This is a genomic window from Austwickia chelonae NBRC 105200 (assembly GCF_000298175.1).
In the GTDB taxonomy this organism is placed as follows: domain Bacteria; phylum Actinomycetota; class Actinomycetes; order Actinomycetales; family Dermatophilaceae; genus Austwickia; species Austwickia chelonae.
This window is the reverse complement of record NZ_BAGZ01000003.1, coordinates 114,195-170,740: the sequence shown is the minus strand read 5'-3', so window position 1 is coordinate 170,740 and position 56,546 is coordinate 114,195. Positions and strand designations below refer to the sequence as shown.

Genomic DNA, 56,546 nt, shown 5'->3' with positions numbered 1-56,546 from the left:
CCCGCGAGGACATTCCGTCCGATCCGGAAGGCGGGCTTTCCCGTCGATCCGGCCGGCCGACCGCACCGGACGGTTCGGAAACCGATCTTCCGCCGGACGGCCCCGTCCGAGAATAAGGACGACTCGGACAACTCGATAAGCCCGCCGGACAGGCCGACGGACGATATGAAGGAGTTCCGTGCTTTGAGCACAGGTGACGATAGAACCACCGCTTTCGAGCGGTACCGTTCCGGACGACGTCGTACCGTCCTGTGGCTGGGGCAGCGGCTGCGGATCGCACTGCGGGACTCCCCGGTCACCGTCATGGCGCTGATCTGGTTGTCCTGCGCCACCGTCGCGGCCCATCTGCTCCCGGTGAGTTCCCGCGCCTTCCTCGCGCACACGATCCTCCTGCGGCACGGCGACCTGCTCGTCGAGCCCTGGACCCCTTTGACCTCGTTGCTGCTGCCGTCCAATCCGCTCGACGCCCTGGTGAACCGTGGCCCGGTGGCCACCGCAGTGCTGCTCTTCGTCCTCGGTGTGGCCGTCGAACGGCAGCTCGGCTCACGACGTTTCCTCGCCGCCACGCTGATCGGTAACGTCCTCGCAGCCGTCGGTACCTGGTTCTTCGCCATCCTGGTCCGGCCGGTCTTCCCCGAATGGTCCGAATCGATGATGGGATTCACCTTCGCCGGACCGGCCATCGCCGTCATCGCGTCGACGGCCTGTGCGACGGCGACCCTGACCCACCTGTGGCGGCGACGTATCCGGACCACCGGCATCGCCGTGGTGGTGACGATGGCGCTGTACCACGGCGGGGCTGTCTCGGCAGCCGCAGCATCCGCGGTGATGTGTGGACTGGTCATGGGACGGCTGATGCGTCGCCGCAAGGTGGAGACCCGCCCGCTGGGAACGATCCACGAACAACGCGTCCTGATCTCGCTGATCGTGACGGCCGGCGCCATCGGCCCGTTGATCGGCGCCTGGCTCGGCTTCGCCGACGGACCCCTGTCGATCCTGGGCGGCTCCATTGCACAACCCATCATGGGCAGCGGCGGCGAGTCCGCCGCCCAGATCTGCGCCACGGCAGACATTTCCCGTGAGTGCGCCGAGTACCTGCTGACCACCGACCCCAAACCCGGGGTGTTGCTGCTGACCTGTATCCCGACGGCGATCCTGCTGTTGTGCTCGGTGGGGCTGCGCAGGGGGCGGCGCCTGGCGTGGATGATCGTGGTCGTTCTGGAGCTCGCTCTGGGCGCTTTCTTCCTGAAGACCTTGAACAGTGCGATCGAACTGGAAGAACAACTGGGCGGTCTCGCCGGGACGGAGGGCACCTGGGCCGATCTCGCCGAGGTGTGGATCCCCACCCTGGTCCCGTTGGCGCTGACGCTGTTGTTGGTCGCCAACCGCAGGCTCTTCACGATTCCCGGACCGCCCGGGAGCGTCCGTCGGCTGACGGCCTGGGTGGCGGTCTCGTGTTCGGTGGGACTGGTCGTCTACGTCGTCGGCGGGCTCGCCGTGGCCGACCAGTGGACAGCTCCGGCGACGGCTCTTCAACTGGCCGAGGACGCCCCGCGCAGGTTGGTGCCCTTGGAATACCTGCTGCCGCTGACCGATGCCTTTCCCACCTTGCTGCCCCTGGGGCCGGAAGCGACCTTCCTGTACTCGTGGGTGGGGGTGCTCACCTGGCTGCCGATGGGGGCTGCCCTGCTGCGGGCCATGTCGCATGCTTCGGCAGTGGATGCCGGCGCAGGACATGCCCGTGACCTGCTCATCCGGTACGGCGGTGGCTCGCTGTCGTGGATGGGGCTCTGGGAGGGGAACCGGCACTGGTTCTCCGACGACGGCCAGTCCTATGTGCCTTTCCGGGTGATCGCCGGGGTCGCGGTGACCACGGGGGACCTGGTCGGCCCCGCCGCCACCCAGGACGCAGCATTGGGCGAATTCCTTTCCTACGCCGACGCCCAGGGTTGGACGGTGTGCTTCTACTCGGCGACGGGTGAGCTGCGTGAGCGGACCGCGGCCCGGGGCTGGCAGAGCACCCAGGTCGCTGAAGAAGCAGTGCTTCTGCTCCCGGAGCTGGCGTTCACCGGGAAGAAGTTCCAGGACGTGCGCACGGCGCTCAACCATGTGCGTAAGCAGAATCTCACCACGACCTGGACGACCTGGCGGGAGGCGCCCCTGGAGGTACGGCTGCAGATCAGGGAGATCTCCGAACAATGGGTCGGGGAGCAGGTCCTACCCGAGATGAGTTTCACCCTCGGCGGGCTGGCCGAGATCGCCGACCCGGATGTGCGACTTTTCCTGGTGTCCGACAGCCAAGGGGTGGTGCACGGTTGCGCATCCTGGCTGCCCATCCACCGGGAGGGCCGCCTCGTCGGCTGGACGTTGGACTTCATGCGGCGACGTCCTGACGGCTTCCGTCACACGATGGAAGTGCTGATCGGGCAGGCTGCGCTGGACCTGAAGGCAGAAGGCTATGAGGAGCTGAGCCTCTCCGGAGCACCCCTGGCCAAGGTGGTCTCCTCCGAGGAGAACCCGACTCGCCCGGCCGGTTTCCCTGCTGCCGTCGACGTGGTCCTGGAGAAGGTCGGCAAACAGCTCGAACCGGTGTACGGCTTCCGCTCGTTGTTGCGTTTCAAGGCGAAATTCCAACCGGTCTACCGCCCGCTCTACCTGCTGTATCCCGATCCGGCCGCGCTGCCCGCGATCGGGACCGCTATCGCGCGGGCCTATCTTCCCGACGCCGGTCTGGGTGATCTCTGGCAGGTGAGCAGCCTGATCCGAGGGGCACGGCGTACGCGGGAACGGCACTCCCCGGCGGAGCGGGCCTCCGGAACGGTCGGGTGAACAACCTCCTCCCGGGCGTCCTGCGGCAGCTTCCCTGGGTCTCCGAACTGTCGGCTCTGCCGGTGCTGGGCACCTCGGCGGAGGTGGCCACCTATGCGTCGATGACGCTGTCCGTGGCACTTCTGGTGTGGCATCGGCCTCGGCCGGGTCGCCGGTGGTGGCACGCTGTGGCCTTGGGATGCGGTCTGGGCGGCGCGGTGGGTGCGGCGGCCACCGTAGCGGTCGATCAGGTGTGGTCATGGGTTCCCGGCGGTATCCCGGTCGGCGCACGGGTCTGGCTCATCGCTGCCGGTGCGGTTCTCGGACTGTGCGTGGTCGCCGTGCGGCACGGCCGGTGTCGCCGGCGAGTGATCGCACTCTTCCTGGTGTTGCCGGTCTGTGCGTCGACGGCCGTGGGGGTGAACGCCTCCTACGGTCTACTGGGTGACATCGGAGCGTTGGTGGGGACGAGTTCTGCCCGTCCGGTCGATGTCGCGGACCTGCCGCGGGCGACCGGGCAGCGGACCGATACCCGGTCCTGGATCGCCCAGGGGTGGACGCCGCCGGCGGGGATGCCTCGGGTCGGCCGGCGGGTCGCGGTCGACATTCCCGGGGAGATCTCGGGGTTCCGGGCGAGACCTGCCGGTCTCTATCTCCCGCCGGCCGCCCTGGTTCCGGACGCTCCGGCCCTGCCGGTGGTGGTGATGATGATGGGATCGCCCGGTAGCCCGGATCCGACCCATGTCGCCGACGCCTTGGATCGCGAGGCCGCCCGGCACGGTGGTCTGGCCCCGATCGTGGTGGTCGCCGACCAGTTGGGCACCAGTTACGTGGACACCCTGTGCATGGACACCGGCCGACGAGGTGCGGTGGAGACCTATGTCAACACGGATGTGACGGCCTGGATCGAGAGGAATCTCCATGTCACCCGTCACCGTTCCGGATGGACCGTCGCCGGATATTCAAACGGCGGCCTGTGCGCGGCCCGTTTCGCCACGCGGCATCCTCAACGGTGGGGGAATGCGGTGAGCATCTCCGGTGAGGAATTTCCTGGTTCGGACCGTCCGGAGAAGACCTTGGCGGAGTTCTTCGGCGGCGACCGGTCCGCCTACGAGGCCGCTGCGGTGCCTCGGCTGTTGAGTACGGTCTCCTTGGCGGACACGTGGATGGTGTTCACCATCTGCGCCGATGACGTCCGACATGTGCCGGGGGCGCGCCGCCGGGCCTCGGCGGCGGCGTCGGCGGGCACGCACAGCGTCTACGTGGAGTCGCCGTCGGGCGGACATGTCTTGCCGGCGCTGCTGGCCGGGGTGGAGCGTGGTTTCGCGGCCTTGTATCCGCGGTGGGGCCTGGACCTGCGGTATCCGCCGCAGGAGGCCGACCGGGTGGTCCCTGCGTCTGCGCCTCCGTCGGCGGGGTGACCCGGCGTCGGGTCCCGCGTCCCCTGGCTTTTCACTTTCTTCGGAGACGCCGATCGGGGCTCTCCCGGTGGGGAGAGCCCCGATCGATGCGGGTCGGCCGGGCCGGTCAGGCTTTGGTCTCGGCAGCCGGTTCAGCTGTGGCGGCCTTGGCAGCTGTGGCAGCTGTGGCAGCTTTGGCGGCCTTGGCCTTTTCCTTCTGCTCGGCCAGCCAGGCGGTGCGCTTCGCGGCCGGCTGCCAGCCGGAGTCCACGAAACGTTTCTGCACCCAGATGGCGCCGGCGAGCAGGGCCGCGGACAGGGCTGCCAGCCCGATCAGGCCGCCGACCGGGCCGAGCTTGATGGTGTGACCGATCAGGAACCCGTACCAGCCGAAGTCGGCGTCGCCGAAGGTCGTATTCGCGAAACCGAGGGTGCCGAGGACACCCAGCAGGAAGGCCGGGAGGAAGGAGATCAGCATTCCGTTGACGAATCCGCCGAAGACAGCGCCGCGCCGACCGCCGGTGGCATTCCCGAAGACTCCGGCGGCACCGCCGGTGAAGAAGTGCGGGACCATTCCGGGCAGGATCAACGCCAGGCCCAGCGCCGGACCGAGGAACGAGGCCAGCAGGGCGAAGGAGACGAGTCCACCGGTGAAGGAGGAGACGAAGCCGATCAGGACGGCGTTGGGGGCGAAGGGGTAGACGATCGGGCAGTCCAGGGCGGGGACCGCACCGGGGACGATCTTGCGGGAGATGCCCTCGAACGCCGGGACCAGCTCGGACAGGATGGTGCGCACCCCGTACAGGATGATCGAGACCCCGATGCCGAACTGGAGGCCCTGGGCGACGCCCTTCATGATGAATTCGCCGCCGTCGGCTGCTTTCAGCATCGGGAAGGCGATGTCGCTGCCGAGCTTCGCCCAGGCCCAGCTGCAGAAGACCACGTAGAAGAGGACCATCGACAGGGCGGTGGCCACCATCGAGTCGCGCAGGAAGCGCAATCCCTCGGGGACCTTGATGTCCTCGGTGGACGGCGAGGTCCGTCCGACGGCCTGGCCCACGGCGCCGGCGGCGACATAGCCGAGGGTGCCGAAGTGCCCGATGGCCAGTTTGTCGTTGCCGGTGACCTTCTTGGTGTACGGCTGGGAGATCGCCGGCATGACCGTCATGATCGTGCCGAGCAGGACCGAGGCCACCACGACCTGGAGGACGGGGGATGGCTTGGCCACGGAGAGCACCACGGTCAGCATGGTCGCCATGAAGAACATGTGATGCCCGGTCAGGAAGACATACTTCAGCGGGGTGAACCGGGCGATGACCAGGCTGATCAGGAAGCCGCCGATCATCACCCAGGCGACCTGGGCGCCGAACTGTTCTGCGGCGATGGAGACGATGGCCTCGTTGGTGGGCACGACTCCTTGTGCCCCGGTGGTCTTCAGGATCAGTTCGCCCAGGGGCTTGAGCGAGGCCACGACCACGTTGGCACCGGCTCCGAGGATGAGGAAGCCCAGGGTGGCCTTGAGCGCTCCTCCGATGACCTGTCCGGATTTCTTGCCCATGGCGAGCAGTCCGATGGCCGTGATGATGCCGACCAGGTAGGCCGGCACCGACAGGATCTGGTTGACGATGAAGTTCGCGATCTGCATGACGATGTCTTCCCGACCGTGCTTCGTCGGCTACTCGCCGAGGGACGAGATCTGTTCGGAGATCTCGTCGACGTCCATGAAGTTGGTGACGATCCGCACCGGGGTGCTCAGGTCTTCGAGCTCGCCGGCGAGCTCGGCGCTGGTGAGCACCAGGTCGGCCATCGCCGCGGCGCCCTTGGCGGTGCCGATGTCGGCGGCTTCGACCTCGCCCTCGATGCCGAGGGCCTCGAGAGCTTTCTCGGTGTTCATCTTCAGGAGGATGGAGGTGCCGATTCCCATTCCGCAGACGGCGATGATCTTCATGAGTCCTTCTTTCCCAGGCTGGCGTCGATGGCGTGGAGGAGCTGGTCTGCGTCGTCGGCTGCGGACAGCTCCGCGCGACGGGCTGGATCAGAGACGATCTCGGCGATCTGCCGGAGGGCCTCGAGGTGGGTGTCGTGGTCGGTGCTGGCCAACCCTACGACGAGGTCGACGGGGTCGTTCTGGGGGTGTCCGAAGGACACGGGCTCGTCGAGGGAGAGCCAGGACATGCCCGGTTCGAGGACGGCTTCTGAGGCCTGCGCGTGGGCGAGGGCGAAGCCGGGGGCGATGACGATGTACGGGCCGAACCGGTCGACGGCGGCGATCATCTGTTGGGTGTAGGCGGCGGTGGTACTTCCGCTCTCGTGGAGGAGCCTGCCGGCTTCTTCCACGGCGGCGCGCCAATCCGCTGCGGACGCATGCAGATGGACGGCTTCGGGGGGTAACAGGTCCGTGAGGGACCTGCTTTCAGGCTCCTGTTTCGCGCACACCGCTGTGCCTCCTCATGCGTCACCGGGACCGATCGGCCCCAAGTTTTGGTCACTATAGGTCAAAACCGTCGGTTGTCGCTAGCCTTGGTGATGTCGTTGAGCAACGTCGCGAGGGGAATTCCATGGAGGAGACGGGACGCCCGATGGGGGCGCGGTCCATCCGCAGGGCCGGCGCGATCCGACCCCGCACGGGGCTGCGTTCGGAGGTGGGGCCGGGGGCCCTGCTCGCGGTCATCCGGGAGTCGGGCGGGCTGACCCGCCGCGACCTGATCGACATGACCGGGTTCGCCCGGGCGACCGTCGAATCCCGACTCGATGCCCTGCTGGGATCGGGGCTCATCGTGGAACGGGCCCGCCAGGGCGGCTCCGGTGGGCGTCCCCCGAAGGTCTTCTCGTTCAACGAACAGGCCGGATACCTGCTCAGCGTGGTACTGGGATCCAGCCACACCCGGATCGGGGTCTCCGACCTGGGCTGTCGCACCGTCGCCCTGGAAGACCTGGACGTCGACATGTCTGCCGGTCCCGGTGTGGTGCTCGGTGCGGTGGGGACCCGGTTGCGGCGGATGCTCGAACAGCGGGGGATCGAGCCCAGGACGGTCCTCGGCGTGGGTGTGGGCGTGCCCAGCCCGGTGGAGCTGGGCGGGCGGATGGCCCGTCCTCCGGAGCGCGGCGGGCTGTCCGACCTGGGCGGTCAATGGGCCGATGTGGTCATCGCCCGCGAGATCATGGCCTTCCTGCCCGGCTTGGGGGTGGAGGCGGTCCCGGTGGTCGTGGACAAGGACGCCAACATCATGGCGCTCGGGGAGTGGCGGACCACCTGGCCGGACGTGCGCGATCTCATCGTCTTCAAGGTGGGCATCACCCTGGCCTGCGGGATCGTGGCCAATGCCTGCGTGGTGCGTGGCGTCGGTGGGATCGCCGGCGACCTGGGGCATGTCCCCGACCCGGCCAGCGATGTGCGCTGTCGCTGCGGCCAGTCGGGCTGCGCCGAAGCCGTGGCCAGCGGGGAGGCCATCCGCCGGGCGCTGGGTGAGCGCGGCCGCGGGCTGAAGCGCGGACGGGACATCGTGGAGCTGCTCCACGCCGGTGACCCGGAGGTCGCCGAGCACGTGGTGCGGGCCGGTCGACACATCGGCCGGGTGATCGGGGACGCGATCTCGACCTTGAACCCGGAGTTGGTCGTGGTGGGAGGCACGCTCGCCGAGGACAATCCCCTGTTGATCGACTCGATCCGTTCGGTGGCCGCTTCCCGGGTGCATCCGTTGGCGGCGGCGAGTACCCAGATCGTGGCCTCGACGATCAAGGAGGACACCGGTGTCATCGGGGCGGCACTGTTGGCTCTGGAAGAGGCCCTGGACCCGGTGGTGGTGGACGCGATGGTGGGGGCCGGTCGCTCGGCGGGCTGACCGGCCGGCAGGGGGAGGCGTACCGAGGGGTTCACCTGGGGGCTCGCGCTCTCCGCAGTTTTGTCTTACTCTAGTCATAACTGGATCAAGCCCTGGGGCCTTCGGCAACCACCGCAGCCGACAGGTCCCAGGGCGACCACAGCGAAGGATGACTCAGGGATGATCACCTCGGCCGACGCAGATCTGATCCGATACGCCCGGGTGCTGCCCCTGGACATCGTCCAGGCCAAAGGCAACGGCCACGCCGGTACCGCAGTCGGACTGACCCCTCTGATGACCGTGCTCTACCGGCATCGACTCGCCCACCACCCCCACGACCCCGCCTGGGCCGGACGGGACAGATTCGTCCTCTCCGCAGGACACGCGAGCCTCGCCCTCTACCTGCAACTCTTCCTGACCGGATACGGTCTCGAACTCGAAGACCTCCGCCGCGCACGCACACTCCACGCCCTCACCCCCGGCCACCCCGAACTCGGTGTCACCCCCGGGGTGGAGACCTCCACCGGGCCGCTGGGCCAAGGCCTGGGCAATGCCGTCGGCATGGCCATGGAAGCCCGCCGGATCCGCGCCCTCCTCGACCCGCACAGCCCCGCCGGAGAAAGCCCCTTCGACCACCGCATCTGGTGCCTCGCCTCCGACGGCGACCTGATGGAAGGCCTCTCCCACGAAGCCGCCGCGCTCGCCGGACACCTGCGACTCGGGCGACTGGTCGTCCTCTGGGACGACAACGGCATCAGCATCGAAGGGCCCACCTCGATCACGACCTCCGAGGACGTCCCCGCCCGCTTCGCCGCCTACGGTTTCCGCATCCTCACGCTCGACGACGCCGAGGACCTCGACGCGATCGACCGGATCCTCGCCGAAGCCGCTGAAGCCCACGACGGCGAAGCCCCCACCTTCGTCCGGATCCGCACCCGCATCGGACACCCCATGCCGAACCTCGGCGGCACCGCCGCCGCCCACGCCGGACCGGTCGGCGAAACCGAGATCCGCGCCACCAAGGAAGCCCTCGGACTCGACCCCGACAAACAGCTGTTCCTGCCCGACGAACTGCTCGTCCACTCCAGGAAGTCCGCCGCAGAACGCGGCACCGACCTGCGCGCACAATGGCAGCTCCGCTACGACCGGTGGTACGACCAGGCCACCCCCGAATGCCGCGCCCTCCACCGGCGCCTGCACACCCGGGAACTCCCCGACTGCCTGTGGGACGAGATCACCCGCGACCTCGCAGGACTCACCGGCCCGATCGCCACCCGCACCGTCACCGCGCGGATCCTCGCCGGCCTGGGCACACATCTTCCCGAACTCTGGGGAGGATCCGCCGACCTCGCCGACACCGCCTGCGGCCGCATCAGCGCCCACGACAACGCCCTCAGCCCGCAGGACACCACCGGACGCCCAGGCGGCCCCGGCGGGCGACAGATCCACTTCGGGATCCGCGAACACGCGATGGGCGCACTGGTCAACGGCATGGCCCTGAGCGGACTGACCCGTCCGTTCGCCAACGGATATCTCGTCTTCTCCGACTACATGCGACCAGCCCTGCGGATGGCCGCACTCATGCACCTGCCCGTGCTCTACCTCTTCTCCCACGACTCCGTGGCCGTCGGTGAGGACGGGCCCACCCACCAACCGGTCGAACACCTGACCAGTCTCCGGGCCGTTCCCGGACTGGCCGTGGCCCGGCCCGCCGACGCCGGGGAGACCCTCGGAGTGTGGCAGCGCACCATGGAACGGGCCACCGGACCCACCGCGATCATCGGCGCCCGCCAGGCCACCCCGCCCGTCGCCGCCCAGCCCGTCGGCACAGCCGGAGCGGCCCGAGGCGGCTACATCCTGCGCGACTGCGAACAGGTCGACGTCCTACTCCTGGCCACCGGCTCGGAAGTCCACCTGGCCTGCGCCGCAGCCGACCGCCTCGCCGACGAGGGCATCGGCGCCCGCATCGTGTCGATGCCCTGCCTGGAATGGTTCGAGGAGGAAGAGACCTCCTACCAGGAAACGGTCCTACCGCCGATAGTCGCCGCCCGGGTGAGCGTCGAAGCAGGGGCCACCACAGACTGGTGGCGCTACCTGGGCACTTACGGACGGGCTGTCGGCGTTGACCAGTTCGGCGAGAGCGGGCCCGGCGATATCGTCCTGGCCCGGGCCGGGATCAACCTCGACGCCGTCGTCGACGCCGCCCGATCGTCACTTTCCGCCGTGCGCCGCGGCGACCCCTCGCGGGACGAATCCTCCGGCGCAACCCCAGACACCGTCAGCTCGTAGCTGATCGACAACCGTCCCTGAGGAGAAAAACCATGGCTGTCCGCACCGTGCCCGTCGCCGCCTCCGTCGGCCTGCACGCCCGCCCCGCTTCCCTCTTCGTCCAAGAGGTGATGGCCACCGGGCTGCCGGTCACGATCGCCTGCGGCGACCGCGGCCCCGTCGACGGGCGCAGCATGCTGGGCGTGATGACCCTGGGCGCACGCCACGGCGAAGAGGTCACCCTCACCGCCGACGGCGAAGGCGCAGAAGAAGCCCTGGACCGCCTGGTCGAGTTCCTCTCCCGCGACCTGGACTCGGAGTGAGCCGATGAGTGAACGCACCCTGAACGGCATCGGCGTCAGCGAAGGCATCGCCGTCGGCCCGGTGGTCCGCCTCGCCGAGATGCCCCGCCCACCCTTCGACGAACCCAAGTCGGCCAACCAGAAGGAATCCGCCCGGCGGATCAGGACGGCCCTCGAAGAGGTCGCCGTCGCCCTGGAGAAACAGGCCGCGACCGCCGACCCCTCGGCCAAGGAGATCCTCGAGGCCGGCGTGATGATCGCCCGCGACCCCGGGCTGGCCGCAGCGGTCGACGAACGACTCGCCACCGGCGCCGGAGCCGCCCAAGCCCTCACCGACGCAGTGGACGGCTACTGCGACATGCTGACCCAGCTGGGCGGATACATGGCCGAACGGGTCACCGACCTCCGGGACGTCGGCGCACGGGCGACCTGCCGCCTGCTCGGCGTCCCCGAGCCGACCATCCCCACGGTGAAAACCCCCTCCGTCCTGGTCGCCCGCGACCTCGCGCCCTCGCAGACCGCAGGGCTGAACCCGAAGAAGATCGTCGGTTTCATCACCAGCGAGGGCGGACGCACCGGACACACCGCGATCCTGGCCGCCCAACTCGGCATCCCCGCGGTGGTCGGCGCACCCGAAGCCCTGAACCTGCCCGAGGGCAAGAAGGTCCTGCTCGACGGCAGCACCGGTACCGTCCTGCTCCGCCCCACGGAGAGCCAGATCACCGCGGCCCGCAAACAGGAATCGACCCGCGCGGCCCTCTGCGCGGAGGCCTCGGGGCCCGGTTCGACCAAGGACGGCGCCCGCGTGCAACTCCTGGTCAACATCGGCACCCCGCAGGACGCCCGGGCCGCCGCCGGGACGGATGTCGAGGGCGTCGGACTTTTCCGCACCGAATTCGCCTACCTGGACCGGGCCCAAGCACCCACCAGGGAAGAACAGACCCGGATGTACACGGAGGTCTTCGAAGCCTTCGCCGGGAAGAAGGTCGTGGTCCGCACCCTGGACGCCGGAGCGGACAAACCCCTGCCCTTCGTCCCCGCGGTCACCGAGGAGAACCCGGCGCTGGGCGTACGAGGCCTGCGGCTGCAACGCAGCGTCGACAGCCTGCTGGTGGTGCAGCTCAGCGCGATCGCCGATGCCGCCCGGCAGAGCAGCGCAGACGTGTGGGTGATGGCGCCCATGGTCGCGACCCGCGCGGACGCTGAGATCTTCACCGCGGCAGTCCGAGCCGTCGGACTGCGCACGGCCGGGACGATGGTGGAGGTTCCCGCGGCCGCGCTGCGCTCGCGGGAGCTCCTGCAGATCTGTGATTTCGCGTCGATCGGCACGAACGACCTGTCGCAGTACACCTTCGCCGCCGACCGGATGAACGGTGCGCTCTCGGGCTACCTGGACCCCTGGCAGCCGGCGCTCCTGGACCTGGTCGCGATCACCTGTGAAGGGGCGTGCGAGGCCGGTCCGGGAGAGGTCGGACGGATCCGCCCGGTCGGGGTCTGCGGCGAGGCCGCGGGCGACCCCCTGCTGGCCTGTGTGCTGGTGGGCCTGGGCGTGAACAGTCTGTCGATGGCACCTTCCCGGGTGCCTCGGGTACGGGCGGCCCTGCGCGCCCACGACATGGCGACCTGCCGGGCCATGGCTGCGGCGGCACGTCGGACCTCCTCGGCCGAGGCGGCCAGGGAGATCGTCCGACTGTTGGCCGAACCTTCCGTACGCGATCTGTGATCCGTGTACGGGCGGTGAGCGGTGCGGGGCCCAGGGGCCGAGGTATCGGTGTCCCGCACCGCTCCACCGGCGGTGTCACTCCAGCGGTGCCGCCTCGCCTTTCTCCGGTCCGGTGACGACCGGCCGTCCGTGATTCGGGTCGCCCCATTCGGTCCAGCTGCCGTCGTAGACGGACAACAGTTCCGGGTCGTATCCGGCGACGCAGGCGGCCAGGGCGGTGACACAGGCCGTCACTCCCGACCCGCAGCTGAAGGCCACATTGGGGTGTCCTTCGGTGGCCTCGTCGATCAAGGTGCGCAGCTCGTCGGCGGGCCGGAGCCGTCCGTCCTCCTGGACGGTCAGGTAGGGCAGGTTGGTGGCGCCGGGCATGTGACCGGAACGCAGACCTGGGCGGGGCTCGGGGTCGGTTCCGGTGAATCTGCCGTGGCTGCGGGCGTCGACGACCGCGCAGGCCGGGTCGTGGAGGAGCACGGCCACGGTGTCGGCGTCGACGACCGCGCCCGGACGGGGACGGGCGGTGAAGTTCCCCTCGGGGACGTCCTGCTCGTCTGGGATCGGTTCGAGGTCGTGACCGGCGGCGATCCAGGCGTTCATCCCCCCGTCGAGTACTGCCACCCGGGTGTGTCCCATGGCGTGGAACATCCACCAGGCCCGGGCGGCCGAGTAGAGCTCGTGGACGTCGTAGACGATCACGGTGCTCTCCGTGCCGATGCCCAATCGGCGGGCCTGCTCGGCGAAGGCCTCCGGGTCGGGCATGGAATGCGGGAGAACGCTGTCGGCGGCGGAGAAGTCGTTTTCGAGATCGAACCGTCGGGCACCGGGGATACGTTGGCCCCTGGGGTCGTTCGGCCGGATGGACGCATCGAGGAGAACGAGATCGTCGTCGCCCAGATGGCTTGAGAGCCAGGAGATGTCGACGATGGGAGGGAAGACTGCGGTCGGCGTGGGGGTGCTCACGTCCCCCATGCTGCCAGGAGGTGGTGCCCATCGGTTCCCGGATCGTCGGCCGGGCCGGGGATACGCCCAGAGCGAACATCGCCCTTCCGGCCGGATTCATCCGGAGGAAACGGAATCACGAAGCCGGTCAGGGCGTTCGTGGAAACAGGAGAAGAGACTGCCCGGACCCTCCGGTGAGCCCGGTTGCATCCGACGGGAGCAGGCAGTCCAGGCAAGACCACCGATAGCATCGAGGTATCTCGATAGCGAGGAGCGGGTTACATGTTCGAACGGTTCACCGACCGGGCGCGTCGGGTGGTCGTGCTTGCGCAGGAAGAAGCGCGCATGCTCAACCACAACTACATCGGCACCGAGCACATCCTGCTCGGCCTCATCCACGAGGGTGAAGGCGTCGCAGCGAAAGCACTGGAGAGCCTCGGCATCTCGCTGGACGCCGTCCGTGAGCAGGTGCAGGAGATCATCGGCACCGGCACCCAGGCACCGAGCGGGCACATCCCGTTCACCCCGCGGGCGAAGAAGGTCCTCGAGCTGAGCCTGCGCGAAGCGCTCCAGCTGGGCCACAACTACATCGGCACCGAGCACATCCTGCTCGGCCTCATCAGGGAAGGCGAGGGCGTCGCCGCCCAGGTGCTGGTCAAACTCGGCGCCGACCTGTCCCGGGTGCGCCAGACCGTCATCCAGCTGCTCTCCGGCTACCAGGGCAAGGAGACCGCAGCGGCAGGCGTCGGCGGGCAGTCGACGCAGGAGGGCACCCCCGCGGGCAGCCTCGTCCTCGACCAGTTCGGCCGCAACCTGACCCAGGCCGCCCGCGAGGGCAAACTCGACCCGGTCATCGGGCGGAGCAAAGAGATCGAACGGGTCATGCAGGTGCTCTCCCGGCGCACCAAGAACAACCCGATCCTGATCGGCGAGCCCGGCGTCGGTAAGACCGCCGTCGTCGAAGGCCTCGCCCAGGACATCGTCAAGGGTGAAGTTCCCGAGACGCTCAAGGACAAGCACATCTACACCCTGGACCTCGGCGCACTCGTCGCCGGCTCCCGGTACCGCGGTGACTTCGAAGAGCGACTGAAGAAGGTCCTCAAGGAGATCCGCACCCGCGGCGACATCATCCTGTTCATCGACGAGATCCACACCCTCGTCGGAGCCGGTGCCGCCGAGGGCGCCATCGACGCGGCGAGCATCCTCAAACCGATGCTGGCCCGCGGCGAACTGCAGACCATCGGGGCGACCACCCTCGACGAGTACCGGAAGCACATCGAGAAGGACCCGGCCCTGGAGCGCCGCTTCCAGCCGATCCAGGTCGCCGAGCCGACGCTGCCGCACACCATCGAGATCCTCAAAGGTCTGCGCGACCGGTACGAGGCCCACCACCGGGTCTCCATCACCGACTCCGCGCTGATCGCCGCGGCGAACCTGGCCGACCGGTACATCAACGACCGGTACCTGCCCGACAAGGCCATCGACCTCATCGACGAAGCCGGAGCCCGGCTGCGCATCCGCCGGATGACCGCACCGCCGGACCTGCGCGAGTTCGACGAGAAGATCGCCCACGTCCGCCGCGAGAAGGAAGCCGCGATCGACGGGCAGGACTTCGAGAAGGCCGCCAAGCTGCGCGACGACGAGAAACAACTCATCGACGCCAAGGCCAAGCGCGAGAAGGAATGGAAGTCCGGCGACATGGACGTCGTCGCCGAGGTCGACGAGGAACTGATCGCCGAGGTCCTCGCCGCCTCCACCGGCATCCCGGTCTTCAAGCTCACCGAGGAGGAGTCCACCCGGCTCCTCAACATGGAAGCAGAGCTCCACAAACGCATCGTCGGCATGGACGACGCCATCAAGGCACTGTCGCAGTCGATCCGGCGTACCCGCGCCGGCCTGAAGGACCCGCGTCGCCCCGGCGGCTCGTTCATCTTCGCCGGCCCCACCGGTGTCGGTAAGACCGAGCTGGCCAAGGCGCTCGCCGAGTTCCTCTTCGGCGACGAGGACAGCCTGATCACGCTCGACATGTCCGAGTTCGCCGAGAAGCACACCGTCTCGAGGCTGTTCGGCTCGCCCCCCGGCTACGTCGGTTACGAGGAGGGCGGCCAGCTCACCGAGAAGGTGCGGCGCAAGCCGTTCTCGGTGGTGCTCTTCGACGAGGTGGAGAAGGCCCACGCGGACATCTTCAACAGCCTGCTGCAGATCCTGGAGGACGGCCGCCTGACCGACTCCCAGGGCCGTGTCGTCGACTTCAAGAACACCGTCATCCTGATGACGACGAACCTCGGCACCCGGGACATCTCCAAGGCGGTCTCGTTGGGCTTCGCTCCGGACTCCTCTGCCGGCGCCAGCAACTACGAGCGGATGAAGAACAAGGTCCAGGACGAGCTGAAGCAGCACTTCCGGCCGGAGTTCCTCAACCGGGTCGACGACATCGTCGTCTTCCCGCAGCTCACCGAGGACGAGATCGTCCAGATCGTCGACCTGATGATCGCGCGGCTCGACGAGCGTCTGCGCGACAAGGACATGGGGATCGAGCTCTCTCCGGCAGCCAAGAAGCTGCTCGCGAAGAAGGGTTACGACCCGGTGTTGGGCGCGCGGCCGTTGCGTCGGGCCATCCAGCGTGACATCGAGGACGTGCTCTCGGAGAAGATCCTCTACGGCGAGATCGGCGCCGGCGAACTGGTGTCCGTGGACGTCGAGGGTGAGGGCAAGGACGCGAAGTTCACCTTCGTCGGGGCGAAGAAGGACCTGGATCCGCTGCCGGTTCCCGATCACGCGCCGGGTAGCGCACGTGAAGCCGGCCCGGAGCACCTGGGTGGTTTCTCCGGTGGTTCCGCGTCCGGTGAAGCTCCTGAGCCGCCTGCGGCGCCTTTGGGCGGCGCGATCGGCTGACCTACGGGCGGGCGTCGAGTAGCGCAGAGCAGATCCCGAGGGGTCGGCATCTTTTCCGGATGCCGACCCCTCGGGATGTCTCACCGGTGAAAGCGCGCGAACCCGGTCCGGGGCTTCCTTCTCGGTGGCGTCGGGTCGCTTTCCACGAGCAGCATCGGGCGGTCGGTGCCGAGTATTCGACGTGTACGTCGGCGCCAACCTAACCTGGGCTGGATATGAACGCGCTGCTCGGCCCCTTTGTCGCCCTTTCTGCTTCTCTCGCCTACGGCGGGTCGGATTTCTTAGGAGGAATGCTCTCCCGTCGTCGGCCGGCCGCCGCCGTGGTCGGGGTGTCCCAGGCCTGTTCCCTGGTGCTTCTGGTCGTGGTCGTCGCGGTGACCGGTCTGCCCGACGACTGGTCGTGGGTGCCATGGTCCGTCGGTGCCGGGGCGGCCGGCGCCCTGGGGCTGGTCTTCTTCTACTCGGCGTTGGCCAGCGGGACGGTCAGTGTGGTCTCGCCGATCAGTGCCACCGGGGCGATCCTGCCGGTGGCCATCGCTTTCCTGGGCGGTGAGCGGCCGGGCGTGATGAAGGTCTCCGGGATCGTGTTGGCCCTGGTCGGGGCGGTCCTGGCGTCGGGGCCGGAGTTGCGCGGCGAACCACGGGTGAAGGCTCGGGCGGTGTGGTTGGCCGTGATCGCCGCGGTGTGCTTCGGGGTCACGCTGTACGCCATCGCCCGGGGCTCGCAGGTGTCGGCTCTCGCGACGATGTTCGGGATGCGTTCGACGAGTGTCACCGGTTTCGTGATCGCCGCGATGGTCACCCGCAGCGTGGGCGGGGTGAGAGCAGCCGAGCTGCCCGTCCTGGCTCTGGTCGGTGTCACGGACGTGGGCGCGAACCTGTTGCTGGGGATCTCGACGACCTTGGGCATGGTGTCCGTCGCCACGGTCCTGGCCTCCTTGTACCCGGTGGTGACGGTGGCCTTGGCCGCGGTCTTCCTGCATGAACGGATGCGCCCGGTGCAGGTGGTCGGGGTGGTCGCGGCGCTGACCGGTGTCGTGCTGATCGCGGTGATCTGAGCGGGACGCTCTCCGCGGGAGTGGGGTTGTCGGTCCCGTCGGGCAGCATGTCGGTCATGGACGAGAGGACCCATGAGTTACGACAGGCCCATGACCGGCTTGCTGAGGTCTACGCCGAGCGGTTGGCCGGTCATCTGGCGCAGGTCCCGGCCGACCGGGCGGTTCTCGGGCTGTTCGGCGAGCTGGTGCGTGGAGCGTCCGATTCCACGGCAGGGGAAATGCTGGTCGGTGACATCGGCTGTGGCACCGGAAGGTTGGCTCCTTTCCTGACGACTCTGGGGTTGTCGCCGCGGGGCCTCGACCTGTCGCCGGAGATGGTTCGGGTGGCTCGGCGTGAACACCCGGGTTTCACCTTCGAGGTCGGTGACCTGAGGGCGCTGCCCTTCGAGGACGCCTCCTTGTCCGGTGCGGTCTGCTGGTACTCGTTGATCTTTCTGCCGCCGGAAGAACGCGCGGCGGCTTTCGCCGAGTTGGCCAGGGTGGTGCGGCCGGGCGGATATCTCGCTGCGGCCTACAAGGTCGGCGACGGTTCGACGCACCGGGGTGGGATCTCCCTCGGGGTCGCCTTCGACGTGTACTGGCTTGATCCGGCGCAGATGCAGCGGTTTGCCGAGGAGGCGGGTTTCGAGGTGGTCTTCCGTGCCGAACGGCCTGCGGAACCGGACGAATATCAACCGCAGGGGTATCTGGTCGCTCGACGACGGTGACCGGCGCCGGGTCTTGTTAGCCTGAAAGTGGCCCTTCGACGGTGGAGGTGTCCCCGGACGAGAGGCCCGCCGTACCCGGACATGACGACGGCGAGGCGTCGGAGCCTGTCATGAACTGGATCGTCCTCGTCGTCGCCGGCATGTTCGAGACCATGTGGGCCAGCGCTCTCGCCCAGCCGGACTGGTGGCGCAGACCCTTGCCCTTGGCGGCTTTCGTCGTCGGGAGCCTGATCTCCCTGGGCGGTCTGTCCTGGGCGTTACGGTCGATTCCGGTGGGCACCGGATATGCCGTCTGGGTGGGCGTCGGCGCGACGACGACGGTGCTCTACGGTGTGGCGGTGCTCGGTGAGCCCGCCACCGTGGCCCGCCTGGTGTGCATCGGTCTCATCATGGCCGGGATCATCGGACTGAAACTGGTTTCCTGAACGGCCCGGCCCGTTCTCGGGGCAGGGCCGAGATCAGGACTTCGCGCACTCGCCGCAGGTGCCGAAGATCTCCAAGGTGTGCCAGATGTCTGAGAAACCGTGCCGGCGGGCGACCTCGCGGGTCCATTCCTCGTCCTGGGGGACCTCGATCTCGACGGTCTTCCCGCAGTCCTGGCAGACCAGGTGATGGTGATGTTCGGTGGTGGAGCACAACCGGTAGATGGCTTCGCCGTCATGGCGGCGGATCATGTCGGCCCGGCCGTCCTGCACCAGCCCGGCCAGGGACCGGTAGACGGTGGCCAGGCCGATGGTGTCGCCTCCTTCGCGCAGGCGTGCGTGCAGGGCCTGCGCCGACAGGAAGTCGTCGGTATTGCGCAGGGCCTCCTCGACGGCGCGCCTTTGACGGGTGGCGCGGCGTTCACCCTCGACCATCAACGGACTCCCCTCTGCCGAAGCTATGACGATCGACTTTACCGTGAGTCGGCCCACATCCAGCGTTCGTCCAGCTCAGGTGGAGGATCATCGGCTCTTTCCCGGCGGGCTGGGATGCCCCTCGGAGTGGTGCTCGTCGTAGTGGTCACCGTGCGGGGCGTGGAGGTGCCCGTCGTGGAGATAGTCGACGTGGTCGCCGTGGGGGACCGCCGGATGCCCGCATCCGGGCCCGTGATCGTGCTCGTGGGCTCCGACATGGTGTGTGTCGTGCAGACGCGCCCGGATCCGGGCGAGGAGTGCCGACACGATGGCGACGACGGCGTAGACGATCACGGTGAGTACCACGATGGTTCCCCCCGAAGGGGTGTCGAGGTAGAAGGAACCGACGACCCCGCCGACGGAGCAGAGCACACCGATCAGGACGGCGATGGCCACCCCGGAACGGAAGCTGCGGGCGAGAAGCTGACCGGTCGCATTGGGCACGATCATCAGGGCGCTGATCAGCAGCAGGCCGACGATGCGCATGGAGAGCACGACGGTGACCGCGGTGAGGATCGCCAGGGTGATGTTCAACGCCATGACGGGCAGACCGGCGGCCCGGCTGTACTCCTCGTCGTTGGCGACGGCGAAGAAATAGGGGCGCAACAGCCAGGTGAGGGTGACGACCACGGCGGCCAGGACGGCGAAGGTCCACAGGTCACCGGAGCTGGTGGTGGTGATCGCGCCGAAGAGATAAGCGTTCAGGCTCGTCCCGCCGGAGGGTGCTTTGGCCATGAGGACGACGCCCAGCGCGATACCGCCGTAGAACATGATGGCCAGGGCGACGTCACCGCTGGTGTTTCCGCGTACCCGGATGAATTCGACGACGATGGCGCAGATGATCACCAGGACGAGGGCGGTCAGCACGGGCTGGGTCCCGGTGAGGGCGCCGACGGCGACCCCGGCGAGAGCGACATGTCCCATGCCGTCGCCGATGAGGGAGAGCCGGCGTTGGACGAGGAAGACCCCGACCATGGGCGCGGTGGTGCCGACAAGGAGGGCGGCGATCAACGCCTGTTGCATGAAGTCGTAGCGGAGGAGATCAAGCACGGTGTGTTTCCTCCCGGACACCCAGGGGCGTCCAGCCGGGGCCGGGTGGGTCGTGGGGTGTCAGGTGGTGGTGGCCGCCGGCGGTCGTCGTCGGAGGTGCGCTTCCGGCCGGGAGGTCGTGGGTGATGCGCCCGCCGTGCATGGTGACGACGCGGGTGACGGCGTCGGCCAGGGCGTCGAGCTCGTGGGTCACGGTCAACAGGGTGACGCCTTCGTCGGTGAGTCTCTTCATCGCCTGGGCCAGGACGGCCTGGTTCGATTCGTCGACGCCGGCGGTGGGTTCGTCCATGATCAGGATCTCTGGTTCGGCGGCCATGGCCCGGGCGACGAGGACCCGCCGTTGTTGTCCTCCGGAGAGGTGGGTGACATCGGCTTTCTGCATTCCGCCGAGCCCGACGACTTCCAATGCGTGGGCGACGATCTCGGTGTCACGGCGGCGGAGCCGTCCGAGGAGACCGGCGTGGGGCAGCCGTCCGATGGCGACGATCTCCCCGACGGTGGCGACGACGGAGGTGGACAGGGTGTGTCGCTGGGGGACATATCCGATGAGGCTGCGACGGCGGAGCCCGGCGAGGGGGTCGCCGAGGATACGGACGTCGCCGCCGAGGTGGTCGTTCAGGCCGAGGAGCCCTCGGACGAGGGTGGATTTCCCGCAGCCGTTGGGGCCCAGGAGAGCCAGCGATTCGCCGCGGTTCACCGTCAGGTCGATACCGGAGACGATCGTGCGGCCGGCGTACCCGAAGGATGCCGACCGCACGTCGATGACCGTGCTGTGGTCCGTCACGAGCAGGTCTGCCCCTTCTTCAAGGTGGCGAGGTTGGCGCGCATGACCTCGGTGTAGTTCTTGCCGGCGGATTTGTCGTTGATGCCTTCGATGGGGTCGAGTACGGCGGTCTGGGCGCCGCTCTCCTTGGCGATGGTCTGGGCGACGGCGGGGCTGACCAGGGTTTCCGTGTAGATGGTGCCGACCTTGTTGTCCTTCACGAAGTCGGTGATCTTGGCCATGCGGGCGGCGTCGGGTTCTTTGTCGGGGGAGATCCCGGCGATGGACATCTGCTGCAGTTTGTACCGCTCGGCGAGATAGCCGAAGGCGGCGTGGCTGGTGACGAGTTTCTTGTTGGTGCAGTTCTTCAGACCGTCGGCGAACTCGGTGTCGAGGGTGTTGAGTTCTTTGGCGAAGGCGTCGGCGTTCTTGTCGTAGTCGGCCTTGTGCGCGGAGTCGACCTCGCCCAGTTTGGCGGCGACGGCTTTGACGGCCTTCGCGTACCTGACCGGGTCGAGCCAGAAGTGGGGGTCCTTCTCGTCGTCCTTGTGGTCGTCGGTCTTGTGCGGGCTGACGGTGGGGGTCTCGTGGTCGTGACCCTTGTGGTCGCTGTCGTGGTCGTGGTCGTGGTCCTTGTGGTCGCCGTGGTCGTGGCCGTCGGAGGTGGCCTTCAAGGTGAGGTCGACGTCCTTGGTGATGTCGTAGGCGTTCTTGGCGTTCTGTTCTTTGACAGCTTTGTCGACGGCGGGTTGGAGGCCTTTTTCGTAGACGGCGAGTTTCGCCGAGGTGACCTTGGCGATGTCCTGGGGGGTGAGTTCCAGGTCGTGGGGTTCGACGCCGGGTTTCGTCAGATTGGTGACCGTGACATGTGCGCCGCCGACTCTCTCGACGATGTGCTGGAGGGGGTAGAAGGAAGCGACGACCTCGATCTTGGAACCGCTCGATGAAGCGGATTTCGAGTCGGTGCCGCAGGCGGAGGCGGAAAGGGTGGTGGCTGCGACGAGGAGGGCAGCAGCGGCTGCACGGCGGTTCATGGAGGTCAGGCTAAACCAGATGAGAAAGATTGTCATTTAGGCTTACCTTCCTCTTCGGATATCTTCTCGCACATACCGATCGGAAAAAAGGAAGCAGACCTTCCCCAAGCGGGAGCCGACAGGCTGGAAGTGGGTCGCCTTCTGGCAGGCTTGACCCCATGACCACGGACGACGCCCCCGAACGAACCGGGAACAGGCAGGATGCCCAGGGAGTACCGGCGCAGGACGAGACCATTCCCCGGAAAAAGAGCGAAGGTCATCGAGGCTATGACATCGGACATGCCGTCACGCGCGATGTCAACGCCATCCGAGAATTGGTCGGACCTTATGCCGAGCAGCGGATACTGATCGCCAAGGACGCGGTCGCCTATTACGAGAGCCTCTCCGAATTCCGGGTCGCCAGAGAAAAGGACACCGGGCGGGTCATCGGCTGCGGAGCACTTCACGTCATGTGGGAGGACCTGGCTGAAATTCGCACTCTTGCAGTCGCATCCGATGCGCTTGGCCAAGGTGTCGGTGGCGCCCTCGTCTCTCGGTTACTCGACGACGCTGTTGCTATCGGCGTTTCCCGGGTGTTCTGTCTGACCTTCGAGGTCGATTTCTTCGCCAGACACGGATTCCAGATCATCGAAGGGCAGGCCGTCGAACCCGAGGTCTACCTTCAACTGCTCCGCTCCTACGACGAGGGCATCGCCGAATTCCTCGACCTGGAAAGAGTGAAACCCAACATCCTGGGCAATACGCGGATGCTGCGCATTCTCTGAGCAGAAAACGGAGACGGCTACGGCCGCCGACCACGCCCGCCCCGGGGCCGCAACCTCGCCGACGGCAACGGCGGCGCCGGGAGCCAGCTCGTCGCACCCCGATAACCGGGCACCTCCCCGAACCGTCCGTCCCGGTCGTTCCACTGCTCACGAGCCGCCGCGACCTCCTCGTGCGAGCCGCCCACGAAGTTCCACCACATCACGAACTCCTCGGTGAAAGGCTCCCCACCGAGCAGGACCACCCGGGCCCCCGCACCCCCTTCGTCACCGGAACCCAAGGTCAGCGTTTCCGCACCGACATCCACCACCGCCAGATCCCCGCGCGCCACCTCCACCCCGTCCACCCGCACCGGCCCGGCATCGACCAGCACCCCGTACTCGAAACGGGGATCGAGCGACAGCGTGAGCAGACTGCCCGCCTCCAGATCAAGCTGGGCACCCAGCAGTGGCGTCGCCATGGTCACCGGGGACCGGTCCACTCCGATCAGCTCGCCGAGGAAGACCCGAGCCGAACCGCCACCCGCCAGCGCGACCGCATCGGGGACATGCCGCACCAGACCACGCGGCAGGTCCCGCGCCGCCGAAGGCAACACCACCCAGAGCTGCAACCCGTGCAACACCGTCGTTGCCGCCGTCGACACCTCCGAATGGGCGATGCCCTGCCCCGCAGCCATGCGGTTCAGCTCACCCGGGCGCACCCGCTCCACCGCACCGCTGCTGTCCCGATGCTCCAGCTCCCCCTCGAACAACCAGGACACCGTCTGCAACCCGGTATGCGGATGCGGCGGCACATCCATCCGACCCGGCTCGCCCGGGCCCGCCGGGGCCGGACCGTAATGATCAGCGAAACACCAGGCCCCCACACACGGCCGATCCCGATGCGGGATCGTCCGCAGCACCGTCAACCCGTCGGCGCCGCTCAAGGGCACCTTCTTGCCGTTCAGGATCTGCATCGGTCACCACTCCTCGTCACCGGCCCGACACGGAGGAAGAACGTGCCACCAGCGTCCCACAACGCCCTGACCGGCCCCGCGTCAGCGGTCGGCGAGATAGACGCGCCGAACCACGTCCTCGATATCCGGCTCCTCGATCGACAGGTCACGGACATCGGCCTGCCGGGCCACCGCAGCCAGCACCGTCGCCGCGGAGACCTTCGCCGAATCGAAAGCCAACCGCTGACGCAACCCCCCACCCTCCGAACCCAGATGCTCGGTGTCGGCGATACCGGTCAGATCCGCAGTCGGCGCGGCGAGATCGACCACCAACACCCGACGGGCACCCACCCGCGCAGCCAACCCCGGCAGATCCCCGTCATAGGCCAGCCGCCCCCGGTCGACCACCAGTACCCGCTCGCACAACCGCTCGATATCCCCCATGTCGTGCGTGGTCAACAGCAACGTCCGACCGTGCGCGGCCCGCTCGGCCACCAGGAACTCACGCAGCCGCTGCTTGCTCAGCACATCGAGCCCGATCGTCGGCTCGTCGAGGATCAACAACTCCGGGGAATGCACCAGCGCCGCTGCGATCTCGGCCCGCATCCGCTGCCCCAGCGAGAGCTGACGCACCGGCCGATCCAGGTAATCGCCCATCTCCAGCCGCTCCACCAGCTCCGCGGTGCGCTCGCGGGTGGCCGTCGCCCCCAGTCGATGGATCGCTCCGAGAATCGCGAACGACTCACCGGTCGGCAGATCCCACCACAGCTGGCTGCGCTGCCCGAAGACCACCCCGATCCGCCGGGCCAGGTCCTTGCGGGAACGCTGCGGATCCAACCCGCAGGTACGCACCCGTCCGGAGGTCGGTGTCAGGATGCCGGTCAGCATCTTGATGGTGGTGGACTTCCCGGCACCGTTCGCCCCGATGTACCCCACCGCTTCGCCCGGGGACACCGCCACCGTCAGCTCGTCGACCGCCCGGAGCACCTCGCGACGGGTCGCCCACCGGGTCCGTCGGACGAACTCCCGGGTCAAACCTTCGGTCACGATGATCGGCTCGGTCATCCGCCACCTCCTTGATAGTGTCGTACGCCGAGCCGCCACAGGCCGGCCACCACGAGCCACACCCAGGCCGCGACCAGCGGTGAAGCCCAGGCCAACTCCGGAAGGAGCCAGGGGAGCTGCTCCGGCGCGTCGAGGCCCAGCAGAGCCAACGCGGGGACATAACCGGTGAAGGCCACCGGTACCGCCAGGACGAAGATCCCCACCAGGTACGGCGGGAAGATCGACGTCGGTTGCTGCGAGGCATAACGGCCGCCGTACGTGAAGGCACTGGTCAGCTCCGCCCCGTCGATCAGGAAGAACTGGCAGGCCGCCGCCGCCACGAAGATGCCGCAGAAGATGGCGATGCCGCTGACCAGACAGAGCACGAGCAGCAGCACCGTGGCCGGTGACCAGTCGATCGGATTCGCGGACAGGCCGTACCCGAGGGCACCGACGCCCACCGTCACCCAACCCAGGCGGCGCAAGGCGATCTCACTGGTCATCAGCTGTCCCAGGATCGACAAGGGCCGCAGGTAGAAGGCGTCCAGGGTGCCCTCACGCAGGAAGAGCGGCAGGGAGTCGACGTGGCCGACGAGCACCTGGCTGACCGAGTAGGCGCCGTGCGACATCCCGAAGAGCAGACAGACCTGCTCGAAGGACAGCCCGCCCAGCGAACGCACATTGTGGAAGACGATCCACACCTCGACGAACTCGATGAGCCCGAAGAGCATGCTCGCCGCGACATCCAGCGTGAAGGAGACCCCGTACACCTGTTGGCTGCGCAGCCGGGAGGCGAGGATCGTCGCATACGGTCCTCGCTGCTTCGGCACGTCCTGCTCACCCACCGGCCACCACCAGACGGTGGGTCCCCGCGCGGAAGGCCAACCGGCCGGCCACGGCCAGCCCCACCAGCCAGAGCAGTTGGACGCCCAGCGCAGCACCGGCCTCGATCCCGGTGACCCGACCGCTCAACAGGTCGGCGGGAATCTGCATCAACGACGGGAACGGGGTGGCCCGCGCCAGCAGCTGCAGCCACTCGGGCATGACCGCCAACGGCATGATCAGGCCGGAGCAGATCCCGGCCACCCCGGCGTACAGGCTCAACAGGCCGCGGGTCTCGGTGATCCAGAAAGCCGCGCACTGCGTCAGGAAGCGGGCCAGATAGCTGACGGTCATGGCGAGCGCCATCGACACCAGGCCGACGGCCCAGACCGTCAGCTCCGTGGGGAGGCGCACCCCCACCACGGCCATCCCGACCAGCAGGGTCGGCAGGGAGCGGGGGATCACCGAGGCCAGCGCGGACCCCAGCCCGTAGGCCAGGAAGGCCGTCGGTACGTCGAGGGGGCGGGCCAGGTCGATGGCGATGTCGCCGGTACGGACCTTGTCCCGCAGGTCGGTCCCGCTCCAGATGTTCACCGGTCCGAGGAGGGCCTGGGTGATGAAGGCGTAGGCGAGCAGTTCCGAGGCCTGATACCCGCCCAGGTCGGACGATCCGGTGGCAGCTGCGGTCGCCGCCATGGCGACCAGGACGGCACAGCGGATCAGCCCGAAGAAGGAATTGGTGACGACTCCGGCGAGGAGGGCCAGGCGGTAGGAGGTATGGCGGCGGAACCCGGCGACGAGGAGTCGCTGATAAGGGCGGGCTGCGATGACCATAGCCAGGTCAGTTTAGGTGGCCGAACCAGTTTCGGCGCGGGACAGGAGGCTCAGGGCAGCGCGTGGCGTCCGTCGCCGACCGGGACCAACAGTCCGTCGCTGACGAGGGAGACCAGGCATCGTTCCCGTTGCAGGTCGTCCGTGGGCCAGGCCGCGCGCAGGTCGGCGGCGTCGACCGGGCCGGCGGCTGCCCGGGCCACCGCCATCAGCGCGCCCCGGGCCTGCCGGTCGGTGCCGGCCCAGGCCTGGCCGCGGTGGGCTTTCCCGGTGTACGGCGGGCAGCCCGCCCGCTGCCAGGCGCACGAGGTCTTCACCGGGCACTGCGCGCAGCGAGGCGTACGGGCGGTGCAGATCAGCGCCCCCAACTCCATGCAGGCCACATTCCAGCGCACGCTGGTTGCAGGAGCCTCGGGGAGCAGGGTGGCGGCCAGCGCCGACTCGGCCCGGGTCAGCGAGGGCTGGGGCAGTGCTTCCCCGGTGACCAGGCGGGCGTGGACCCGACGGATGTTGGTGTCGACCACGGTGGCCCGCTGTCCGAAGGCGAAGGCGGCGACGGCCGCAGCGGTGTAGGCCCCGACGCCGGGCAGGGTCAGCAGGCGCTCCTCGGTGTCGGGTACCCGGCCGTCGTGGTGCTCGACCATCGCGGTGGCGGCGGCGTGCAGTCGCAGCGCTCGCCGGGGGTATCCCAGTCGGTCCCACATCCGTACGGCCTCCCCGGGTGCCTCGGCGGCGAGAGCGGCCGGGTCCGGCCAGCGTTCCATCCAGGCGTGCCAGGCCGGTTCGACCCGGTTGACCGGGGTCTGTTGGAGCATCACCTCGGAGACGAAGACGCCCCAGGGCGGGCACGCGGGACGCCGCCAGGGCAGGTCGCGGGCGTGTCGGTCGTACCAGTGCAGGATGTCGTGTCGTGTCGCCGAGATGTTCACGGCGCCGAGTATCACGCGTAACGTTCCAACATGCTCGCTTCGGCGATCCGGGAGAGGCCTTCCCGCAGGCTGCGGGCCCGGGTCTCTCCGACTCCTTCGACGGTCATGAAGTCGGACAGGTCGGCCAGCAGCAGCGCCTGCAGTCCGCCGAAGTGTTCGAGGATCCGTTCGCCGACGGCGCGGGGTAGGCGGGGGATCTTCGACAGGAGCCGTTGCCCGCGGGGGCTGATCGCCTCGTCGAGGGCTTCGGAGTCGTCGGGGTGTCCGAGGGCGGCGGCGATCTGGGACAAGTCGAGCAGTTCGGAGGCGGTGAGCGCGGACAGGTCCTTGAAGACCTTCTCCTTGCCGCCGGTGACCTTCTCGTGCAGGTAGTCGACGGTGACCAGGTCGCGTTCGGCACGGATGCCGACGATCAGCTCCTCCAGCTGGAGGGAGAGCAGCCTGCCGTCGGTGCCCAGTTCGACGACATATCCGGCGACTTCCTCGCTGATGCGTCGGACCATCTCGTGGCGTTGGACGACCAGGGCCACGTCCCGCAGGGTGACCAGGTCTTCGACTTCCAGCGCGGTGAGGGTGGCGGTGACCTCGTCCAGGCGGTTCTTGTACCGCTCGAGGGTGGCCAGGGCCTGGTCCGCCTTGGAGAGGACTTCGGTCGGGGCTTCGAGGACCTGGTGGAGGTGCCCGACGTACAGCGCGATGGTCCGCATCGACTGGCTGACCGAGATCACGGGCAGCCCGGTCTGTTTGGCGACTCGTTCGGCGGTGCGATGCCGGGTGCCGGATTCCTTGGTCTCGATGGTGGCGTCCGGGACGAGTTGGGTGGCGGCTCGCAGGATGCGGGAGATGTCGTTGTTGACCACGACGGCGCCGTCCATCTTGGCGAGTTCGCGCAGTCGGGTGGCGGAGAACTCGATGTCGATGGGAAAGCCTCCCGTGCAGAGGGCTTCGACCACCCGGTCGTGTCCGAGGACGATCAGGGCACCGGTGCGCCCTCGGAGGATGCGTTCCAGGCCGTCGCGCAGTGCGGTGCCGGGGGCGACCGCGGCCAGGGTACGACGCAGCAGTTCTTCGTCTGTGCGCTCCACGGATCTCCTCGTCTCTGCGGTCCACCCCCGCGCATGCGCCCCGGTCCAGCCTTCGTCGGCTGCCGTGACGCCCCCCGCGCCGCGCATGTCTTCGGTGATTTTACCGCTCGGTCAAGACCAGGTGAGCTGCTTCACGTACGTCCGACACCTCGATCACGGCCATGCCGTCGGGGACGCCGGACCCGGAGGGGACCGGGCTCAACGGTGGGGCTCCGCGTCGGGCGCGTCCGTCGACGTCTCGGAAGGAGCCGGTGGGGACGACGGCCCGTTCGAATCCGATACGGCGGGCTTCGGCGAGGCGGCGGGGCACCCCGCTCACGGCGCGGACCTCTCCGGCCAGGCCGACCTCGCCGAGCACGATGGTGCCCACCGGTAGGGGGCGGTCGAGCACTGAGCTGGCCATGGACAGGGCGATGGCCAGGTCGGCTGCGGGTTCGGTGACTTTCACGCCACCGACGGTGGACACATAGGTGTCGCACTTGCCGACGGGGAGTTTCGCCCGTCGTTCCAGCACGGCCAACAGCATGGAGACGCGGGAGGACTCCAGCCCCGAGGTGGTCCTCCGGGGGGCGGGGGCACCGGTGGGGGCGAGGAGTGCCTGGACCTCGGCGACGAGGGGTCGTCGTCCTTCGAGGGTGACGGTGACTGCGGTGCCGGGGACCACGAGGTCGCGGCTGGACACGAAGAGTCCGCTGGGGTCGGCGAGTCCTTCGATGCCGGTGTCGGACAGGTCGAAGCAGCCGACCTCGTCGGTGGGGCCGTATCTGTTCTTCACCGCCCGGACCAGTCGGAGCCTGCTGTGGCGTTCTCCTTCGAACTGGACGACGACGTCGACGAGGTGTTCGAGCACTCTTGGGCCGGCGATGGATCCGTCCTTGGTGACATGGCCGACGAGCAGGGTCGACATGTCGCGGCTCTTGGCCGCCGCGATGAGACTGGCGGCGACTTCGCGCACCTGGGAGACATTGCCTGCTGATCCGTCGATCTCGGAGGAGGCGATGGTCTGCACCGAGTCGACGACGAGCAGGTCGGGTTGGAGTCGTTCGAGTTGGGCGAGGGCGGCGCCCAGGTCGGTCTCGGCAGCGAGGTAGAGCTCGTCGGCGAGGGCGCCGATTCGTTCGGCGCGTAGCCGGACCTGGGCGGAGGATTCCTCGCCGGTGATGTAGAGCACCCGTCGACCTTCGCGTGCGGTGCGGGCTGCGACGTCGAGCAGCAGGGTCGATTTGCCGATGCCGGGTTCGCCGGCGACGAGGACGACGGCTCCGGCGACGAGGCCTTTGCCGAGAACCCGGTCGAGTTCGGGGACTCCGGTGGATCGGGCTCGGGCCGGGGTGGCGTCGACCTGGGCGATGGGGCGGGCGGGGCGGTCGAGTTTCGTGGCGGGAGCGGTGTGGGCGGTGACCTGTCCGATTTCCTCGACGGTTCCCCAGGACTGGCATTGGCTGCATCGGCCGACCCATTTCACGCCGGTCCATCCGCATTCGCTGCATCGGTATCCCGGGGAATTCTTCGCTGCTCGCGTTGCCGTGCTTCTCGCCATGGCGCCGAGGTTAGCGGGCTGAGCCGACAGCGGTCTCGAGGCGTTGGGCGGAGCTTTCGGTGGGGGGAGTGGTTGCCCCCGAGCGATGGACGGTAACCTCCTGCGTGGTCCGCGGTGCGCCGACGGCCTCTGAATGCCATTCTCACACTAAGGATTAAGCAAAAGCAGTGTTGTGTAGTTAAGCTGTCTTGACGCATAAACTGCTTTGTCATCTACTGATGTTTATGAAATCCGGCGAATATCCAGAAGGTTGGGAGCGAGTCTTTCTGTCTTATGTCACATTGAGACTTCTCGTGACATATCCAGACGACGGAAATGCCGTCATGACCCGTCTCCGCAATGTCGGTTACCGGGATCTCGAGAGCAGTGCCCTGTATCCATTGCTCAAGAAGATGGAGAAGGACGGCCTGATCACTTACCAGTGGGGAATGCCTGATCAGGGGCCTGCTCGGCGCATCTTCTCGCTGACGGACCGGGGCCTCGAGCAGGTGACCAGGGCTACCGAACGGTTGAATTCGGTTCTGTCTGCAATGCCTTTCGGTGAAGATGAATCGATGGGTTATTGACCTGTCGGAACTGTAGGTCGTGGGGCTTCGCCAGGGGGTGGCGGAGGTCGGGGGAATTTACTTCAGTGGTGGGGGTCCCGGGGGATCGGGTGATATCTGCGCTGTGGGGGTCAATAGCGTGAATGCCATATGTTGATGGCGTAATCGACGCCGTCTCCGCGGTATTCCTGGAGGATCGACTCGGCGATGCGGGGGGAGAACTCGATCCGGATGACCGCTTCGAAGTCTGCCCGATCGTTCATCTGCCAGCGCATGGTGATCTGCTCTGCTGTGAATCCTCTACGCTTCCAAAATCTTTCGATCGCAATGGGGTCGTAGTTCGGATGTTCGCGCCGGAACCAGCTGCCAAAGGTCGAACGAGTGGCGTCATTGTCGATCAGAAAAGCAGTTCCTCCGGGACTAAGTACCCTGGCCACCTCGGCCAGTCCGGGTTCACAGCCAGGGCCGAAGAAATAGGCCCATCGGGCATGCACGATGTCGACGCTGTCGTCCGGCAGCGGGATCTCCTGAGCCGCACCGACGAGCACCGACATCGGAGCCGCCGCCGACCCCTGCGGATCGAGCGCCACCCGTCGCCGGGCCGCCGCCACCAAGGGGAGATGCGGCTCGACGCCGGTCACCCGCCCCGTCGGACCGGCCAACCCGGCGAACACCGGCAGATGGAAACCGGTTCCACAGCCCAGGTCGAGCAGGTGTCGACCGGCCGGAGGATGCCGCCGACACAGCGCCGAGAGGATCAACCCGTCCGGATCCACCGCCTGGTTCTCGATCTCGTAGACCTCAGGATGCTCCCAGATGTTCGGCGAGGGGATCGCCGCGCAGGAACGCCCCGCACGGAGTCTGCGTCCCAGGTCGGAGGCCCGGCCCGGCGTCGACCACAGACTCACGGTCGACAGGCTTCCCGCGTGGCCGGATGCACGGACAACGGGAGATGCGGACGTCCGCCGGCATCGACCCCGCCCGATCCGGCCGACAGGTGGGCCTCGCACTGCTCACGGAGCACCAGGTAGGCGGGCTCCCCCATCAGCTCGATCAGCTCGTCCGCGGCACCGAGATAGAGGGGCACGGTGCCGCGATGGGCCAAGGGGGAACCCGTGCAGTACCAGTCCAGGTCGTGTCCGCCAGGGCCCCATCCGCGACGGTCGTACTCGCCGATGCTCACCTCCAGATAACTCGTGTCATCGGGCAGGGTGATCGTGCGATAGGTCCTGCGGATCGGGAGCTGCCAGCACACATCGGGTTTCACGGTGTGTGGGGCGATCCCCCGGGCCAGGGCGTACTGGTGGAGCGCACAGCCGGCGCCCGCCGGATGGTCCGGCCGATTGAACAGGACACAGGCCCCGTCGACCACCCGGGTCTTCACCTCCGGTTCTTCGTCCGTCCCCTCGTCGTCCTCGACGTCCTCCCACCAGGTGTCCCCGGGCGCGGATCCTCGCAACTGCCACGTCCGGTCGTCGAGTTCGGCCACCACGGCCCGGACCCGGTCGAGATCCTCGGCATCGGTGAAATGCGCGCCGAGGGTGCAACATCCGTACTCGGGGATGTTCTCGTCGATCCCCAGGCAGCCTTGACCGAAGATGCAGCGGTACCGCGAGGTCAACCAGGTCAGATCGCAACGGAAGCGCTGTTCGGCGCCCTCCGGATCGGGGAATTCGATCCACAGCCTCGGCGGGTCCAACGGGGTCTCCGCCGATCTTTCCGGTCCGGAGATGCTGCGGCTGGGCATCTGATCACTCTATGCGCTGTGCCATCGGGCCGGAAAAGCCGACGAAGGGGAAGGACACTCGCTCTCAGCAGGGGGTCTCGTCGTGTTCGGTGCAGTCCTCGTGTTCGCAGGGTTCGTCGAGACCGGTGTCCTCCCAGACCGGGAAGGGATCCTCGTAGGACGTCCAGACCTGGGGGGCCTGGGCCAGCTCGTCGTCGGTGAGCAGGCAGCTCTCGAGGCGCTCACGCAGCGCCGAGGCCTGCAGGTCGATCCCGATGAAGACCAGTTCTTCGGCGTCGCTGCCGTCCTCCTCACGGACCCCTGCCGGGTCGAAGCGGGCCGATCCGCCGGCCTGGCTCCACAGTCCGGTGACCCTCGGGCGGCTGGCCAGTGTGAAGAAGCCTTTCGAACGTACGATCCGGCCGTAGGGTCCGTCGTCGAGATCATCGGCCAGGAGCGACATGAGCCGCCCGGGATGGAAGGGGCGGGGCGACCGGAAGACCAGGGAGGAGATGCCGTACTCCTCGGTCTCGGGGATGTGCTCGTCACCGTTGAGCTCGGCCACCCAGCCGGGGGCCTGCTGGGCGCGTTCGAGGTCGAAGCGCCGCGCCCCGACGATGTCGTGGACGTCGATCCGGGAGTGGGTGGTCCGGATGACCTCGGCCAGGGGGTTGAGCCGACGGAGAGTGGCCTCGAGGCGGTCGGCCTCGGCGGTCTCGACCAGGTCGGTCTTGTTCAACAGGATGACATCGGCGAATTCGACCTGGTCGATGAGGAGTGCCGAGATGGTGCGGTCGTCGCTCTCGTGCTGGTCCAGTCCGCGTTCGAGGAGGTCGTCGGCGCGGGCGACTTCGGTCAGGAAGCTGGTGGCGTCGACGACGGTGACCATGGTGTCGAGCTGGGCGCGCTGCCACAGGGTGGAGCCGTCGTCGCTCTCCAGGGCGAAGGTGGCGGCGACCGGCAGGGGTTCGGAGACGCCGGAGGATTCGATGAGCAGGTGGTCGAAGCGGCCTTCTTCGGCGAGCCGGCCGACTTCGTCGAGCAGGTCGTCCCGCAGGGTGCAGCAGATGCATCCGTTGGTGAGTTCGACGAGGCGTTCTTCGGTGCGGGAGAGGGTTCCTCCGTCGGCGACGAGGGTGGCGTCGATGTTCACCTCGCTCATGTCGTTCACGATGACCGCGACGCGCAGGCCTTCCCGGTTGGCCAGGACGTGGTTGAGCAGGGTTGTTTTGCCTGATCCGAGGAATCCGGAGAGGACGGTGACGGGGAGGGGTGCGGTGGAGGCGCGGTCGGCCTGATCGGTGGCGGACTCAATCATGGACATGAGAATCATTATGGTCTCAGTGTGTGTCGACCACCGACCACCACAGCGATATCGGCCACCACCCCACTCGCGCTAGCCTGCTCACATGCGCATGGGTGTCATCGACGTCGGATCCAACACCGTCCACCTGCTCGCCGTGGACGCACACTGGGGAGCACACCCCTTCCCCGCCTCCTCCTACAAACTGACCCTGCGCCTCTCCGAACACACCGAGGACAACGGCGAGATCAGCCAGTACGGCCAGGACACCCTGATCCGTTTCGTCCAGGAATGCGCCGCCAAATCCGAGGACTGGGGCATCGAAACCCTGATGGGCTTCGCCACCAGCGCCATCAGGGAAGCCCCCAACGGTGACGAGATCCTCTCCGCCGTCAAGGAAAACACCGGCGTAGAACTCCAGGTCCTCCCCGGCGAAGACGAATCCAGACTGACCTTCCTCGCAGCCCGACGCTGGTTCGGCTGGTCCAGCGGACGTCTCATGCTCGTCGACATCGGCGGCGGATCACTCGAACTGGCCGCCGGCATCGACGAAGACCCCGACGTCGCCCTGTCCCTTCCCCTGGGCGCCGGACGACTCACCCGCGAACGACTCGTCGGCGACCCGCCGACCCCGGAAACCGTCCGCGAGGTCCGCAAGGACATCCGCACCGAAGTCGCCCGAGTCATGAGGGACCTGACCAAGGTGGGCCGCCCCGACCGCTACGTCGGCACCTCCAAGACCATCCGATCCCTGGCCCGGATGTGCGGGGCCGCCCCCAGCGCGGACGGCCCCTACGTACGCCGCAGCCTGGCCCGCGACGACCTCCACGCGCTGGTGCCCCGCCTGGCCTCGATGAGCGCTGCACAACGTCGCAGCCTGCCCGGAGTCTCGGAAGAACGCTGCCGCCAGGTGCTCGCCGGAGCCCTGGTGATCGAAGCCGTCATGGACATCGTCGACATCGAACGCCTCGACGTCTGCCCCTGGGCACTCCGCGAAGGAGTCATCCTCCAGGCACTCGACCTCATCCCCGCACCCTGACCTCTGACCCGCACAGATCGCCCGCTCCACGAAGGGCACCTCGGAGAGCCGACCGTCGTCGATACGCTGGCACACATGAACAGTGCCCCGGACGGACACGCCATCCGGGTGACGATGTCCACCTCCTCGGTCTACCCCCTCGGCACGGAAGCCGCCTTCGAGACGGCGGCCCGCCTGGGATACGACGGGATCGAGGTCATGGTGCTCGGCGATCCGCTCACCCAGAACCACCACCTGTTGCGTAGCTGGTCGGAGACCTACGGGATGCCCATCCTGTCCGTCCACGCCCCCTGCCTGCTGGTCACCCAACGGGTATGGGGGACCACCGACCCGTGGACGAAACTGGACCGGTCGATCGAACTGGCCCACCAGGTCGGCGCCGAAGCCGTGGTCGTGCACCCACCCTTCCGCTGGCAACGCGACTACGCCGCAGGTTTCGCCGACGGCATCGCCGAACGCGAGGACAGCACCGACATGGTGCTCGCGGTGGAGAACATGTTCCCCTGGCGGGCCCGCAACACCGACGTCCAGGCCTATCTCCCCGACTGGGACCCGGTTCCACAGCCCTACGACCACGTCACCCTCGACCTGTCGCACACCGCGACGGCAGGCAGCGACGCCCTGGCCATGCAGGAGGCCCTGGGCGCGCGGCTGAGCCACGTCCATCTCGCCGACGGCTCCGGATCCTTCAAAGACGAACACCTCGTCCCCGGACGGGGCAGCCAGCCCTGTGACGAATTCCTCGCCAGGCTGTCCGAGACGGATTTCACCGGCGTGGTCTGTCTCGAGGTCAGCACCCGGAAACTGGGGCCGACCGCACGGGAGGCGGACCTGATGGAATCCCTGGCCTATGCCCGGTTGCACCTGGGACATCCGCCGACCCCCCACATCGTCCACCCCCATCCGCACCATCAGCGGCTCACCACCATGAGAGCCGGCGCCGCCCGTCGACGCGAACGGCGGATGGACCGTCTGTCGCGACGGGCTACCCGGAGGCACCTACGCGGCTGAAGCTCGGCCGCCCACCTATAGTCGTCCTCGACACTTATTGCCGCGGCTGACGATTCGTTGACATATTCCGCTTCGGGCATTCCCCGGTCGACGGGGCCGAGCGGATGCGGACCCGAGAGTCGACCGTCTGTTCCATGAGAGAACCGTCGCGAAGGGGGCCCCGAGAAAATGCCTGCTGCCAAGGCAGTCCTGTCCGCATCACTGCGCCGGGTGGCCAGGGAAGGACGGCTGCGCCGCTTCGTGGAAGCACCCACGATGGGGCACGAGATCGTCAACAGGTATGTGGCCGGTGAGTCCCTGGGCTCGGCGGTCGACGCCGCGGCGGAGCTGACCTTCAAACGTCGATACGTGTGCCTGACCTCTCTGCACTCGGAGATCGACAGCGAGGAACGGGCGAAGTACAACGCCAAGCGTTATCGCAAGCTCCTGCGCAGGCTGGGCGCAGCCGGGTTGACCTCCGGGGGACGCTGCGAAGTGAGTTTCCAACCCGCCGCCCTCGGAATGGAACTGGGCTCGGACGGGGCTGCCCTGGCCCTGGGGCACGCCCGGAGGATCTGCCGCGATGCCGCCAACGTGGGGGCACTGGTCACCGTCGAGACCCACCATCCCGAGACCGTCGACCTCACCCTGGAGATGGTCGCCGACCTGCGGGAGGACTTCCCCGGCATCGGGGTCAGCCTGCAGGCCGCGCTACGTCGGACCGAGTCGGACGTGCGCGAGCAGGCCGGCCAACGAGTACGTCTGTGGAAAGGACCGGCCGGTTCGGGCAGCGACCGCTTCCGGCACGCCGCCGAAGTGGACCGGGCCTTCGTCCGCGGCCTCAAGGTGCTGATGGCCCAGCCGGGCACGCCGGTGGTCGCCACTCAGGACGTCCGATTGATCGACATCGCCGATGCCCTCGCCCGCTACCTCGACCGGCCACGTGACCAGTACGAGTACCAGATCCGCTACGGCGTCCGCCCGGAGACCCAGGCGATCATCGGCGACCGGGGGGACCGGTGCCGGGTCTACGTTCCCTTCGGTGAGGACTGGTACGCCTACCTGATCTCCCGGGTCGCCGACGACCCCACGAATGTCGGCGACCTGTTGAAAGCGACCTTCGCCCGGTAGCCCCGGGCACGACCCCGGGTGGACCGCCCACCCGGCCTGTCCCGCACGGGACAGCGACAGCGAAAGGAAGCGTCCATGACTCGACTCGCCGTTCTGGGGGCAGGGGTGATGGGCACGGCCATCCTGTCCGCACTCCTCGACGCAGGTGCCTTCCAGCCGGAACAGGTGTCCGCCAGCACCCTCGACGACGACTGCCGACGGCGGTTGACCGACGAACTCAAGGTGTCGGTGACCGACAACGCCCGTGCGGTCTCCGACGCCGAGGTCGTCCTGATCTCCGTGAAACCGGACGTCGTCTCCTCCGTGCTCTCGGAGATCCGCGACCAGCTGCCCGAAGGGGCTCTGGTCATCAGCGTCGCGGCCGGGGTGACCTTGGACACCTTGGAGAGCGAACTGCCCGAGGGCACCGCGGTGATCCGGGTCATGCCGAATACCCCTGTGGTGGTGCGTGAAGGCATGTTGGTGCTCTCCCCCGGCAAGGAGTGCAGCGCCGGGCAGATCGACCGGGCCCAGGAGCTGCTCTCCTGGTGCGGTTCGGTGCTCACCGTCCCGGAGAAGTACCAGGACATGGTGACCGGGGTGTCCGGCTCGGGCCCGGCCTATGTGTTCGCGCTGGTCGAGGCCATGATCGAGGGCGCAGTGGTGCAGGGATTGCCGCGCGCGGTCGCCACCGAGCTGACCGTGCAGACCTTGTACGGGGCGGCCAGCCTGCTACGTCAGCAGGGTGGACATCCCGCCTTGCTGCGGGAACAGGTGACCAGCCCGGGCGGGACGACCGCGGCCGGGCTACGGGCGTTGGACGCCGGTGGCTTCCGGGTGGCCGTCGTCGACGCGGTCGAGGCCGCTACCCGACGCGCCGGCGAGCTCGGGTCCTGAAGGCTTGCCCTTTCCCGGCGGGGCGGTCACCATCCAGATGTGGCCGCTGTCGCCGGGCCACAGATTCCGCACTCGGCGGGAACGACGTTGTTACCGTGTTCATGTCACGTGCCGGGCTCCGGTTCATGCCGGTCAGCAGCCCGAGCCCGGATACGGAAGGGTTGATGGATGATCGAGACCACCGTGCGCCGTCTCTCCGAGGAGGAGTGGACGACCTATCGCGATCTGCGACTGACGGCCCTGGCCGAATCACCGGAGGCCTTCGTGAAATCCTTCGCGGAGGAGAAGAACTACGACGAGGAACTGTGGCGGGCCCGGATGCGTCGGGCGGAACGTCTCGTCGCCTCCACCGGAGGGAAGGACGTCGGGATCCTGTCCTTGCGGCAGGCCGACGAGGAGTTCGAGGAGTCGGCGGAGATCTTCGGGATGTGGGTGACGGCCGAACTGCGGGGGCAGGGCGTGGCCACGGTGCTCCTGCAGGACGCGATCCGCGAGGCCAAGGCCCGGGGGTACGACCACCTCGTGTACTGGGTGGGCACGGAGAACGCCCGCGGCGTGGGCTTCGCCACCGGGCGGGGTTTCCGACCCAGTGAGCAACGACGTCCGATGAACCGGGAGACCACCGACGAGAGCGAGGAGGAGATCGCGCTCGTGCTCAGTCTGAGCTAGGGGTCTGGGCGGTGCGGGCGGCCCGGTGCGTGTCGGGACGAACCGCTTCGTCCGGCACGGCCCGGATGCTTCCGGGAGGGCGATTTCGCCAGTAGCGTGCGGATATGGCGCGCACCGGGATCGTGTGGGACGAAAGTCTGACCGGCTATGACTTCGGCGCCGGCCACCCGATGGATCCGCTGAGGCTGGACCTGACCGCGCGGCTGTGCCGGGAATTCGGCCTGCTGGACCACGAGGGGGTGTGCCTGGTCGCCCCGGACGTCCCCCCGGACGAGTTGCTCCTGTCGGTCCACACCCCGCAGTACGTCGAGGCGGTGAAGCAGGCTTCCGCTCATCCGACCACAGCCCGGGGGGCCTTCGGGCTGGGCACCGAGGACGACCCGGCCTTCCTCGGGATCCACGAGGTCAGTGCCCGGATCGCTGCGGGGACGGTGGCGATGGCGCGGGGGGTCTGGGAGGGGGAGTACCGGCACGGGGTGAACTTCGCCGGGGGATTGCATCATGCGATGCCCGATTCGGCCTCGGGTTTCTGCGTCTACAACGACGCGGGTGCCGCGATCCGTTGGCTGCTCGACCACGGGGCCGAACGAGTGGCCTATGTCGATGTGGACGCCCATCACGGTGACGGGGTGGAACGGATGTTCTGGGACGATCCCCGGGTGCTGACCGTCTCGGTGCACGAGACCGGTGCGGTGCTCTTCCCCGGGACGGGTTTCGCCGCGGACACCGGGGGCCCGGGCGCACCGACGGGGGCGGTCAATCTGGCGCTGCCTCCCGGGGTGGGCGACCTTCCCTGGTTGCGGGCCTTCCACGCCGTCGTCCCTGCGGTGCTGCGGGCTTTCGGTCCGCAGATCCTGATCAGCCAGCACGGCACCGACTCGCACGCCCGCGACCCGTTGGCCCATCTGTCCTTGTCGGTGGACGCCCAGCGGGTCGCGATCGAGTCATTGCGTGATCTGGCTGTCGAACTGTGCGGTGGACGGTGGGTGGCCGTCGGCGGCGGGGGATACGAGATCGTCGGGGTGGTGCCTCGGACCTGGACCTATCTGGTGGCTGCCGCCCAGTACCGGCCGCTGCCGGTGACCGAGCCCGTTCCCCGGGAGTGGGCGGACTACGTCCGGGGGCGGACGGGTCAGGAGGCGCCGAGGTTCATGGGGGACGGTGCTTCGGAGGACGGCCGTCTCTGGTGGTCCTCCTGGGAGACGGGTTTCGACCCGGAGAACAGCGTCGACCGGGCGGTGATGGCGACGAGGGAGGCGGTCTTCCCGGGGATGGGACTGGACATCTGGTACGACTGAACCAATGCGGTGGCCGGTCACCGGGTCGTTCGGTCGCGCGGGTGGAGCAGACCGGCATCCGGCGGCGTGACCGTTCCGGATCTGTCGTAGCTCGGGGTGAGGAGTTCCTCGTGCCGCGGCCCGGGCACGGTTATGGTGTGCCTGGTGCGGTGGTGACAGGCGGCGGTGGACGTCGCCGTCGGGGCCGCACGGCTGTCCGTCCCGTGGTGTGCGCCGGCCGCCGACCTCGGGCGAACAGGTTCTGCGTGATTCCTTCATGAAGGTCCGTCGGCGATTTCCGCACGATGCGGCGGGGGGAGTACGCTTTTTGGGATCGTTCTGAAAGGACCACTCATGGGCTCTGTGATCAAGAAGCGCCGCAAGCGGATGGCGAAGAAGAAGCACCGCAAGCTGCTGCGCAAGACGCGTCACCAGCGTCGTAACAAGAAGTGACCACGGCGCCCGTGCGGCGCACAGGTCGATGATGGCCCGCATCCGGAGTGGATGCGGGCTTCGTCGTCATCTGGTCCCGTAGGGATCACCCCTCTTCAGCGCTCTGGAATCCCTTTGCGACGCTTAGGATCAGGCGACGAGCTGAGGAGGTGTGCGATGGCACGGGCCGTACTGGTCACCGGTGTCAGTCGGCATCTGGGCGCCCGGGTGGCGCGAGGGCTGGCGTTGCGCCACGACGTCTCCAAGGTGATCGGTCTCGACATGATCCCGCCCCGGGAGGAGCTGGGCCGCGCCGAGTTCGTCCGGGCCGATGTCCGCAATCCCATCGTCGCCCGCCTGCTGGAACAGGCCCGGATCGACACCGTCGTCCATCTGTCGTTGTCCACGAACACCACCCGAGGCGGGGCCCGGGCCTCCCAGAAGGAGGCCAATGTCCTCGGGGCCATGCAGCTGTTCGCCGCCTGCCAGCAGGCCGCCGGACTGTCCAGGATCGTGTTGAAGTCGACCTGTGCCGTCTATGGGGCTTCTCCCCGGGATCCGGCCCTGTTCACCGAGGACCAGACCTCCTCACGGGTGCGCTCGACCGGCGGGGTGCGGGATGCGCTGGAGGTCGAGGGTTATCTGCGCGCCGCGCGTCGTCGCCGTCCGGATCTGGAGGGGACGGTGCTCCGCCTGGCCCATGTCGTCGGACCGCACATGTCCTCGCCGTTGCTCGACTATCTCGCTCTTCCGGTGGTCCCGGTTCCGTTGGGATACAACGCCCGGCTCCAGTTCCTCCACGAGGACGACGCCGTCGCCGCGATCATCACCGCCGTGGTCGGTCCGGCTGCGGGCGTGGTGAATGTGGCCGGCGAGGGCATCATCACCTTGTTGCAGGCGGTGGCCCTGTCCGGGCGGGCCTTCGTTCCGGTGCCCACCCGGTCGGGCCTGCCGTTGAACCGGTTGGGACACAGCGACTGGTTCGTCCCTTTCGATGCGACGGATGTCAACTATCTCAGGTACGGGCGGGTGATGGATGTCTCCCGCGCGCGGGAACACCTGGGGTTCATCCCGCGGCACTCCACCCGCGAGGCCTTCCTCGAGGCGGTGCAGTCCTTCCCGCCGCCGGTGCCGCCGGTGCGGGCGGCCCGGGAGTGGGCGGCGGCGATGAGTGCCGCTGTGGTCGCGGCGACGGGGCGGCGGACCGCCGGTGACGGTAGGACGGGGACGGACGGGGCGGCGGCCCGGCAGGAGGAAGACCAGGGATGACGACCGGAGCGGGTTCGCAGGGACGGGACGGGGCGCCCGGTGCGGGCGAGGTGGCGGCCGCGGTCCAGGCCCTCGTCTCCGGGTTGAGGTGGGCGGCTCGTCAGGCCGGTTTCCCCGAGGGTGAGGTCGACGACCGGGTGGCGGACACCCTGGCCTTTCTGCGTCGTCGGATCACCGGGGAGTTCACCGTCGACGAGTTCGGTTTCGACGAGGACTTCACCGAGCACGTCTTTCTGCCGATGCTGCGTCCGCTCTACCGTTCCTGGTTCCGGGTCGAGGTCCGCGGGGTGCATCATCTGCCGGACGAGGGCGGGGCCCTGGTGGTGGCGAATCATTCGGGGACGATCGCGTTGGATTCGTTGATGACCCAGTTGGCGGTGCACGACGAGCACCCGGCCCGTCGGCATCTGCGGATGCTCGGGGCCGACATGCTTTTCGCCTCGCCGGTGGCCGGTGAGCTGGCCCGCCGGTTCGGGAGCACCTTGGCCAATCCCACCGATGCCGAGCGGCTGCTCGGCGCAGGAGAGATCGTCGGGGTGTGGCCGGAAGGTTTCAAGGGCATCGGGAAGCCCTACCAGGACAGGTACCGTTTGCAACGTTTCGGTCGGGGAGGCTTCGTGGCCTCGGCCTTGCGGTCCGGTGCACCGATCATCCCGTGCAGCATCGTGGGTGCCGAGGAGATCTACCCGATCCTGGGTTATCTGCCGGCGCTCTCCCGGGCCCTGGGCACTCCGTATTTTCCGGTGACGCCGTTGTTCCCGCATTTCGGTCCGTTGGGGCTGGTGCCCTTGCCGAGCAAGTGGATCATCGAGTTCGGTCGTCCTCTGTCCACCGACCGGTACGGTCCGGAGGCGGCCGACGACCCGATCCTCGTCCTCGACCTGACCGACCAGGTGCGCGAGACGGTGCAGCGTACGTTGTACAGCCTGTTGGCCCGGCGTGGTCCGGCCTTCTTCTGAGAAGGGGTGGGTCCTGGTGTCGATGTCGGTGGGTGACCGTCGTCCGCGGGTTGTCCTGATGTCGATCCCGGACTGCCATCTGTGCGATCTGGCGCGTGAGGTGGTGCGGGAGGTGGCCGGAACGGCCGGGGTCGGTTGGTCGGAATGCGATCTGACCGAGAGCGGTGCTGCCGATCCGGCATGGTGGGACGAGGTGCCCCTGGTGCTGGTGGACGACGTCGTGGTGTGTCGTCTACGGGTCGACGAGAGCCTTCTCCGGGAGGCCTTGGCCCGTTGAGAGTGGCCTGCCCGGGCCGACTTGAAGGAATTTAACGGAGTCGAACGGGGTGGTGCTGTCGGTAATTCTCATCGGCTCTGTTACCGAGGCCGAAGTGAGAAGCCGTCTAGTGTCGGTATCTGAAATGTAATAAAGAGGAGAACGGTCTCGTTTGGATCGGCTACCTCGAAACGCCTATCGTGAACTGTCCCTACCCTGTGCGACAAGGAGCCGGTGCACTCGTGTCCGATGAGATCGCCGCACGCCGGGGCATGTCGGAGGCGACGATCGCCCGGCTTCCTGACTACCTGCATGTCCTGGGCAAGCTCATCGACCGGGGGACCCGATCGGTCTCCTCCCGCGACCTGGCCGCGGCCACCGGGGTCAGCTCGGCGCAGGTGCGCAAGGATCTTTCGCTGCTCGGCTCCTACGGAGTCCGGGGGGTCGGCTACGACACCGCCGGACTCGCCGGGCACATCGCCCACGCGCTCGGCCTGAGCCACCCCTGGCCGGTGGTCATCGTCGGCGCGGGCCGCCTGGGGAAGGCCCTGGTCCGTTACCCCGGACTGGACGGCAGGGGATTCGCGATCGTGGCTCTCTTCGACTCCGATCCCGCGCTCATCGGAACTCGGGTCGAAGGGGTGGAAGTTCATGCAGCACAAGAGATTCCCCGCGTCATCTCCCGTTATGCCCCTGTCCTAGCCGTGATCGCCACCCCCGAGGACGTCGCCGACGAGGTCTGCACACGGCTCGTCGAGGCCGGAGTCACCGGTATCCTGAATTTCGCACCGACGGTCCTCCCCGAACCGCCGGGCGTACATCTGCGCCAGGTGGACCTGGCCAACGAACTTCAGATCCTGGCCTTCCACGCTCACAGCGAGGAGGTGACGGTATGAGCCTGCTCGCGATCGGTCTTTCGCACCGCAGCGCACCGATGACCGTGCTGGAAGAAGCCGCCCTCGACGCGAGCGAACAAGAGACCTTCGCCACCGCGCTGGCGGCCTGCGAGAACATCCGCGAAGTCATCGTCCTCGGCACCTGCAACAGGCTCGAGGTCTACGCCGAGGCCACGACCTTCCACGGCGCACTGACCGAGATCGGCCAATGCCTCGTCGACGCCACCGGCATCGAACGCGAACGACTCACCGACTTCCTCTACGTCCACTACGAGGAACGGGCCATCGCACACCTGTTCTCCGTCGCCTCCGGTCTCGACTCGATGGCCGTCGGCGAAGCCCAGATCCTCGGCCAGCTCCGCACCAGCCTGCGCCGTTCACAGGACGTCGGCCACGCCGGACCGGTCCTCAACGCCCTCGTCCAACAGGCGCTACGGGTCGCCAAACGAGTCCACACCGACACCGGTCTGGACAAAGCCGGACCCTCCCTCGTCGAAGCCGGCGTCGGAGCCGCCACCGCCCACGTCGGAGACCTGTCCGAGGCCTGCGTGCTCGTCCTCGGCGCCGGTGCCATGAGCAGCCTCGCCGCCACCACCGTCTCCCGGATGGGCTGCCGTGACCTCGTGGTCGTGAACCGCACCCACGAACGCGCCCAACGCCTGGCCGTGGCCACCTCGGGCCGGGCCGAGACCGTCGCCAGCCTCGGCCGCGTGCTCGCCGAGGCCGATATCGTCATCTCCTGCACCGGGGCCGTCGGCTACGTCCTCGACACCCAACAGGTACTCACCGCCTCCGCGGCACGCTGCCACCGGCCCCAGGCCTATGTCGACCTGGCCCTGCCCCGCGACGTACACCCGGATGTGGCCTCGACCCCCGGAGTCGTCGTCCACGCCCTGGCCGACCTCGGCGAGATCATGACCGCAGCACCCGACTGCCCAGGAGCGGTCGCCGAGGCCCAGGACGTCGTCACCGCGGAAGTGGCCGCCTTCCTCGCCCACCGGCGCACCCTCGAGGTCGCGCCGACCGTGGCCGCACTGCGGGCCCGGGCCCAAGAGGTGCTCCAGGGCGAATTCACCAGGCTCAACTCCCGGCTGCCGGGCCTGGACCGATCGGAACAGGACGAGGTGCGTCTGGCGATGCACCGCGTCGTCGAGAAACTACTGCACACGCCGACCGTGCGGGTCAAGGAACTCACCGGTACCGCCGACCCCAGCGACTACGCACACGCCCTACGCGAGCTCTTCGACCTCGACCCCTACGAGGTCGCGGCCGTGTCCACACCCCCGGAGAAGGGAGGCCTGGCGTGAGGACACCTCTGCGACTGGCCACACGTCGCAGCGCACTGGCCACCACCCAGGCACAATGGGTCGCGGATCTGCTCCGCGCCCGCGGCCACGAGGTGGAACTCGGACTCGTCGTCACCGAAGGCGATGTCAACGACGCACCGCTCACCCAGATCGGCGGAACAGGAGTCTTCGCCTCCGCCATCCGGCGCGCGCTCCAGGAAGAACGCGTCGACCTGGCCGTGCACTCGCTGAAGGATCTCCCCTCGGCCGAGGAGCCGGGTCTGGTCGTCGCCGCGGTCCCCGAACGGGAGGACCCGCGGGACGTACTGGTCGCCCGCGACGGGCTGGCCCTGTCCGCGCTCCCCGCCGGAGCCGTCGTGGGAACGGGCTCCCCGCGCAGAGCGGCCCAACTGCTCGCCCTACGACCTGATCTGCAGGTCAAGGCCATCCGGGGGAATATCGACACCAGGATCGGCCAGGTCGCCTCGGGAGCCTGCGATGCGGTTGTTCTCGCCCGGGCCGGCCTGGCCCGGCTGGGGCGCCTCGAGGTCGTCACCGACGTGCTCGAGGTCGACGACATGATCCCAGCCCCCGGGCAAGGTGCACTCGCCGTCGAATGTCGTTCTGACCGAAGCGATATCATTCAAGCTGTCGAAGCCCTCGACGATCCGGACAGTCGTGCCTGTGTCCAGGCCGAACGCAGCCTCCTGGCAACTTTCGAAGCCGGCTGCACGGCTCCGATCGGTGCACACGCGCAGATCGTCCCTACCCCATCGGGAACCAGTCTTTGTCTGACAGCGTTCGTGGGAACAGTGGACGGCCGTGAAAATATACGGCGCAGTCTTGACGGATCGCCTCTCTACCCAGTGGAAATCGGTGCCGATCTGGCCTGTCGATTACTCGACGAAGGCGCCGACCGTTTCACGACCGCACCGCAGGAGCATCATCCTTGAGCCGCCAAAGCACGCCACCGGCCGATGACGCGCTGGCCCGCGTCGCCTTCGTCGGGACAGGACCGGGAGCGCCCGGCCTCCTGACCGTCCGTGGAGCAGACCTGGTCGCGCAGGCCGACGTCATCATTCTCGACAAGGGCACCCCGCGTTCCATCGTCGACCGACACGCCCGCGCGGGCGTTCGGATCGTCGAGGCCCCGGAAGTCCTGGGGGAGAACGCTGCCGAACTTCTAGGAAGTCTCGTCCGCGAGGTCGCCCGAAAGCCCACCGACGAGGACGGTTCAGCCGTCGTCGTCCGACTGATGGACGGAGCCTCCGGGCTCGCGGACACCCTCCGTGCCGAGCTCGCCACCTGCCTGGGGGCAGGCCTGGCCGTCGAGGTCGTCCCCGGTGTCAGCTATGCCACCGCCGTTCCCACCTACGCCGGGATCCCCTGGGCGAGCGCCGGCACCCCGGCCTCGTTGGTCATCTCGAGGGTCTCCGACACCACGACCTGGTCGGTCGCCGGTTCGGACGATCTGGCCGTCACCATCATGGGCGAACCGGAGGACATCGCTACCGGTCTGGAACGTACCCTCTCCGAAGGGCGTGACCCGTACACCGACGTCGCGCTCGTCGCCAACGGCAGCACCACCGAGCAGCGCACCACCGTCGTGGCTCTCGGTGAAGCGGTCAAACTGCTGCGGACCGGACGGGTGCCCGGCGCTCAGGTCGCCGTCGTCGGCGGCGGAGTCGCCGACCGGGAAGCCTTCAGCTGGTTCGAGTCGCTGCCGCTCTTCGGCTGGCGGGTCCTGGTGCCGCGGACGAAGGCCCAGGCCAGCTCGATGATGGCCGAACTCCAGTGTTACGGAGCTGTCGGGGAGATCGTCCCGACCATCAGCGTGGAACCGCCGCGCACCCCGGCTCAGATGGACAAGTCCATCGAAGGCATGGTCACCGGTCGGTACGAATGGGTCGGTTTCACGTCGGTCAACGCCGTCCGGGCCGTCAAGGAGAAATTTGCCGAACGAGGGCTGGACAGCAGGGCCTTCGCCGGTCTGAAGATCGCCGCCGTCGGTGGGGTCACCGCTGACGCCCTGCGCGCGATGGGCCTGGAACCGGACCTGATCCCCAGCGGCGAGCAGTCCGCCCGCGGTCTCCTCGAGGACTGGCCTGCCTATGACGCCGACCTCGACCCGATCAACGGGGTCTTCCTGCCCCGGGCCGATATCGCCACCGACGTCCTCGTCGCCGGGCTCCAGGAACTCGGCTGGGCGGTCGACGATGTCACCGCCTATCGCACCGTGCGGGCCGCGCCACCGCCGGCACCCGTCCGCGAGGCCATCAAGAAGGGTGACTTCGACGCGGTGCTCTTCACCAGCTCGTCGACGGTCCGCAACCTCGTGGGGATCGCCGGTAAACCGCACGCCAGCACCGTCGTCGCCTGTATCGGACCGGCCACGGCCGCCACCGCGCAGGAACACGGCCTGACCGTCTCGGTCGTCGCACCGGAACCCAGCGCGGCATCGCTGGTGGCCGCCTTGGCGACCTATGGCACCCAACGGGCCAAGGCCGCGCAGGAAGCTGGGGAACGACTCGTCCGGCCCAGCGAGAAGAACACCCGGCGCCGCCGCCGGTCCTGATCCTCAGCACGCGTCCGTGCCCGGCGCGGACCCTTCCGAACGGAGAACCGATGTCCGAGGCCGCCCCGCTGACGATCCGTCCCCGTCGGCTCCGACAGAGCCCGGCCGTGCGCCGCCTGGTCGCCCAGACCCGGCTGCACCCGGCCGATCTGATCCTGCCGCTCTTCGTCCGGGAGGGCGCGGCCGAGGCCGCGCCGATCGCCTCCATGCCCGGGGTGAGTCAACACTCGATGGATTCGTTGCTGACCCAGGTGCAGGAGGCGGTCGACCTCGGCCTCGGCGGGGTCATGATCTTCGGGGTCCCGGAACGGCGGGACGCCCGCGGGTCGGGGGCCGACGACCCCGACGGGGTGCTCAACGTGGCCTTGAACCGGGTCCGTGACACGGTCGGCGACGACATCGTCGTCATGGCCGACCTGTGCCTCGACGAGTTCACCGACCACGGGCACTGCGGACTCCTCCGCGAAGACCCACGGCGCGGTCAGGTCGTCGACAACGACGCGACCCTCGAACGCTATGCCGCCATGGGGATCGCCCAGGCCCGGGCGGGAGCCCACGTGTTGGGCCTGTCCGGCATGATGGACGGCCAGATCGGTCACGTCCGGACGGCGTTGGACGAGGCCGGACACACCGACACGATCCTGTTGGCCTATGCCGCGAAGTACGCCTCGGGTTACTACGGCCCCTTCCGGGACGCGGTCGAGTCGACCCTCACCGGCGACCGGACCACCTACCAGCAGGATCCGGCGAATCTCACCGAGTCGTTGCGTGAGGTCCGTCTCGACATCGAGGAAGGCGCCGATCTCGTCATGGTCAAACCGGCACTGCCCTATCTCGACGTGGTGCGGGCGGTCGCCGCCGAGTCGCCGGTGCCGGTCAGCGCCTACCAGGTCTCCGGGGAGTACGCCCAGATCGAGGCCGCCGCCGCCCAGGGGTGGATCGACCGGGAACGGGTCGTCCTGGAGACCCTGACCTGTATCCGACGGGCAGGTGCGCAGCAGATCCTGACCTATTACGCCGCCGAAGCCGCCCGGCTCCTCGGCTGAGCAGGCGCCTGCGCACATCGTTCGGCGAAGGGTCGGACCTGCCCGACATCCCCGACGCCGCTGCCGTTATCGTCTGCGGTGAGGTTTCCGGCCGGAGAGGACGGTCGGGGCCTCACGCGGTGGGATCCAGACGCCCCACCGCGCTGAACACGGTGTTCACGGCTGTCGGGGCGTCCGCTGGGCCGGTGTATCACCCAGCTCATTGAGGACGAGGATGCGACAGCAGCGACAGCTAGCCGAGACCGGGTCGGCGGTGCCCGGCGGTGGCCGATCGACCGAGCCGGGAGAACCCCGCTGGTTGACCGACGAGGAACAGACCGCCTGGCGTGCCTACCTCCGGGGCAGCTGGTTGCTGATGGACGCGCTGGACCGTGCCCTGCAGGTCCACGGCATGTCCATCTCCGAGTACGAGGTGCTGGCCATCCTCTCCGACGCTCCGGAAGGGCGCCTGCGGATGTCGGTCCTGGCCGACACGGTGGTGCAGTCCCGGAGCAGGCTGACCCACACCGCCACCCGGATGGAGAACCGGGGATGGGTGAACCGATGCTCCGTCCACTACGACCGACGCGGGGTCGACCTGTGTCTGACCGAGGAAGGACGTCGACTGCTCACCGTCCTGGCGCCCTCCCACGTCGAGAGCGTGCGCCGCTACCTTCTCGAGCCCTTGGGGCACGACGACTTCCTCGCGCTGGGTGACTTCATGAGCCGTGTCCGGGACGCACTTCCCGGCGACGCCTCCTGAGAACGGCCGGACACCGGGCGACGACGACGGCGAAACTCCCTGGCAGAAGCGGCGATGTCGGCATCGATGGACCACCGGGACGTCGAGCATTGCGGGCGTTCTACCCTTTGATGGTGTCGACAGACCTTCCCGCGCGTAGATTCCTGAAACTCACCTATCTCACCGAGTTCCTCAAGTTCGGTGTGGTCGGGGCATCCGGGGTGGCGGTGAACGCGGGCGTCTTCCTGTTGATCGTGAAACTGACGTCGTACCCCGACAGCCAGGTGCTCTTCGGGCTGTGGCCGACCGCGAAGAACTTCCGGGTCTACCATCTGGCGGCCACGATCTCCTTCATCCTGGCCAACGTGTGGAACTTCGAGCTCAACCGGGCCTGGACCTTCCGCCCCGGCGGCATGTCCAGCCGGAAACGTTTCGGACGGTACTTCGTCATCGGTGTGGCCGCTTTCGTGTGCGGGCTGTGGATCATGAGCATGCTGCTGACCCCGGGCTCGCCGGTGGCGCTGCCGTTGGAGATCTTCGACGGCTCCACGGCGCTGCGCAAAGCTTCCTTCTGGGCGAATCTGATCCAGATCTTCGCGACCATGCCGATCTCCTTCGTCCTGCAGAAGGTGTGGACCTTCTCCTCCCATGACGAAGAGGCCCCCGCCGAGGTCGTTCCGGAGCCGGCCAAGGTTCCCTGAGCAGCTCTCCCGACTCCGCCGCCGACTCCGCCGCCGGCCGACACCGGCCATGGGAGAGGATGGGGCCATGGTCGACCCCAGCGCTGAGCACACCCCTTTCCCTTATGACGCGCCAGCCTCCGCGGCTCTGATGGAACGCGCCTCGACGGTCATCCCCGGCGGGGTGAACAGTCCGGTACGGGCTTATCGAGCGGTCGGAGGAACTCCCCGTTTCATCGCGAGCGCGCGGGGGCCCTGGCTCACCGATGCCGACGGACGACGCTATGTCGACCTCGTCTGCAGCTGGGGGCCGATGATCCTCGGACACGGTGACGAACGGGTCCTCGACGCGGTGCGCGCGGCGGCGGCCTCAGGTTTCTCCTTCGGCACCCCCAGCGAGAACGAAGTGGCCCTCGCCGAGGAGATCGTCTCCCGGGTCGCCCCGGTCGAACAGGTCCGCCTGGTCAGCTCAGGGACCGAGGCGACGATGTCCGCCGTACGGTTGGCCCGAGGCGCCACCGGGCGCAGCGCGGTGGTCAAATTCGCCGGTTGCTACCACGGCCATGTCGACGCCCTCCTTGCTCATGCCGGCAGCGGCGTGGCCACCTTCGCCCTGCCCGATTCGGCCGGGGTGCCGGCGAGCGCCGCCGCCGAGACGATCGTCCTGCCGTACAACGACATCCCCGCGTTGGAGGCGGCCTTCGCCGAGCACGGGGAGCGGATCGCCGCGGTCATCACCGAAGCAGCTGCGGGAAATATGGGCGTCGTCCCGCCTGCTCCCGGCTGGACCCAGGCGCTGCGTCGGGTCACCCGGCAGCACGGCGCCCTGCTGATCAGCGACGAGGTGATGACCGGTTTCCGCTGTTCCGCTGCGGGCTGGTACGGCCTGGAAGGTCCCTACGACCTGCACGACGGTCAGGACCAGGGGGCGCCAGACCTGTTCACCTTCGGGAAGGTGATGGGCGGCGGTTTCCCCGCGGCAGCTTTCGGGGGGCGGGCCGACCTGATGGGTTTGCTCGCCCCGCAGGGGCCGGTCTATCAGGCCGGGACCCTCTCCGGTAACCCGGTGGCGACGGCCGCCGGCCTGGCCACGCTGCAGGCCTGCGACTCATCGGTCTACGCCCGACTGACCGAGGTCTCCCGGGTGATCGCCGGCGGCGCCAGCGCTGCTCTGGACGCCGCCGGGGTGCCCCACACCGTGCAGTGGGCCGGCAGCATGTTCAGTATCTTCTTCCGGGAAGGGCCGGTCGCCGACTACGACGACGCCCGGGCCCAGGACACCGCAGCCTTCCGGTCGTTCTTCCACTCGATGCTCTCCGACGGGGTGCATCTGCCCCCGAGCGCTTTCGAGGCGTGGTTCTGCTCGGCCGCCCACGACGACGACGCGATCGACCAGGTGCTGTCCGCGCTCCCGGCTGCGGCACGAGCGGCCGCGGCCAAGAAGGACCCTGCCGTGTCGAGCCATGGGAGCATGGGCGCATGACTTCGTCTCGTACCGTCGTCCATGTCGTGCGGCACGGGGAGGTCCACAACCCCGACCGGATCCTCTACGGCCGTCTCCCGGACTACCATCTGTCCGACCGTGGGCTGGAGATGGCCCAGCTCACCGCGCAGAGTCTCGCCGATCGGGATGTGACCGTCCTGGTGTCCTCCCCGTTGGAACGTGCCCAGGAGACCGCAGGTCCACTCATGGACGCCTTCGACATCCCCGTCCGTCTGGACGACCGCCTCCTGGAAGCGGAGAACTCGTTCGAAGGAAAGGCCTTCACGACGTCCCGGCTGCTGGAACCTGCGATCTGGCCCCGACTGATCAATCCCTTCCGACCCAGCTGGGGCGAGGCCTACTCCCAGATCGCCTCCCGGATGAAAGCGGTCCTGGAAGCCAGCCGCGACAGCGCCCGTGGACACGAAGCGGTCCTGGTCAGCCACCAGCTGCCCATCGAGACCCTCCGCCGTCACCTCTCCGGTGAACGTCTATGGCACGACCCTCGTCGGCGGCGGTGCAATCTGTCCTCGGTGACCTCGTTCACCTTCGACGGCGACGACCTCACGGCGGTCTCCTACACCGAACCGGCCCGTTCCCTCTACCCAGACGCCTCCGCGGTGCCCGGGGCATGACCAGCGGCGGAGCGCCCCGTCGGGCCCGGGCCTCAGGCCCCCGCGCAGGCTGCCCTCGCAGAGTCGCCTGGCTGACCTGTGCGCTCGGCGTCCTGGCCCTGACGGGGTGTTCCGCCGATGCCAACTCGATCGCCGGCCAGGCGCAGCGGGGCGACAACAAAGGCTATGTCGCCGGCAACGGGGCGATCGAGAGCATCCGGGCCGCTGACCGTGCCCGACCGGTCCGGTTGGAAGGCAAACTCCTCGACGGCACCCCGTGGAGGATCGACGACCACCGGGGCAAGGTCGTCGTGATCAACGTCTGGGGCAGCTGGTGTGCCCCCTGCGAAGCCGAGATGCCCCGCCTGGAGAAAGCCTGGAACCGGTGGCGGGAGTCCACCCAACCGGTCGTCTTCGTCGGTATCGACAGCGGTGAATCACCCGAGACGGGTGCCGCGGCCGTCAAGAGGTACGGGCTGACCTACCCCAGCCTGAGCGACCAGAGCCGAAGCCTCACCCTCGGGCTCCAGGGCAAGGCCAATGCCACGCCCACCACCCTGGTCATCGACCGGGAGGGGCGGATCGCCGCCCGTGTCTCCGGGGAGCTGACCAGCGAGTCTACCCTCGTCGGACTGGTCGAGGACGTCCTGAAGGAGACATGATCACCGGCCCGGGCAGGAGGGACACGCCGTGAACGCCGTCGTCGCCGACGGGAACCTGCTCCTGGCCGTCTTCGTCGCGCTGGCCGCCGGGGCGGTCTCCTTCGCCTCGCCTTGTGTCCTGCCTCTGGTCCCGGGTTTCCTCGGCTATGTGACCGGGTTGTCCGGAGAGATCGGAAGGACCTCCCGGGGGCAGTCCGGCCCGTCGGATGCGGCCCGTCCTGGCGGTGGCGGAGCGGCTCGGGGCCGGGTGGTCGGCGGGGCGGCGCTCTTCGTGGTCGGCTTCTCGACGGTTTTCCTCGGCGGAACGGTGCTGGCCTCCGCGGCGGGATCCTTCCTCGTCGAACACCGGCGTGCCATCTCGATGGTCGGCGGGGCGACCGTCATCGCCCTGGCGTTCGTCTTTCTGGGCTGGGGGTCGCAGACCAGCTGGTCCCCGCGTTGGCGTCCGGCGGCAGGTCTGGCCGGTGCGCCGCTGTTGGGCATGGTCTTCGCGGTCGGTTGGGCGCCGTGCATGGGTCCTACGTTGGCGGTCATCTACACCTTGGCGACGACCACCGGTGGCGGGCCGGGGACGGTCCTGCGCGGCGCACTGCTCGGAACGGCCTACTGCGTGGGGCTGGGGGTGCCTTTCCTCCTGGTGGCGGCGGGATGGTCGCGGGCGGCCACCGCCTCGTCCTGGCTGCGCCGGCACCACCTGTTCGTCCAGCGGTGCGGTGGCGGTCTTCTGCTGGTGGTGGGTGTGCTCCTGCTCACCGGCTGGTGGGATGCCCTCGTGGTCTTCCTGCAGATCCGACTGGTCAGCGGGTTCGTCCCCTCCCTGTGAGCGGTGGGCACTGGCTCCGGTGACGGGACGGGCTGGAGTCGCCTTGCGTCGAAGAGCTCCTCGGCGGGTCGGATATGGCAGGCTGACGAGGAATATGGACGCGCAGCATCAGCACGGTGAGAAGGCCGACGAGAAGGATCCCGACGGGGCGACCCCGGGGGGCCGGCTTCCCGACCTGGGGCTGGTCGGGCTGTTCAGGTGGGCCTGGCGACAGTTGACGAGCATGCGCACCGCCCTCTTCCTGCTGTTGTTGGTGGCGGTGGCCGCAGTGCCCGGTTCGGTTTTCCCTCAGCGGAGTCTCGACCCGACCAGGGTGGCGGACTATCTGCGGGAGCATCCCGACAGCGGGCCGTGGCTGGACCGGTTGGGTTTCTTCGAGGTCTTCAGCTCGCCGTGGTTCTCGGCGATCTACCTGCTGCTGATGATTTCTCTCGTCGGATGCGTGGTACCTCGGACCAGAGTTCACCTGCACGCGATCCGTCAGCCGCCGCCACGGGCGCCACGTCGTCTGGAGCGACTGCCCAGCCACTGCGAGGGCGTGGTCGACGGCGAACCGGAGGCGGTCCTGGCCCAAGCTCGCCGGGCCCTGGGCTGGCGGTACCGTTTCCGATGCAGCCGGGACGACGACCCGAACACGCTCTCCGCCGAGACCGGTTATTCCCGGGAGACCGGCAACCTGCTCTTCCACATCTCACTGCTGACCCTGATCGTGGCCTTGGCCTGGGGGCACCTGGTGGGTTGGCGGGGCGACCGGATCGTCCCGGTGGGGCAGTCCTTCTCGAACTCGGTGTCCGGTTACGACACCTTCAATCCAGGGCCCTGGGTCGACGTCGAGGATCTGCATCCTTTCACCGTGCGGATCGACTCCTTGGACGTACGTTTCGAGTCCGATCCGCGCGCGGGCCGGCAGGTCGGCGCACCCCGGGATTTCCGGGCTCGCACGAGTGTCAGCGAGGGGCCGGGACAATCCCTGCAGCAGCGGGAGCTGTCGGTCAACGGCCCTCTGGGTTTCGGCGGTACCCAGGTGTACCTGCTGGGCAACGGATATGCGCCCACGATCACCGTGCGGGACGGTTCGGGCCAGGTGCTCTTCCGCCAGCAGGTTCCTTTTCTGCCCCAGGACGACAACTACACCTCCACCGGGGCGGTCAAGGTGACCGGCGCCCAGCCGAAACAGCTGGGCCTGATGGGGCTCCTCCTGCCGACCGCAGGGGTCGATACCGACGGAGGACTTCGGTCGACCTTCCCCGGAGCGACCAATCCGGCACTCGTCCTGACCGCCTACGAGGGGGAGCTCTTCCCCGAGGGGCGGGCCCAGTCGGTGTACACGGTGGACACCAGCCGGATGGCCCCGGTCACGGGGGCTGACGGTGCGCCGGTGCGTCTGACCCTGACCCCGGGGCAGAGCGCCGAACTCCCCGGCGGGCGGGGGAGCGTCACCTTCGACCAGTTGGACCGGTGGGCCGGGGTGTCGGCCAGGTACGACCCGGCCCGGCCGCTCGCCCTGGCCTCCGCGCTGGTGGCGGCCCTGGGCCTGGTGGCTTCCCTGCTGGTGCGCCGCCGACGGATCTTCGTGCGGGTACACACCGAACCGGTCGGGTCGGACGGCCGTCGACGTACCCGGATGGAGGTCGCCGGACTGGCCAAGGGGGACGACCCGAACCTGGATGCGGTCGTCGCCGATCTGCTGAGGCGGGTCACCGAGAGGCAGGTCGCCGAACGGCGGAACGAGCAGGGCCTTTCTGTGGGTTCAGGACGTTAGTCTGAGCGGACGGCCGGTCTGCCGACCGTCCTGGGTGAGACCTACGAGGTGGTCGGCAGCCGACATATCCAGACCCCCGTGCGGGGCCCGACCTCTGCGGACAGGCTCATGACGATCCTCCTGCTCGACGCCGGCATCGACCTGCAGCTGGCGAACTACGCCAATCTCGCCCTCTACGCGGCGATGGTGGTGTTGACCCTCGCGATGCTGGCCTTCGCCGTGTACGTGGCCTTCGCCGATCGGCCGGATGCGGCAGGACGGCCGGCGACGCAGGACCGGGAGAAGGAATTCGCCGGCGTAGGGGGGACGTCGGTCGGCGCCGGAACGGGAGAATCCTCTGCGGAGGTCGTCGAGGAGACCGCGGGGAGCCCTCTCGGAGAAGAACGGCAGGGGGCTCCGCAGAACCGGCCGTCCCGTCCTCGCGGCGCGTCCGCCGGGGTGACCGGCGCCAGCCTGACCTGGTTGAGCCTGATGTTCCTGGTCGTCTCGGTCGTCTGTCGAGGCCTGGCCAGTAACCGGGTGCCGGTGGCGAATATGTTCGAGTTCGCGGTCTTCGGATCGATGCTGGTCCTGGCGGTCTATCTGGGTATGGGGTTGCGTTGGCCGCTGACCTGGCTGGGGCTCTTCGTCACCACGCCCGTCCTGCTCGTCCTGGGGTTGGCGCTGACCGTCTGGTATTCGCCGGCGGCAGAGTTGCTGCCCAGTCTGCGGAGTCTCTGGTTGGCCATCCATGTACCGATCGCGACCTTGTCGGTGGCGGTGTTCACCATCGCGGCGAGCGTCCTCGTGTTGCATCTGGTCAAGGAGCGTCGGGAGCGGAAGGTCGTCGAGGGTCGGGCGTCGCGTGCCAGTTTCCTCGACACCCTGCCCCGCGCGGAGAGCCTGGATCGCACCGCTTACAGCCTGCACATCGTGGCCTTCCCGCTGTGGACCTTCTCGTTGATCGCGGGGGCGATCTGGGCGCAGCAGGCGTGGGGTTACTACTGGAACTGGGATCCGAAGGAGACCTGGACCTTCATCATCTGGGTGATCTACGCCGGGTACCTGCACGCCCGGTCGACCAGCGGCTGGAGCCGACGCACCGCGAACGCCCTGGCGATCGTCGGCTATCTGGCCATCATCGTGAATTTCGCCGTCGTCAACATCTATTTCGCCGGGCAACACTCCTATTCCGGACTGTGAGGTCGAAGATGAGGTCTCCCTTCCTGCGCTATTCCGTGCTCCGGATCGGCGTCTTCCTGCTCTGCACGGTCGTGCTGTGGTTGATCCCGCCGCTGCGTGACCGGGTACTCATCCTGCTCCTGCTCGCCGCGACCGTGTCGATGGTGATCTCGATGCTCGTCCTCAACGGCCCCCGGGACGAGATGAGTGCCCGTATCGCCGCGCGGGTCGAGGCCCGTCACCAGGCCAAGGACGACGCCCACGGGGACGGTCGCCCGTCGGACACCGGGAAGGACGGTGGGCGGGCCGGACGCGTCACGGACACCCCGCCCACCACGAGGGCACCGCTTCGGGACGAGGACGCCGAGGACGCCGAGATCGCGGCGAACGGTGAGCGTTACCGCTGACCGCGCACCGCGATCTCGACGTGGGGGCAGCCCTCAGCCGGCGAAATGCTCCCGGGCGGCTCGCCCGGCCAGTTCCCGCAGCAACCGGTCGGCCTCCTGCATGCAGACCTGCGGGTCGGGTTCGATGTCGACCAGCTGGTAGATCGCGTCCAGGCCGGTCTCGGCGATCTCCTGCGGGGTCAGTTCGGCGCGGCCGCACAGGGCGATCACCGGGACATCGGCCTTCTTCGCCGCCCGGGCCACCCCGGCCGGAGCTTTGCCCAACAGGGTCTGCAGGTCGAGCGCGCCCTCCCCGGTGACGACCAGGTCGGCGCCCGGGAGGAGTTCGGTGAACTCGCCCAGGCCCAGGA

Annotated in this window: 56 protein-coding genes (2 of these 56 cut by a window edge); 37 read left to right on the top strand and 19 right to left on the bottom strand. The window is 68.2% G+C overall.

The features are described 5' to 3' along the window. From AUCHE_RS02535 to AUCHE_RS15420, 3 genes are all read left to right on the top strand, one after another. Positions 1-116, top strand: partial view of a bile acid:sodium symporter family protein gene (locus tag AUCHE_RS02535; protein WP_006501694.1) — the 3' portion only. It extends 964 nt beyond the left edge of the window; 116 of the gene's 1,080 nt are visible here — the last part of the coding sequence; the start codon falls outside the window, past its left edge; its stop codon occupies positions 114-116. Between the two features lie 67 nt (positions 117-183). Further along, entirely contained in the window at positions 184-2,829 is a 2,646-nt protein-coding gene (locus AUCHE_RS02530) for a rhomboid family intramembrane serine protease (protein WP_006501693.1), read from the top strand. Then, complete coding sequence (locus tag AUCHE_RS15420; RefSeq protein WP_006501692.1) at positions 2,826-4,229, top strand: alpha/beta hydrolase; 1,404 nt, start codon at positions 2,826-2,828, stop codon at positions 4,227-4,229. The genes AUCHE_RS02530 and AUCHE_RS15420 overlap by 4 nt, the downstream gene beginning before the upstream one ends. Positions 4,230-4,335: 106 nt before the next feature. On the opposite strand, the gene AUCHE_RS02520 is transcribed toward AUCHE_RS15420, so the two are convergent. Genes AUCHE_RS02520 through AUCHE_RS02510 form a run of 3 tightly spaced genes read right to left on the bottom strand, consistent with a single transcriptional unit; the run spans position 4,336 to position 6,644 of the window. Further along, positions 4,336-5,853 (bottom strand): PTS ascorbate transporter subunit IIC, encoded by a 1,518-nt coding sequence (locus tag AUCHE_RS02520; protein WP_006501691.1) that lies wholly within the window; start codon positions 5,851-5,853, stop codon positions 4,336-4,338. Between the two features lie 30 nt (positions 5,854-5,883). Beyond that, entirely contained in the window at positions 5,884-6,156 is a 273-nt protein-coding gene (locus AUCHE_RS02515; RefSeq protein ID WP_006501690.1) for a PTS sugar transporter subunit IIB, read from the bottom strand. Next, positions 6,153-6,644 (bottom strand): PTS sugar transporter subunit IIA, encoded by a 492-nt coding sequence (locus AUCHE_RS02510; protein ID WP_006501689.1) that lies wholly within the window; start codon positions 6,642-6,644, stop codon positions 6,153-6,155. Before AUCHE_RS02510 ends, AUCHE_RS02515 begins: the two co-directional genes overlap by 4 nt. Positions 6,645-6,766: 122 nt before the next feature. Between AUCHE_RS02510 and AUCHE_RS02505 the strand changes: the two genes are divergently transcribed. The 4 genes from AUCHE_RS02505 to ptsP all read left to right on the top strand — a co-directional run bounded on the left by AUCHE_RS02505 (position 6,767) and on the right by ptsP (position 12,322). Then, positions 6,767-8,050 carry an ROK family transcriptional regulator gene (locus AUCHE_RS02505; RefSeq protein ID WP_006501688.1) on the top strand — a complete coding sequence of 428 codons (1,284 nt, stop codon included), beginning with the start codon at positions 6,767-6,769 and terminating at the stop codon, positions 8,048-8,050. A gap of 159 nt (positions 8,051-8,209) precedes the next feature. Further along, positions 8,210-10,318: a transketolase family protein gene (locus tag AUCHE_RS02500; protein ID WP_006501687.1), complete on the top strand. Its 2,109-nt coding sequence runs from the start codon at positions 8,210-8,212 to the stop codon at positions 10,316-10,318. A gap of 32 nt (positions 10,319-10,350) precedes the next feature. Continuing rightward, positions 10,351-10,620: an HPr family phosphocarrier protein gene (locus AUCHE_RS02495; RefSeq protein WP_006501686.1), complete on the top strand. Its 270-nt coding sequence runs from the start codon at positions 10,351-10,353 to the stop codon at positions 10,618-10,620. Positions 10,621-10,624: 4 nt separating this feature from the next. Continuing rightward, positions 10,625-12,322, top strand: coding sequence for a phosphoenolpyruvate--protein phosphotransferase (gene ptsP / locus AUCHE_RS02490; RefSeq protein WP_006501685.1), 1,698 nt, complete (start codon positions 10,625-10,627; stop codon positions 12,320-12,322). 75 nt (positions 12,323-12,397) lie between these two features. On the opposite strand, the gene AUCHE_RS02485 is transcribed toward ptsP, so the two are convergent. Next, complete coding sequence (locus AUCHE_RS02485; RefSeq protein ID WP_040321290.1) at positions 12,398-13,279, bottom strand: rhodanese-like domain-containing protein; 882 nt, start codon at positions 13,277-13,279, stop codon at positions 12,398-12,400. A gap of 261 nt (positions 13,280-13,540) precedes the next feature. On the opposite strand from AUCHE_RS02485, the gene AUCHE_RS02480 reads away from it, so the two are divergent. The 4 genes from AUCHE_RS02480 to AUCHE_RS02465 all read left to right on the top strand — a co-directional run bounded on the left by AUCHE_RS02480 (position 13,541) and on the right by AUCHE_RS02465 (position 18,343). Then, a complete protein-coding gene (locus AUCHE_RS02480; protein ID WP_006501683.1) occupies positions 13,541-16,153 on the top strand; it encodes an ATP-dependent Clp protease ATP-binding subunit in 2,613 nt (870 codons plus the stop codon). A 215-nt stretch (positions 16,154-16,368) separates the two neighbouring features. Continuing rightward, positions 16,369-17,211 carry a DMT family transporter gene (locus AUCHE_RS02475; protein WP_006501682.1) on the top strand — a complete coding sequence of 281 codons (843 nt, stop codon included), beginning with the start codon at positions 16,369-16,371 and terminating at the stop codon, positions 17,209-17,211. A gap of 56 nt (positions 17,212-17,267) precedes the next feature. Continuing rightward, positions 17,268-17,918, top strand: coding sequence for a class I SAM-dependent methyltransferase (locus AUCHE_RS02470; protein WP_006501681.1), 651 nt, complete (start codon positions 17,268-17,270; stop codon positions 17,916-17,918). A 110-nt stretch (positions 17,919-18,028) separates the two neighbouring features. After that, positions 18,029-18,343: a DMT family transporter gene (locus AUCHE_RS02465; RefSeq protein WP_006501680.1), complete on the top strand. Its 315-nt coding sequence runs from the start codon at positions 18,029-18,031 to the stop codon at positions 18,341-18,343. A 33-nt stretch (positions 18,344-18,376) separates the two neighbouring features. On the opposite strand, the gene AUCHE_RS02460 is transcribed toward AUCHE_RS02465, so the two are convergent. The 4 genes from AUCHE_RS02460 to AUCHE_RS02445 all read right to left on the bottom strand — a co-directional run bounded on the left by AUCHE_RS02460 (position 18,377) and on the right by AUCHE_RS02445 (position 21,661). Beyond that, positions 18,377-18,775: a Fur family transcriptional regulator gene (locus tag AUCHE_RS02460; RefSeq protein ID WP_006501679.1), complete on the bottom strand. Its 399-nt coding sequence runs from the start codon at positions 18,773-18,775 to the stop codon at positions 18,377-18,379. Between the two features lie 87 nt (positions 18,776-18,862). Further along, positions 18,863-19,864 carry a metal ABC transporter permease gene (locus tag AUCHE_RS02455; RefSeq protein WP_006501678.1) on the bottom strand — a complete coding sequence of 334 codons (1,002 nt, stop codon included), beginning with the start codon at positions 19,862-19,864 and terminating at the stop codon, positions 18,863-18,865. Further along, the gene (locus AUCHE_RS02450; RefSeq protein ID WP_006501677.1) at positions 19,857-20,648 is read right to left on the bottom strand and encodes a metal ABC transporter ATP-binding protein; all 792 of its coding nucleotides are present in this window, start codon (positions 20,646-20,648) and stop codon (positions 19,857-19,859) included. Before AUCHE_RS02450 ends, AUCHE_RS02455 begins: the two co-directional genes overlap by 8 nt. Beyond that, positions 20,645-21,661, bottom strand: a complete 1,017-nt coding sequence (locus AUCHE_RS02445; protein ID WP_040321190.1) for a metal ABC transporter substrate-binding protein — start codon at positions 21,659-21,661, stop codon at positions 20,645-20,647. The genes AUCHE_RS02450 and AUCHE_RS02445 overlap by 4 nt, the downstream gene beginning before the upstream one ends. A gap of 158 nt (positions 21,662-21,819) precedes the next feature. Here AUCHE_RS02445 and AUCHE_RS02440 point away from each other — a divergent pair, with 158 nt between their 5' ends. Further along, a complete protein-coding gene (locus tag AUCHE_RS02440; RefSeq protein WP_006501675.1) occupies positions 21,820-22,425 on the top strand; it encodes an amino-acid N-acetyltransferase in 606 nt (201 codons plus the stop codon). Positions 22,426-22,442: 17 nt separating this feature from the next. Here the strand turns inward: AUCHE_RS02440 and AUCHE_RS02435 are convergent, their stop codons facing one another. The 7 genes from AUCHE_RS02435 to radA form a co-directional block, all read right to left on the bottom strand. After that, entirely contained in the window at positions 22,443-23,378 is a 936-nt protein-coding gene (locus tag AUCHE_RS02435) for a pirin family protein (RefSeq protein ID WP_006501674.1), read from the bottom strand. Positions 23,379-23,459: 81 nt separating this feature from the next. After that, the gene (locus AUCHE_RS02430) at positions 23,460-24,422 is read right to left on the bottom strand and encodes an ABC transporter ATP-binding protein (RefSeq protein WP_006501673.1); all 963 of its coding nucleotides are present in this window, start codon (positions 24,420-24,422) and stop codon (positions 23,460-23,462) included. Continuing rightward, on the bottom strand, positions 24,419-25,246 hold the full coding sequence (locus AUCHE_RS02425; RefSeq protein ID WP_006501672.1) for an ABC transporter permease: 828 nt from the start codon (positions 25,244-25,246) through the stop codon (positions 24,419-24,421). Before AUCHE_RS02425 ends, AUCHE_RS02430 begins: the two co-directional genes overlap by 4 nt. Next, on the bottom strand, positions 25,239-26,057 hold the full coding sequence (locus AUCHE_RS02420) for an ABC transporter permease (protein ID WP_006501671.1): 819 nt from the start codon (positions 26,055-26,057) through the stop codon (positions 25,239-25,241). Before AUCHE_RS02420 ends, AUCHE_RS02425 begins: the two co-directional genes overlap by 8 nt. Positions 26,058-26,107: 50 nt before the next feature. Beyond that, positions 26,108-26,983 carry an HhH-GPD family protein gene (locus tag AUCHE_RS02415; protein ID WP_040321286.1) on the bottom strand — a complete coding sequence of 292 codons (876 nt, stop codon included), beginning with the start codon at positions 26,981-26,983 and terminating at the stop codon, positions 26,108-26,110. A gap of 11 nt (positions 26,984-26,994) precedes the next feature. Next, positions 26,995-28,068 (bottom strand): DNA integrity scanning diadenylate cyclase DisA, encoded by a 1,074-nt coding sequence (gene disA, locus AUCHE_RS02410; RefSeq protein WP_006501669.1) that lies wholly within the window; start codon positions 28,066-28,068, stop codon positions 26,995-26,997. A 100-nt stretch (positions 28,069-28,168) separates the two neighbouring features. Then, positions 28,169-29,608, bottom strand: coding sequence for a DNA repair protein RadA (gene radA, locus AUCHE_RS02405; protein ID WP_006501668.1), 1,440 nt, complete (start codon positions 29,606-29,608; stop codon positions 28,169-28,171). A gap of 224 nt (positions 29,609-29,832) precedes the next feature. Here radA and AUCHE_RS02400 point away from each other — a divergent pair, with 224 nt between their 5' ends. After that, complete coding sequence (locus tag AUCHE_RS02400; RefSeq protein ID WP_074788488.1) at positions 29,833-30,174, top strand: PadR family transcriptional regulator; 342 nt, start codon at positions 29,833-29,835, stop codon at positions 30,172-30,174. Between the two features lie 110 nt (positions 30,175-30,284). On the opposite strand, the gene AUCHE_RS02395 is transcribed toward AUCHE_RS02400, so the two are convergent. The 3 genes from AUCHE_RS02395 to AUCHE_RS02385 all read right to left on the bottom strand — a co-directional run bounded on the left by AUCHE_RS02395 (position 30,285) and on the right by AUCHE_RS02385 (position 33,203). Continuing rightward, positions 30,285-31,061, bottom strand: a complete 777-nt coding sequence (locus AUCHE_RS02395; RefSeq protein ID WP_006501666.1) for a class I SAM-dependent methyltransferase — start codon at positions 31,059-31,061, stop codon at positions 30,285-30,287. Next, on the bottom strand, positions 31,058-31,900 hold the full coding sequence (locus AUCHE_RS02390; RefSeq protein ID WP_006501665.1) for a hypothetical protein: 843 nt from the start codon (positions 31,898-31,900) through the stop codon (positions 31,058-31,060). Before AUCHE_RS02390 ends, AUCHE_RS02395 begins: the two co-directional genes overlap by 4 nt. Positions 31,901-31,964: 64 nt before the next feature. Next, positions 31,965-33,203 carry a GTP-binding protein gene (locus AUCHE_RS02385; protein WP_245706846.1) on the bottom strand — a complete coding sequence of 413 codons (1,239 nt, stop codon included), beginning with the start codon at positions 33,201-33,203 and terminating at the stop codon, positions 31,965-31,967. A gap of 85 nt (positions 33,204-33,288) precedes the next feature. Here AUCHE_RS02385 and AUCHE_RS02380 point away from each other — a divergent pair, with 85 nt between their 5' ends. The 24 genes from AUCHE_RS02380 (at position 33,289) to AUCHE_RS15415 (ending at position 56,196) form a co-directional block, all read left to right on the top strand. After that, on the top strand, positions 33,289-34,221 hold the full coding sequence (locus AUCHE_RS02380; protein WP_006501663.1) for a Ppx/GppA family phosphatase: 933 nt from the start codon (positions 33,289-33,291) through the stop codon (positions 34,219-34,221). Between the two features lie 75 nt (positions 34,222-34,296). After that, a complete protein-coding gene (locus tag AUCHE_RS02375; RefSeq protein ID WP_006501662.1) occupies positions 34,297-35,232 on the top strand; it encodes a sugar phosphate isomerase/epimerase family protein in 936 nt (311 codons plus the stop codon). A 168-nt stretch (positions 35,233-35,400) separates the two neighbouring features. Then, entirely contained in the window at positions 35,401-36,342 is a 942-nt protein-coding gene (locus tag AUCHE_RS02370) for a proline dehydrogenase family protein (RefSeq protein ID WP_006501661.1), read from the top strand. 75 nt (positions 36,343-36,417) lie between these two features. Next, positions 36,418-37,218, top strand: coding sequence for a pyrroline-5-carboxylate reductase (gene proC / locus AUCHE_RS02365; protein ID WP_006501660.1), 801 nt, complete (start codon positions 36,418-36,420; stop codon positions 37,216-37,218). Between the two features lie 168 nt (positions 37,219-37,386). Next, positions 37,387-37,887, top strand: coding sequence for a GNAT family N-acetyltransferase (locus AUCHE_RS02360; protein ID WP_006501659.1), 501 nt, complete (start codon positions 37,387-37,389; stop codon positions 37,885-37,887). A gap of 104 nt (positions 37,888-37,991) precedes the next feature. Then, positions 37,992-39,185, top strand: a complete 1,194-nt coding sequence (locus tag AUCHE_RS02355) for an acetoin utilization protein AcuC (protein WP_006501658.1) — start codon at positions 37,992-37,994, stop codon at positions 39,183-39,185. A 333-nt stretch (positions 39,186-39,518) separates the two neighbouring features. Beyond that, entirely contained in the window at positions 39,519-39,617 is a 99-nt protein-coding gene (locus AUCHE_RS16045) for a 30S ribosomal protein bS22 (protein WP_003792170.1), read from the top strand. A gap of 156 nt (positions 39,618-39,773) precedes the next feature. Beyond that, positions 39,774-40,865 carry an NAD-dependent epimerase/dehydratase family protein gene (locus AUCHE_RS02350; RefSeq protein ID WP_006501657.1) on the top strand — a complete coding sequence of 364 codons (1,092 nt, stop codon included), beginning with the start codon at positions 39,774-39,776 and terminating at the stop codon, positions 40,863-40,865. Continuing rightward, positions 40,862-41,824, top strand: a complete 963-nt coding sequence (locus AUCHE_RS02345) for a lysophospholipid acyltransferase family protein (RefSeq protein ID WP_006501656.1) — start codon at positions 40,862-40,864, stop codon at positions 41,822-41,824. Before AUCHE_RS02350 ends, AUCHE_RS02345 begins: the two co-directional genes overlap by 4 nt. A gap of 22 nt (positions 41,825-41,846) precedes the next feature. Further along, a complete protein-coding gene (locus AUCHE_RS02340; protein ID WP_040321186.1) occupies positions 41,847-42,101 on the top strand; it encodes a glutaredoxin family protein in 255 nt (84 codons plus the stop codon). A 221-nt stretch (positions 42,102-42,322) separates the two neighbouring features. Continuing rightward, positions 42,323-42,976 carry a redox-sensing transcriptional repressor Rex gene (locus AUCHE_RS02335; RefSeq protein WP_006501654.1) on the top strand — a complete coding sequence of 218 codons (654 nt, stop codon included), beginning with the start codon at positions 42,323-42,325 and terminating at the stop codon, positions 42,974-42,976. Next, a complete protein-coding gene (locus AUCHE_RS02330; RefSeq protein WP_006501653.1) occupies positions 42,973-44,283 on the top strand; it encodes a glutamyl-tRNA reductase in 1,311 nt (436 codons plus the stop codon). The genes AUCHE_RS02335 and AUCHE_RS02330 overlap by 4 nt, the downstream gene beginning before the upstream one ends. After that, a complete protein-coding gene (gene hemC, locus AUCHE_RS02325; RefSeq protein ID WP_006501652.1) occupies positions 44,280-45,215 on the top strand; it encodes a hydroxymethylbilane synthase in 936 nt (311 codons plus the stop codon). The genes AUCHE_RS02330 and hemC overlap by 4 nt, the downstream gene beginning before the upstream one ends. Continuing rightward, positions 45,212-46,837 (top strand): bifunctional uroporphyrinogen-III C-methyltransferase/uroporphyrinogen-III synthase, encoded by a 1,626-nt coding sequence (locus tag AUCHE_RS02320; protein WP_006501651.1) that lies wholly within the window; start codon positions 45,212-45,214, stop codon positions 46,835-46,837. The genes hemC and AUCHE_RS02320 overlap by 4 nt, the downstream gene beginning before the upstream one ends. 50 nt (positions 46,838-46,887) lie before the next feature. Next, positions 46,888-47,883, top strand: coding sequence for a porphobilinogen synthase (gene hemB, locus AUCHE_RS02315; protein ID WP_006501650.1), 996 nt, complete (start codon positions 46,888-46,890; stop codon positions 47,881-47,883). Between the two features lie 214 nt (positions 47,884-48,097). After that, entirely contained in the window at positions 48,098-48,625 is a 528-nt protein-coding gene (locus AUCHE_RS02310) for a MarR family winged helix-turn-helix transcriptional regulator (RefSeq protein ID WP_006501649.1), read from the top strand. 113 nt (positions 48,626-48,738) lie between these two features. Next, a complete protein-coding gene (locus AUCHE_RS02305; protein WP_162137213.1) occupies positions 48,739-49,305 on the top strand; it encodes a GtrA family protein in 567 nt (188 codons plus the stop codon). Positions 49,306-49,372: 67 nt separating this feature from the next. Beyond that, the gene (hemL, locus tag AUCHE_RS02300; RefSeq protein ID WP_006501647.1) at positions 49,373-50,767 is read left to right on the top strand and encodes a glutamate-1-semialdehyde 2,1-aminomutase; all 1,395 of its coding nucleotides are present in this window, start codon (positions 49,373-49,375) and stop codon (positions 50,765-50,767) included. Further along, entirely contained in the window at positions 50,764-51,402 is a 639-nt protein-coding gene (locus AUCHE_RS02295; protein ID WP_006501646.1) for a histidine phosphatase family protein, read from the top strand. Before hemL ends, AUCHE_RS02295 begins: the two co-directional genes overlap by 4 nt. Continuing rightward, positions 51,399-52,043: a TlpA family protein disulfide reductase gene (locus AUCHE_RS02290; protein ID WP_006501645.1), complete on the top strand. Its 645-nt coding sequence runs from the start codon at positions 51,399-51,401 to the stop codon at positions 52,041-52,043. The genes AUCHE_RS02295 and AUCHE_RS02290 overlap by 4 nt, the downstream gene beginning before the upstream one ends. A 28-nt stretch (positions 52,044-52,071) precedes the next feature. Further along, positions 52,072-52,866 (top strand): cytochrome c biogenesis CcdA family protein, encoded by a 795-nt coding sequence (locus tag AUCHE_RS02285; protein WP_006501644.1) that lies wholly within the window; start codon positions 52,072-52,074, stop codon positions 52,864-52,866. Between the two features lie 94 nt (positions 52,867-52,960). Then, the gene (gene resB / locus AUCHE_RS02280; RefSeq protein ID WP_006501643.1) at positions 52,961-54,628 is read left to right on the top strand and encodes a cytochrome c biogenesis protein ResB; all 1,668 of its coding nucleotides are present in this window, start codon (positions 52,961-52,963) and stop codon (positions 54,626-54,628) included. Positions 54,629-54,736: 108 nt separating this feature from the next. Further along, positions 54,737-55,810, top strand: coding sequence for a c-type cytochrome biogenesis protein CcsB (gene ccsB / locus AUCHE_RS02275; protein WP_006501642.1), 1,074 nt, complete (start codon positions 54,737-54,739; stop codon positions 55,808-55,810). Positions 55,811-55,818: 8 nt separating this feature from the next. Then, complete coding sequence (locus AUCHE_RS15415) at positions 55,819-56,196, top strand: DUF4229 domain-containing protein (protein ID WP_006501641.1); 378 nt, start codon at positions 55,819-55,821, stop codon at positions 56,194-56,196. Between the two features lie 33 nt (positions 56,197-56,229). On the opposite strand, the gene AUCHE_RS02265 is transcribed toward AUCHE_RS15415, so the two are convergent. Beyond that, positions 56,230-56,546: the end of a glycerate kinase gene (locus AUCHE_RS02265; RefSeq protein WP_006501640.1), read on the bottom strand. Its footprint extends 805 nt past the window's final position; 317 of the gene's 1,122 nt are visible here — the last part of the coding sequence; its start codon lies off the right edge, out of view; its stop codon occupies positions 56,230-56,232.

Coding starts and splice junctions, on each gene's coding strand:
- AUCHE_RS02360 (WP_006501659.1), top strand. CDS start 37,387: ATGATCGAGACCACCGTGCGCCGTCTCTCCGAGGAGGAGTGGACGACC.
- AUCHE_RS02330 (WP_006501653.1), top strand. CDS start 42,973: ATGAGCCTGCTCGCGATCGGTCTTTCGCACCGCAGCGCACCGATGACC.
- AUCHE_RS02295 (WP_006501646.1), top strand. CDS start 50,764: ATGACTTCGTCTCGTACCGTCGTCCATGTCGTGCGGCACGGGGAGGTC.
- AUCHE_RS02460 (WP_006501679.1), bottom strand. CDS start 18,775: ATGGTCGAGGGTGAACGCCGCGCCACCCGTCAAAGGCGCGCCGTCGAG.
- AUCHE_RS02430 (WP_006501673.1), bottom strand. CDS start 24,422: ATGACCGAGCCGATCATCGTGACCGAAGGTTTGACCCGGGAGTTCGTC.
- AUCHE_RS02495 (WP_006501686.1), top strand. CDS start 10,351: ATGGCTGTCCGCACCGTGCCCGTCGCCGCCTCCGTCGGCCTGCACGCC.
- AUCHE_RS02310 (WP_006501649.1), top strand. CDS start 48,098: ATGCGACAGCAGCGACAGCTAGCCGAGACCGGGTCGGCGGTGCCCGGC.
- resB (WP_006501643.1), top strand. CDS start 52,961: ATGGACGCGCAGCATCAGCACGGTGAGAAGGCCGACGAGAAGGATCCC.
- AUCHE_RS02445 (WP_040321190.1), bottom strand. CDS start 21,661: ATGAACCGCCGTGCAGCCGCTGCTGCCCTCCTCGTCGCAGCCACCACC.
- AUCHE_RS02435 (WP_006501674.1), bottom strand. CDS start 23,378: ATGCAGATCCTGAACGGCAAGAAGGTGCCCTTGAGCGGCGCCGACGGG.
- hemL (WP_006501647.1), top strand. CDS start 49,373: ATGGTCGACCCCAGCGCTGAGCACACCCCTTTCCCTTATGACGCGCCA.
- AUCHE_RS02350 (WP_006501657.1), top strand. CDS start 39,774: ATGGCACGGGCCGTACTGGTCACCGGTGTCAGTCGGCATCTGGGCGCC.
- AUCHE_RS02345 (WP_006501656.1), top strand. CDS start 40,862: ATGACGACCGGAGCGGGTTCGCAGGGACGGGACGGGGCGCCCGGTGCG.
- AUCHE_RS02400 (WP_074788488.1), top strand. CDS start 29,833: ATGAAATCCGGCGAATATCCAGAAGGTTGGGAGCGAGTCTTTCTGTCT.
- AUCHE_RS02380 (WP_006501663.1), top strand. CDS start 33,289: ATGCGCATGGGTGTCATCGACGTCGGATCCAACACCGTCCACCTGCTC.
- AUCHE_RS02290 (WP_006501645.1), top strand. CDS start 51,399: ATGACCAGCGGCGGAGCGCCCCGTCGGGCCCGGGCCTCAGGCCCCCGC.
- AUCHE_RS16045 (WP_003792170.1), top strand. CDS start 39,519: ATGGGCTCTGTGATCAAGAAGCGCCGCAAGCGGATGGCGAAGAAGAAG.
- AUCHE_RS02340 (WP_040321186.1), top strand. CDS start 41,847: ATGTCGGTGGGTGACCGTCGTCCGCGGGTTGTCCTGATGTCGATCCCG.
- AUCHE_RS02385 (WP_245706846.1), bottom strand. CDS start 33,203: ATGTCCATGATTGAGTCCGCCACCGATCAGGCCGACCGCGCCTCCACC.
- AUCHE_RS02465 (WP_006501680.1), top strand. CDS start 18,029: ATGAACTGGATCGTCCTCGTCGTCGCCGGCATGTTCGAGACCATGTGG.
- AUCHE_RS02470 (WP_006501681.1), top strand. CDS start 17,268: ATGGACGAGAGGACCCATGAGTTACGACAGGCCCATGACCGGCTTGCT.
- AUCHE_RS02370 (WP_006501661.1), top strand. CDS start 35,401: ATGCCTGCTGCCAAGGCAGTCCTGTCCGCATCACTGCGCCGGGTGGCC.
- AUCHE_RS02505 (WP_006501688.1), top strand. CDS start 6,767: ATGGAGGAGACGGGACGCCCGATGGGGGCGCGGTCCATCCGCAGGGCC.
- AUCHE_RS02475 (WP_006501682.1), top strand. CDS start 16,369: ATGAACGCGCTGCTCGGCCCCTTTGTCGCCCTTTCTGCTTCTCTCGCC.
- AUCHE_RS02390 (WP_006501665.1), bottom strand. CDS start 31,900: ATGCCCAGCCGCAGCATCTCCGGACCGGAAAGATCGGCGGAGACCCCG.
- ptsP (WP_006501685.1), top strand. CDS start 10,625: ATGAGTGAACGCACCCTGAACGGCATCGGCGTCAGCGAAGGCATCGCC.
- ccsB (WP_006501642.1), top strand. CDS start 54,737: ATGACGATCCTCCTGCTCGACGCCGGCATCGACCTGCAGCTGGCGAAC.
- proC (WP_006501660.1), top strand. CDS start 36,418: ATGACTCGACTCGCCGTTCTGGGGGCAGGGGTGATGGGCACGGCCATC.
- AUCHE_RS02515 (WP_006501690.1), bottom strand. CDS start 6,156: ATGAAGATCATCGCCGTCTGCGGAATGGGAATCGGCACCTCCATCCTC.
- AUCHE_RS02480 (WP_006501683.1), top strand. CDS start 13,541: ATGTTCGAACGGTTCACCGACCGGGCGCGTCGGGTGGTCGTGCTTGCG.
- AUCHE_RS02500 (WP_006501687.1), top strand. CDS start 8,210: ATGATCACCTCGGCCGACGCAGATCTGATCCGATACGCCCGGGTGCTG.
- AUCHE_RS15415 (WP_006501641.1), top strand. CDS start 55,819: ATGAGGTCTCCCTTCCTGCGCTATTCCGTGCTCCGGATCGGCGTCTTC.
- AUCHE_RS02375 (WP_006501662.1), top strand. CDS start 34,297: ATGAACAGTGCCCCGGACGGACACGCCATCCGGGTGACGATGTCCACC.
- hemB (WP_006501650.1), top strand. CDS start 46,888: ATGTCCGAGGCCGCCCCGCTGACGATCCGTCCCCGTCGGCTCCGACAG.
- AUCHE_RS02355 (WP_006501658.1), top strand. CDS start 37,992: ATGGCGCGCACCGGGATCGTGTGGGACGAAAGTCTGACCGGCTATGAC.
- AUCHE_RS02420 (WP_006501671.1), bottom strand. CDS start 26,057: ATGGTCATCGCAGCCCGCCCTTATCAGCGACTCCTCGTCGCCGGGTTC.
- AUCHE_RS02520 (WP_006501691.1), bottom strand. CDS start 5,853: ATGCAGATCGCGAACTTCATCGTCAACCAGATCCTGTCGGTGCCGGCC.
- AUCHE_RS02440 (WP_006501675.1), top strand. CDS start 21,820: ATGACCACGGACGACGCCCCCGAACGAACCGGGAACAGGCAGGATGCC.
- radA (WP_006501668.1), bottom strand. CDS start 29,608: ATGGCGAGAAGCACGGCAACGCGAGCAGCGAAGAATTCCCCGGGATAC.